This is a genomic window from Streptomyces sp. XY006 (assembly GCF_002237655.1).
Taxonomy (GTDB): Bacteria; Actinomycetota; Actinomycetes; order Streptomycetales; family Streptomycetaceae; genus Streptomyces; species Streptomyces levis.
Map to the genome: position 1 here is coordinate 1 of NZ_NOKT01000044.1, position 47655 is coordinate 47655.

Genomic DNA, 47655 nt, shown 5'->3' on the forward strand with positions numbered 1-47655 from the left:
ACCGCAGCCACCAGCCCCTGTCACCGCCCGAGCCGAAAACTGAAACGAACCACGACTCACGTGGCGAGACGTGAACTCAAGACCAGATCACTAGGAGCCGCCGGCCACGCCGTCCCAGAAGTCGGCGAGGGCCCGGGCCGTCGGCAGCGGCCGGTCGGCGTTGGGGGAGTGCTCCGCCCCCGCGACGACCGTGCGGTGCGCGTCCAGCCGTACGGCCATGTCGTCGAGGAGCGGCACCGGCCAGGTGTCGTCGCGTTCACCCGACAGGACGTGGAACGGCAGCGGTACTGCGGCGAGTTCGGCGACACGGTCCGGCTCGGTGCACAACTGACGTCCCGTCGCCAGCAGTTGGGCGGGCCTGTTGCCCAGCCAGCGGCGGCGCAACTGCTCCTCGTCGCCGAGGCCGCGGGCCGGCCCGCCGACCTCCTCCGGCGGTCCCATGGCCCTGATCGCCTCCCACACCTCCGCCATCGACAGCACGGCGAGCGCGTCCCGGAGCAGCTTCACCCGCTGCTGCTGGGAGACGGAGATCTCCGCCGGTCCGGACGACATCAGGGTGAACGACAGGAAGGGCGAGTGGTCGAGCAGCACGGCGGCACGGGCGATCTGTCCGCCGAGCGAGTGCCCGACGAGATGCACCGGCCCGCCCAGCGCCTCGGCCTGCGCGAGCACGTCCCGCGCCAGCTCCGGCTGGGCATAGGCGGATTCGTCGTCGGCCGGGCCGTCCGACTCGTGCTGTCCACGGCCGTCCACGGCGACGAGCCGGTATCCCCGCGCCGCGAGCGGCTCGTGCAGCAGCCGGAAGTCCTCCTTGCTGCCGGTGAATCCGGGCAGCATCAGGACGACGCCCCTGACCTCCGTCCCCGGCTCCGGTGACGAGTCGACGACGGCGAACTCGCCCCGGGCCGTGCGCAGCTGGTACGCGCGGGCGCCCGGAGGCGGAGGAAAGGCGGGGTGGCTGGTCACGGGGGTGAGGGTAGCGGGTGGGCGGCCGGCACCGGCGGCGCGCCCGGCGGAACGCCAACGGCCCGGCCCCCTGTGCGGGGACCGGGCCGTCGAACGGGAGTGTGTCAGCCCTCCGTGGACTCCGCGGCGGCCGTGGCCTTGCGGGTACGGCGGACCCGGGGCTTGGCCTCCGCGACGCCCTCAGCCGTGTCGACTGCGGCCTCGGCCTTGGCTGCCGCGGTCTTGCGGGTGCGGCGGGGCTTGGCCTCGGTGGCGTCGGGCTCCTGAGCCGTCTGGGCCGGGATGTCGGCGGCCTGGACGGTTTCGGTGGGCTCGGCGGCCTTGCGGGTGCGTCGGCGCGGCTTGGCCTCGGCGGCGTCCGCCTCCGGGGCGGCCGTCTCCGTCTGCGCGGCGGCCGTCTTGCGCGTCCGTCGCGGCTTGGCCTCCGCGACGCCCTCAGCCGTGTCGACTGCGGCCTCGGCCTTGGCTGCCGCGGTCTTGCGGGTGCGGCGGGGCTTGGCCTCGGTGGCGTCGGGCTCCTGAGCCGTCTGCGCCGGGATGTCGGCGGCCTGGACGGGCTCGGTGGCCTCGGCGGCCTTGCGGGTGCGCCGGCGCGGCTTGGCCTCGGTGCCTTCGGCGGTGTCGACGGCGGCCTCGGCGGCCGTGGCCTTGCGGGTACGGCGGCGCGGCTGGGCCTCGGTGGCTTCGGAGGTGTCGACGGCGGCTTCGGCGGCCTTGGTGGCCGCGGTCTTGCGGGTGCGGCGCGGCTTGGTCTCCGCGACGCCCTCCGCCGTCTCGACGGCCGCCTCGGCCGCGGGTGCCGCGGCCTTGCGGGTGCGGCGGCGCGGCTTGGCCTCGGTGGCCTCGGGCTCCGCAGTGACCGGAGCGGCCTCCGCGACGACCGTCGGCTCCGTGGCCGACGGCGTCACCGCGGCCTCGGCCTCGACCGCCGGGGCCTCGACCACCGGGGTCTGCGGCGCCGCTGTCTCCACGGCCACCGTCTCCGACCTGCGCGTACGGCGCCGGCGCGGCTTCGCGGCCGTCTCGGGCGCCTCCGCCGTGCCCTCGGCCGTCGCGACGGCGTCCTCCGCCGGCGCGGACGCGGCCGTCTCGACGGGCGTGACCGCCGCGGCCTCGGCCGGCGCACCGCCGCGCGTACGGCGACGGCGACGCGGCGTGCGCGGAGCCGTGTCGGCCTCCGCCTCGGCCGTGCCACCGGCGACGGGAGCAGGGGCCTGAGTCTCCGGCGCGGTCGTGCCGGCGGAACCCGGCGCGTCCAGCGAGGTCCCGCCGCGTGTGCGGCGACGGCGGCGCGGCGTACGCGCGGAACGCTCGCGGTCGGCCGAGCGGGACTCGTCCCGGTCGCCGCGGCCACCCCGGCCGCCACGCCCGCGCGCCCCGCGGCCGCCCGTCTCGCCCAGGTCCTCCAGCTCCTCCGCGTCCAGCCCGGCGCGCGTGCGCTCCGAGCGCGGCAGGACGCCCTTCGTGCCCTCGGGGATGCCGAGGTCGGAGAAGAGGTGCGGGGACGTGGAGTACGTCTCCGGCGGGTCGTTGAAGTCCAGCTCCAGCGCCTTGTTGATCAGCTGCCAGCGCGGGATGTCGTCCCAGTCGACGAGCGTGATCGCCGTACCCTTCGCGCCCGCGCGGCCCGTACGGCCGATGCGGTGCAGGTACGTCTTCTCCTCTTCCGGCGACTGGTAGTTGATGACGTGGGTCACGCCCTCGACGTCGATGCCGCGCGCGGCGACGTCGGTGCAGACGAGCACGTCCACCTTGCCGTTGCGGAAGGCCCGCAGGGCCTGCTCGCGCGCGCCCTGGCCCAGGTCGCCGTGGACCGCGCCGGAGGCGAAACCGCGCTGCTTCAGCTGGTCCGCGAGGTCGGCCGCCGTGCGCTTGGTGCGGCAGAAGACCATGGCCAGCCCGCGGCCCTCGGCCTGGAGGATGCGCGCGACCATCTCGGGCTTGTCCATGTTGTGCGCGCGGTAGATGAACTGCTTGGTGTTCGCGACCGTCGCGCCCGCGTCGTCCGGCGCCGTGGCCCGGATGTGCGTGGGCTGCGACATGTAGCGACGGGCCAGGCCGATGACCGCGCCCGGCATGGTGGCCGAGAACAGCATGGTCTGACGGCGCACCGGCAGCATGTTGATGATCTTCTCGACGTCGGGCAGGAAGCCCAGGTCGAGCATCTCGTCGGCCTCGTCGAGGACCAGGCACCGGACGTGCTTGAGGTTCAGCTTCTTCTGTCCGGCGAGGTCGAGCAGGCGGCCCGGGGTGCCGACGACCACGTCGACGCCCTTCTTGAGGGCCTCGACCTGAGGCTCGTAGGCCCGGCCGCCGTAGATCGCGAGGACGCGCACGTTGCGCACCTTGCCCGCGGTCAGCAGGTCGTTGGTGACCTGCGTGCACAGCTCGCGCGTGGGGACGACGACGAGGGCCTGCGGGGCGTCGGTGAGGTCCTCGGGCTTGGCGCGTCCGGCCTCGACGTCGGCGGGGACGGTGACGCGCTCGAGGAGCGGGAGGCCGAAGCCCAGCGTCTTGCCGGTGCCGGTCTTGGCCTGGCCGATGACGTCCGTGCCCGACAGGGCCACGGGGAGCGTCATCTCCTGGATGGGGAAGGGGTTGATGATGCCGACGGCCTCCAGGGCCTCGGCCGTCTCGGGAAGGATTCCGAGCTCTCGGAACGTCGTAGTCAGGGTGCTGCCTCTTCTGTGTGGGCGGCGCGAGGCGAGCGCGGGGGTCGTGTCGGACCGTGCCGGGGACGTCGGCTGCCTACGGGCGGGCCGTAGAGCACGGGACCGCGCCGACGCTCTAGCGCTCATGCCGCTGAGGGTGTCCCCTCCGGGTCTCGTACGCGTGGTGCCGTACGCCGGGGAGGGCTGTCGGGTCGGAGCCGATCGGGCCACCGACCGGGCATCCTCATACGTGCGGCCTGTCGAGATACGTCGACGTACCAGCAGGCGCATTACCACCATACCCCGGATTCGCGCACATGCGATGGCCGATTTGGTCACGTAGTCGTGGTCACAGTGATTGACCAGGGCCTTACGCCTCGGGGCGGGCGGGCTATTGTGCGCTTCATGACGAGCTCTGACAAGCCTGAGAACGCCTCGGACACCGCCCCCGCCGCCCCCACCGGTGTCGCCGCCCGGGACTGGGCGACGGCCTCCGCCGACCCGCAGTACCGTGCCGCGGTCGTGGACCTGCTCGGTGCGCTCGCCTACGGGGAGCTCGCGGCGTTCGAGCGGCTCGCGGAGGACGCCAAGCTGGCGCCGACGCTGGAGGACAAGGCGGAGCTGGCGAAGATGGCCTCGGCCGAGTTCCACCACTTCGAGCGGCTGCGCGACCGGCTCGCCGAGATCGGGGAGGAGCCGACGTCCGCCATGGAGCCGTTCGTCGCGGCCTACGACGGCTTCCACAAGCAGACGGCACCCTCGGACTGGCTGGAGGGGCTCGTCAAGGCCTATGTCGGCGACTCCATCGCCAGCGACTTCTACCGGGAGGTGGCGGCCCGGCTGGACTCCGACACCCGCTCGCTGGTGCTGGCCGTGCTCGACGACACCGGGCACGGCGGCTTCGCCGTGGAGAAGGTGCGCGCGGCGATCGACGCGGACCCGCGGGTGGGCGGGCGGCTCGCGCTGTGGGCGCGGCGGCTGATGGGCGAGGCCCTGTCGCAGTCCCAGCGGGTGGTCGCCGACCGGGACGCGCTGTCGACCATGCTCGTCGGCGGTGTCGCGGACGGCTTCGACCTCGCCGAGGTCGGCAAGATGTTCTCCCGGATCACGGAGGCCCACACCAAGCGGATGGCCGCGCTGGGGCTGGCCGCGTAGCCGGTCGAACTCCCCATGCCCTGGTCGGGGAGGCGGTCAGAGCCCCTTGGGCCTGTTGGGGAGGCGGTCAGAGTCCCCTCGGGCCTGTTGAGGACTCGGTCAGGGTTCGGGGCCCTGCCGAGGGTCCTCGCCGCGTCGTCTTGAGCGCCACCATCGGCGACCCGTCAGGCGGTCGCCGATCGGCGGCGCAGTCTTCCCGCGGGGCGCAGCAGCAGTGACAGCGAGGCCACCGAGACGATCACCGCGCCGAGCAGCACCACCAGCAGGTGCCCGGCGTCCAGCGCACTGTGCATGACGAACGCCCCGAAGAGCGCACCGGCGACGCCGGTCGACAGGACCAGGGGGCGGGACGGCAGGCGGTGCGCCAGCCGGTGCGTGGCCGCCCAGGCCAGAGCCAGGCCGAGGATCGCGGAACTCAGCGCTTCCAGGAGCATGTCGGGGGTCCCTCCCACATGGCCGGCCTGCCCAAATCGGTCGTAGCCCGTCTTACCCCTGACCTGCGGAATCCAATCCACCCCTGTGGGCTACCTGTGCTCCATCCGTGGAGGAACGCCGGTGCCGCAAGGGCCGCCGGCACGCAAGGACACGCCGAGGAGGCGGGGCGGCGAACGCCCGGAAGCGACGAGGGGGCGGGCCGGCCGAAGCCGTCCCGCCCCCTCGCACACGAGCGCCTACAGCGCGCCGAAGCCCACCTTGCGCGGGGCCGGCTCGCCGATCTCGACATAGGCGAGACGGTCGGCCGGAACGAGGACCTTGCGGCCGTGCTCGTCCACGAGGCTCAGCAGCGGCGACTTCCCGGCCAGCGCCTCGGACACCGCCCGCTCGACCTCCTCGGCACTCTGACCGCTCTCCAGAACGATCTCGCGGGGCGCGTGCTGCACGCCGATCTTGACCTCCACGGCTATGTCCCTCCGACGGTCAGTGATGTGCGCGACCTTCCGCGCCGTACGCAGCACACATTAGCCCGGTGAGGGGACGTACACGCTCCGCCCGAGAACGCCACGAGCGAACACCGGACGGGAACAACGTGCCCGTCAGTGGTGCTGCTGGTCCGTCCCGTGCAGCGGGAAGCCCGCGATGCCGCGCCACGCCAGCGAGGTCAGCAGCTGCACCGCCTGGTCGCGGGGCACGCTGCGGTCGCTGTGCAGCCACGACCGCGCCACCACCTGGGCGAGCCCGCCCAGGCCCGAGGCGAGCAGCATCGACTCCGCGCGGGACAGGCCGGTGTCCTCGGCGATCACGTCGCAGATCGCCTCGGCGCACTCGTTGGTGACCTTGTCGACGCGCTCGCGCACCGCCGGCTCGTTGGTCAGGTCCGACTCGAAGACCAGCCGGAAGGCGCCGCCGTCGTCCTCGACGTACGCGAAGTACGCGTCCATCGTCGCCCGGACGCGCTGCTTGTTGTCGGTGGTCGACGCGAGCGCGTGCCGCACGGACTGGATGAGCGACTCGCAGTGCTGGTCCAGCAGGGCGAGGTAGAGGTCGAGCTTGCCCGGGAAGTGCTGGTAGAGCACCGGCTTGCTGACGCCGGCGCGCTCCGCGATGTCGTCCATCGCGGCCGCGTGGTAGCCCTGGGCCACGAAGACCTCCTGGGCGGCGCCCAGGAGCTGGTTGCGTCGGGCACGGCGCGGCAGGCGTGTGCCCCGCGGGCGAACCGCCTCTGTCTGCTCGATGGCTGTCACGCCGCCTCCCATAGTCGTCCACGTGCGGATCTGGCCGCGTCGCCATCGTACTTTTCGGTAACCGTGGTGTGCGCGCCGAGAGCGCAGAATTTCACGGACCGGACGGTTATGAAAGCGGTTGAGAAGGTTTCAAACAGTCTCAGAGCGGGCAAAATGCGGCTCCTTTCCCGCTCGGTGGCACGATCCGTCGCCCGCCGGGGCGAGCGTCACCGGTAGTCGTCCTCGTCGAGGGAGACGATCCGGGCCTGCTCCACGAGGTCGGCCTCGTTGGCGCGGTCCGGGTTGACGCCGGTCAGCGGGTCGTCACGGTCCGGCGCGAGCTCCGCCTGCTGCTCGGCCGCGTCGACCTCGGGCGCCTCCACGTCGAACTCCGGCGTCTCGGGCACGTCCTCGGCCTCGAACGTCTCCGGGTCGGTGGGGTCTACGGCCATGCTGGGCTCCCTTCCTACGAATGTCCCTGGGAATGCAGGGGCCACACGCGGGTGCCCTCTGAACGAGCCTAGGAGACACCCGATCCGGACGCCATGCGATCCGCGTCCGGGGTGTGACGCTGTGCGCATCCCTTCGACTGCTGCCTTCCATGGTGCTCCCGGGTGCCTCCTCCGTTCCCTTTCCAACGGGCTTCTCCCTGTGACGGCGAACACAGGCGAACGCATGAGTCACTGCGTGATCGTCTCGTAACATTGCCGCATGTCTTCGACCGAGCTGCCGTTCGTGCCGCCCGCCAATGTGCTGCCGAAGGTGGGGACCGTCCGGGTTGCGGAGGGGGAGCGGCTGAGGTCGGTCGAGCTGCCCGGGGTGACGCTGACGGTGCGGTCGAGGCCGCCCGCGCGTGAGGGCCTGCCTCCCGCCCTGTACGTGCACGGACTCGGGGGGTCCTCGCAGAACTGGTCGGCGCTGATGCCGCTGCTGGAGGACGTCGTCGATTCCGAGGCGCTCGATCTGCCGGGCTTCGGCGACTCCCCGCCCCCGGACGACGGCGACTACTCCGTCACGGGCCACGCGCGCGCGGTGATCCGCTACCTCGACGCCTCCGGCCGCGGGCCCGTGCACCTGTTCGGGAACTCGCTCGGCGGCGCCATCACCACCCGTGTCGCCGCGGTTCGGCCCGATCTCGTCCGTACGCTCACGCTTGTGTCACCCGCCCTGCCGGAAATCCGAGTGCAGCGCTCCGCCGTGCCGACGGGGCTGCTCGCCGTGCCCGGGATCGCGCCGCTCTTCACGCGCCTCACCCGGGAGTGGACCGCGGAGCAGCGCGTCCGCGGCGTGATGGCGCTGTGCTACGGGGACCCCGCGCGGGTCACGCCGGAAGGATTCCGCAACGCGGTGCAGGAGATGGAGCGGCGGCTGCGGCTGCCGTACTTCTGGGACGCGATGGCGCGCTCCGCGCGCGGGATCGTCAACGCCTACACCCTCGGTGGCCAGCACGGACTGTGGCGCCAGGCCGAGCGCGTGCTCGCGCCGACCCTGCTCGTCTACGGCGGCCGCGACCAGCTCGTCGGCTTCCGGATGGCCCAGAAGGCGGCCCGGGCCTTTCGCGACTCGCGGCTGGTGACGTTGCCGGACGCGGGACACGTGGCCATGATGGAGTACCCGGAGACGGTCGCCATGGCGTTCCGTGAACTGCTGGACGACTCCGGAGAGTTGGGTACGCAGCGCGCGCGGCGGGCGCGGGGCGCGGCGGACAGTGGTGACTCGCGTGCCCGCGCGGACGACGCCGTCGACCGGGACACCACCGACGAGAGCATGGGGGGCTGAGGCGCGACGTGGGACGCCACAGCCGCCGAGGGTCCGTCGCCAAGGGCGACACCTCGGACAGCACCGCGGTACGGGACGGCCGGTCCGGGCCGGCGCAGGCGCCGAGACCCGGGCAGGGCCGGGCGCCGGAGGAGAGCCGGGGCGTCCGGCCGGCACCGCCCGGGTCCGGGCAGGGCGGCTGGCCGCCGCCGGGCACGGGCCCGCGCCGCGTGCCGGGCCCGCGGCCCGCACCGGGACCGATGACGCCGCCCCGCGGCACGGCCCCGCGCATGACGCCGCAGAACCTGACGCCTTCGCATATGACGCCCCCTCAGGGGACGCCGCCGCATGGGGTGCCGCGTCTGCCGGAGGGATGGCTGCCCGACGGAACCCCGGCCCACGGGGTCCCACGGCTGCCCGACGGGACTCCTGCGCAGGGTGTTCCGCCGCTGGCGGACGGTACTCCCGCGCCTGGTCTTTCGCAGGTGCGGGGTGGGCATCCTGAGCAGCGGGAGGCCGGGGGTGGATGGGGTGAGCTGCGGGGGAGCGGGCCGGGGCGCGCCGGGGCCGCCATACCCCGGCAGCGCCGGGCCTTCGTGCCCGGGCCGCGGCAGGATTATCTCGACGCCTTTGACGAGGAGGACGACGTCTTCGTGCCCCGTACGCCCGCCTCCGCGCACGCGGCGGACGCCTACGCCTCCGTCACGGACTGGACCGCGGGCACCCCGGCCGACCGCCGCTCCGGCGACCCCGACGGAGCGGCTCCCACCGGTGCGCCCGCGCCCGGCAGGGGCGGCAAGGGCCGTGCCTTCACGGGCATCGCGGCCGCCGCCGTCACCACCGTGCTGGCCGTGATCGTGGCCGGCCAGGTGACCGACGACCAGGGCGGGGCCGAGGTGCAGTCCCGGTCCGCCACCGACCGGGCCCGGGACGTCCGCGACCCCGCGTCCCGTGACGCCGGCCGGACCGACCCGGCCCCCGGAGCCCAGGCCGCGCCGCTGACGTACGACGCGAGGATGGCCCGGACGTACCCGCTCGGCGCCAAGCTCACGGGCTCGGGACGGTTCGACGCCGTCCCCGGCATTGCCCGGGCGCCCGGCTCGGGACAGAAGTTCACCTACCGCGTGGACGTGGAGCAGGGGCTGGGGCTCGACGCCGAGCTGTTCGCCGACGCCGTGCAGAAGACGCTCAACGACCAGCGCAGCTGGGCCCACAACGGCGCGCGCACCTTCGAGCGCATCCACTCCGGCCGGCCCGACTTCGTGATCACCCTCGCCAGCCCCGGCACGACCGCCGACTGGTGCGCCAAGTCCGGTCTGGACACCACCGTGGACAACGTCTCCTGCGACTCGGCCGCCACCGAGCGCGTGATGATCAACGCCTACCGCTGGGCGCAGGGCTCCGAGACGTACGGCGACGGCAACATCCACGCCTACCGGCAGATGCTGATCAACCACGAGGTCGGCCACCGCCTCGGATACGGGCACGTCACCTGCGACAAGGACGGGGACCTCGCCCCGGTCATGCAGCAGCAGACCAAGTTCCTCGACCACGACGGCGTCCACTGCCGGGCCAACCCCTGGCCGTATCCGCGGAGTTGACCACCGGAACGGGGGATGTGGCGGGCCTCGCGTTGACATGCGCAGAGAGTTCGTACATATTTCTGGGCATGTCGTCCCGCCACGCCTCCGTTCGCGCCGCCATCGAGCTGGCGCTCATCGGCGTGACCCCGCTGTGCGTGGCCGACATCCACTGTTGCTGACGCCCGCCCGAGGCGCGCGTCGCGAAATCCCACCCTCCCTGCCGTGACCTGATCGCGGCTCCTTCGACGACCCGGCGCCGGGCAGACGTCTGCTATCACCCGTCTCACCCTTCGTCATTTCGTCTCGTGATCCGAGACGCCTTCCGAGAGGTCGTCATTCCGATGCGCCAACCGTCCGTCATAGCGCGCCGCGTGGCCGCGGCATCCGTGAGCCTGGTCCTGGCAGCGGGCGCCGCCGCCTGCGGCCCTGAGGACAACGATGCCAAGGGCGCCGGCGGCGACTCCACGCCTCACAAGGGCGGCACCCTGACGGTCCTGAACGCCAACCCCCAGCAGGACTTCGACCCGGCCCGCCTCTACACCTCCGGCGGCGGCAACGTCCCGTCCCTGGTCTTCCGTACGCTCACCACGCGCAACCGCGAGGACGGTGCCGCCGGCACGAAGGTCGTCCCCGACCTCGCCACCGACACCGGGCGCCCCAACAAGGACGCGACCGTGTGGACGTACACCCTGAAGAAGGGCCTGAAGTACGAGGACGGCACCCCGATCACCTCGGCCGACATCAAGTACGGCATCGAGCGCTCCTTCGCCCCGGAGCTGTCCGGCGGCGCGCCCTACCTGCGGGACTGGCTGGTCGGGGCCGCCGACTACCAGGGCCCGTACAAGGACGACAAGGGCCTCGACGCGATCGAGACGCCGGACGAGCGGACCATCGTCTTCCACCTGAACAAGCCCGAGGGCGAGTTCCCCTACCTCGCCACCCAGACGCAGTTCACGCCCGTCCCGAAGGCCAAGGACACGGGCACCAAGTACGAGGAGCACCCGGTCTCGTCCGGGCCGTACAAGGTCGTGCGGAACGAGAACGACGGTGAGCGGCTGGTGCTGGAGCGCAACCCGCACTGGTCCGCCGCGACCGACGCCGAGCGCAAGGCGTACCCGGACAAGGTCGACGTCCGGTCCGGGCTCGACTCGTCCGTGATCAACCAGCGGCTCTCCGCGTCCCAGGGAGCGGACGCCGCCGCGGTCACCACGGACACCAACCTCGGCCCCGCCGAGCTCGCCAAGGTGAGCGGCGACCGCGACCTCGCCTCCCGCGTCGGCACCGGGCACTTCGGCTACACCAACTACATCGCGTTCAACCCGAAGGTGAAGCCGTTCGACGACGTCAAGGTGCGCCAGGCGATCTCCTACGCCATCGACCGCTCCTCCGTGGTCAACGCAGCCGGCGGATCCGCCCTGGCCGAGCCCGCCACCACCTTCCTGCCCAACCAGAAGTCCTTCGGATACACGCCCTACGACCTCTTCCCGGCGGGCAAGGCCGGTGACCCGGCCAAGGCGAAGCAGCTGCTGAAGGAGGCCGGGCACCCGAACGGGCTGACCGTCACGCTGACGCACTCCAACGCCCGCGACTTCGAGACCAGCCCCGAGATCGCGACCGCCATCCAGGACGCGCTCAAGAAGGCCGGCATCACGGTCAAGCTGCAGGGCCTGGAGGAGAACGACTACTCCGACAAGATCCACAACGTGAAGACCGAGCCGGGCTTCTTCCTCGCCCACTGGGGTGCCGACTGGCCCTCCGGCGGTCCCTTCCTCGCCCCGATCTTCGACGGCCGGCAGATCGTCGAGGACGGCGCGAACTTCAACACCGGCCTGCTGAACGACAAGTCGGTCAATGCCGAGATCGACGCGATCAACAAGCTGACGGATCTCGACCAGGCCGCCAAGAGGTGGGGCGCACTGGACAAGAAGATCGGCGAGAAGGCCCTGACCGTCCCGCTGTTCCACCCCGTCTACAAGCGCCTGTACGGCAAGGACGTCAAGAACATCGTGATCAGCGACTGGACCGGTGTGCTGGACGTCTCGCAGGTCGCGGTGAAGTGACGCCGTGAGCGAGGCACTCGTCGCCGTCGAGGCGGCCGGGACGGACACCTCCGTCCCGGCCGCCTCGGGGGCCCGTCAGTTCTGGCGGCGGCTGCGTACGCAGCGCGCCGCCCTCGTCGCGGCGGTCGTCGTCGCCCTGCTCGTCCTGGTCGCGCTCGCCGCGCCCCTGCTCACCGCGATCGAGGGCCAGGACCCGACCACCTACCACCCCTCCCTGGTGGACTCCGCGCGCGGCGGCGTGCCCGTCGGATCCTTCGGCGGAGCGGGCGCCGACCACTGGCTCGGCGTCGAACCGCAGACCGGCCGGGACCTGTTCGCGCGGCTCGTGTACGGCGCCCGCGTGTCGCTCGGCGTCGCCCTCGCGGCGACGGTCGTGCAGCTCGTGCTGGGCGTCGTCGTCGGCGTCGCGGCCGGGCTCGGCAACCGCTGGGTGGACCTCGTGCTCACCCGGGTCGCCGACATCTTCGTGGCGATGCCGCTGATGATCGTCGCGCTCGCCCTGCTCGCCATCGTGCCCGCCGGCTTCCCGCGCCCCGTGCTGGTGGCGCTGGTCGTGGGCCTGGTCTCCGGCTGGGGGACCCTCGCCAAGATGGTGCGCGCGCAGACCCTGACCCTCAAGCAGCTCGACTACGTCGCCGCCGCCCGGCTCAGCGGCTGGGGCACCGTCCGGATCGCCCGGCGCGAACTGCTGCCCGGGCTCGCGGCCCCCGTCATCACCTTCGCGGCGATCCTCGTCCCGACGAACATCACCGTCGAGGCGGCCCTGTCCTTCCTCGGCGTGGGCGTGAAGCCGCCGACGCCCTCCTGGGGGCAGATGCTGACCTCCGCCGACGTCTGGTACCAGGCGGCGCCGCAGTATCTGCTGCTGCCCGCGGGCGCGCTGTTCCTGACCGTCCTCGCCCTCACCGTGCTCGGTGACGGCGTGCGCACCGCCCTCGACCCCCGGGCGTCCTCGCGCCTGCGCGTCGGAACGGGCCGCAGGAGGGAGGCCTCGTGACCGGCTTCGGCGGTTTCGTGCTGCGCCGCGCCGTCGGCGCCCTGGTCACCCTCCTCGTCCTCTCGGTGATCATCTACGTCGTCTTCTACGTCACCCCCGGCAACGTCGCCCAGATCACCTGCGGCCCGCGCTGCTCGCCCGCCCAGGTGCAGCAGGTCGCCGAGCAGCTCCACCTGAACGACCCGCTGTTCGAGCGCTACTGGCACTTCCTGCAGGGCCTCGTCGCCGGCCAGGACTACTCCACCGGCACGGCGGTCCAGCACTGCTCGGCGCCCTGCCTCGGGCTGTCGTACCAGAGCGACCAGCAGGTCACCGCGCTGATCCTGGCCAAGCTGCCGGTCACGGCCTCCCTCGCGCTCGGTGCGATGGTGCTGTGGCTGATCATCGGCGTCGGCACCGGCGTGCTGTCGGTGTGGCGGCGCGGGCGGCCGACCGAACGGCTGCTGACCACCCTGACCCTCGCGGGCATGTCCACGCCCGTCTTCGTCATCGGTCTCGTCCTGATGATCGTCGTCTGCGGGCAACTGGAGCTGCTGCCCTTCCCGCAGTACGTCGCCTTCACCGAGGACCCCGAACAGTGGGCCTGGAACCTGCTGCTGCCCTGGCTGTCCCTCGCGCTCATCGAGTCCGCGACGTACGCCCGGCTGACCCGGGCGGCGATGCTGGAGACCCTCGCCGAGGACCACGTCCGCACCTTCCGGGCCTACGGCGTCGGGGAGCGGGCGATCATCCGGCGGCACGCCCTGCGCGGCGCGGTGGCCCCGCTCATCGCCGTGAACGCCAACAACATCGGCGTCCTGTTCGGCGGTGCCGTGCTCACCGAGACGCTCTTCGGACTGCCCGGCATCGGCCGGGAGATGGTCGAGGCCGTCAAGGTCGTCGACCTGCCGGTGGTCGTCGGCATGGTCCTGGTGACCGGTTTCTTCGTGGTCCTGGCCAACGCCGTCGCGGACGTGCTGTACGCGGTGGCCGACCGACGGGTGGTGCTGACATGAGCCTGGTCGACGTGCGCGACCTGCGCGTGGACTTCGGCGGGCTGCGGGCCGTCGACGGACTCTCCTTCCGCCTGGAACAGGGCGCCGCCCTGGCCCTGGTCGGCGAGTCCGGCTCCGGCAAGTCGACCGTGGCGTCCGCCCTGCTCGGCCTGCACCGCGGCACGGGAGCCCGGGTCGCCGGCACGGTCGAGGTGGCCGGCACCGATGTGCAGACCGCCTCCGAGGAGGAGCTGCGGCGGCTGCGCGGCGGCAAGGCCGCGATGGTCTTCCAGGACCCGCTGTCCTCCCTGGACCCGTACTACGCCATCGGCGACCAGATCGCCGAGGTGTACCGCCTGCACGCGCGCGTGTCCCGGCGGGCGGCACGCGCGCGTGCCGTCGAGGTCCTGGACCGCGTGGGCATCCCCGACGCGGCCCGGCGCTCCCGTGCGCGGCCGCACGAGTTCAGCGGCGGCATGCGCCAGCGTGCCCTGATCGCCATGGCGCTGGCCTGCGAGCCCGGCCTGCTGATCGCCGACGAGCCGACCACCGCCCTCGACGTGACGGTGCAGGCCCAGGTCCTCGACCTGCTGCACACCCTGCGCGAGGAGACCGGCATGGGGCTGCTGCTCGTCACGCACGACGTGGGCGTCGCCGCCGAGAGCATCGACGAGGTGCTGGTGATGCAGTACGGCCGGGCGGTCGAGCACGGCCCGGTCGCCGGTGTGCTGGGCTCGCCGGCCGAGCCGTACACCCGCGAGCTGCTCGCCGCCGTCCCCCGGCTGGACGCGCCGGCCAAGGCCCCGGCGGAGCCCGAGGAGGTGGTCCTGGAGGCGAGCGGCCTGCGGCGCGAGTTCGGGCGCGGGAAGCGAGCGGTCACGGCCGTGCGCGACGTGTCCCTGACCCTGCGCCGGGGCGAGACCCTCGGCATCGTCGGGGAGAGCGGCAGCGGCAAGACGACCCTGGGCCGCATGCTCGTCGGGCTGCTGGAGCCGACGGCCGGATCGCTGAGGTTCGAGGGCCGCGCGCACACCGGGGTGAACCCGGCCGTGCAGATGGTCTTCCAGGACCCCGTCTCCTCGCTCAACCCCCGCCGCAGCGTGGGCGAGTCCATCGCCGACCCGCTGCGCGCGCGGGGCGAGCGGGACGAGGGACGCATCCGGAGGCGCGTCGGGGAACTGCTGGAGCGCGTGGGGCTCGAAGCGGCGCACCACGACCGCTACCCGCACGAGTTCAGCGGGGGCCAGCGCCAGCGCGTCGGCATCGCCCGGGCCCTCGCGGCGGACCCGCGCGTCATCGTCTGCGACGAGCCCGTCTCCGCCCTCGACGTCACCACCCAGGCCCATGTGATCGACCTGCTCGGCGAGTTGCAGCGCGAACTCGGGCTCGCGCTCGTCTTCGTGGCGCACGACCTGGCCGTCGTGCGCCAGGTCAGCGACCGGGTCGCGGTGATGCGGCAGGGCAGCGTGATCGAGGAGGGGCCGGTCGGCGAGGTCTACGCCTCGCCGCGGGACCCGTACACCCGGCAGCTGCTGGCCGCCGTGCCCGCCCTCGATCCCGAGGCCGCGGCGCGACGCCGGGCTGAGCGACGGGAGTTGGCCGCGGTATGACGATCCGTGTCCACTTGATCTCCTAGCGCGACGGAACGCGACCCGCACGGGAAAGTTACGACCGTTCACCCCTTTTGGTGGTGCGACGGACAACCGTCCGTCGTACCACCGCCTTGTCCGCATACGTTCGTCCCGCTGCGAGCCGCCGGGCAACGGCGGCTCCTCATACGGGAGATCGGGGGTGCACTCGTGCGCATCGGACTGCTGACGGAGGCGGGCTATCCGTACGTGAGCGGGGACGCCAGGCTCTGGTGCGACCGGCTGGTGCACGGGCTCGCACAGCACGAGTTCGACGTCTATGCGCTCAGCCGCAGCCAGAGCCAGGAGGACGAGGGCTGGGTCCCGCTGCCGCCGAACGTGCGCAGGGTACGGACCGCGCCGCTGTGGATGGCCGAGGACGACGAGGTGGTGCCGGGGCGCAGGGCCCGGCGGCAGTTCCGCGAGTGCTTCGCCGAACTGGCGGCGGTGCTGTGCGGGGCGACGGGCACCCTGGGGGCTCCCGAGAACGCGTCGACCTCCGAGGCGGACCGTTTCGCCAACGCTCTGTACGGGCTCGCCGAACTCGCCCGCGAGACCGGCGGACTGGTGGGCGCACTCCGCTCCGAAGCCGCCGTGCGCACGCTGGAGCGCGCCTGTCGCGCCCCCGGCGCCCAGCGCGCCGCCCGCGAGGCGCGCGTACCGGATCTGCTCGCCGTCGCCGGCTACCTGGAACGCGCCCTGCGCCCCCTGTCCCTCGACTGGTACGAGGACGACGGACTGGGCGCGGTCGACCTGTGCCACGCCGCTTCCGGCGGCGCCGCCGTGCTGCCCGGCCTGCTGGCCCGGCACTTCACCGGCGTGCCCCTGCTCGTGACCGAGTACGGCGTGCGCCTGCGGACGCACTACCTCACCACCCCGGACGCCCCGCCCGCCGTCCGGTCCCTGCTCGCGGCGTTCCAGGGCCGCCTCGCGGCCGAGGCCTACCGGCAGGCCGAGGTCGTCACCTCCGGCAACACGCACGCCCGTCGCTGGCAGGAGCGGTGCGGTGCCGACCGTGCGAAGCTCCGCACGGTCCACCCCGGCATGGACGCCCGGCCCTTCGCCGAGGTCGGTGAGTCCCCCGAGTGCGCCGACCCGGACACCCTCGTCTGGGTCGGCCGGGTCGAACCCGCCAAGGACCTGGTCTCCCTGCTGCACGCCTTCGCCGAGATCCGCAAGCAGCGGCCGAAGGCCCGGCTGCGCGTGGTCGGCGCGCCCGTCGGCGCCGAGGGCGCGGCCTATCTCCTGCACTGCCGGGCGCTCGCCGCCCAGCTCTTCCCCGACGAGGCCGAGGGCCCGCACAGCCCCGGCGACAACCCGGTGTCCTTCGAGGAGATCGGCGGACCGGAACTCCCGCGCCCCGCCGACGCGTACGCCTCGGGCGCCGTGACCGTCCTGTCCAGCGTCGTCGAAGGCTTCCCGATCGGGCTCGTCGAAGCCATGCTCGCCGGGCGGGCGACCGTCTCGACGGACGTCGGCGCGGTCGTGGAGGTCATCGGCGGCACGGGCCTCGTCGTACCGCCGCGCAATCCGCGGGCGCTCGCCGAGGCGTGCGTGGCGCTGCTGCGGGACCCCGCGCGCCGTGCGCGCCTGGGCGCGGCCGCACGCGCCCGAGCCCTCGAACTGTTCACGGTCGAGCAGAACATCGAGGCATTTCACGGCATTTACCTGGAGATCGTCTCGCGCGCGCCCGTCCGGCGCTTCCTCGACGGGGCGGGGGAGCCGCTGCCCTTCGCGGTCCCCGCCGAGGCCCAGGTCCCGGTCAGCTGGTCCGCCCCGTCGCCCAGCCTCGCCGCCCGCAACGGGCCCGCATGGGCCACCGCCCGACCCGTACGCGCCACCCCGCACGTCCCCGCCCCGGAGGGAGCGCGGTGAAGGACCTCGGAGAACTCCACCGACCCGGCACACCGACCAGCCCGGGGGCGTGGGACACGGACTCGGAGCGGGCGCTGCGGCCGGGGCCCGACGCGGCTTATCCGGAGGGGGGTGCGGAGGGCGCGGTTTCCCTGTCCGGGCAGGCCGGTGCGGAGAGTGCGGCTTCTCTGCCCGGGCAGGCCGGTGCGGAGGGCGTGACTGAGGAGGCCGGAGCGGATGGTGAAGCGTCCGGGAGCCGGGAGGCCGCAGCCGGGCGTGAGCCGCTCGTGACCGACGACGGCGGAGCGGATCGTGAAGCGTCCGCGAGCCGAAGCAGTGGTGTCGGCGAGAAGCCGGTGTCCAGCCGCCGAGGTGCCGCCGACCCCGTGAAGGCGCTGATGCAGCGTCACCGGGAGCTCTGCGAACGTGCCGTCGACCCCCTGGAGATCGCGGCGGGACTGGAAGCCCACGGCATCACCGACCGCACCGCCGCCCGCTTCCGTCACCGGGACGTCTTCTCCCTGGCGGAGGAGATGTACGCGCGGGCCTCCAGGGACGGTGACGCGCCTCCGCCGACCGCTCCGGCCGCCCCCCGGGTGCACGCCGCCTGGGTCCTCCTGACGCTGCTTCCGGGCGCCCTGTGCGCCGCCGCCGTGGCCGCCGCGCACCTGACCCACGGCCGTACCCGCCTGGTCGCGGTCGCCGCCGGAGCCCTCGCCGTCGCCCTGGCCCTGCGCGCGGCCCTGCGCCGCGGCCCCCTGAGCAGGACCGGCGCGGGCCGACCCGGGCCCCGTCCCGGCTCGGCTCCCGGACGGACCACCCCCTGGACCCTGTGGCTCGCCGCCTACGCGCTCCTGGGCAACGGCCTGCTGCTCAGCGCCCTCTCCGGTGGCCCCGACGCCCTGCCCACCGGAGCGGCCGACGGGCCCTGGCCCGTCACCGTCGCCCCCGTCCTCGCCCTCACCCTGGCCTGCGCGCCGGCGGCCTGGACCGCCCACCTCCTCACCGCGCGAGCCCGTCGCCGACTCACGTCGAGCCGGGGCCTGGAGGACTTCGCCGCGGCCGTCCGACCGCTCATGCTCGGTTCGTTCGCCCTGTTCCTGGGTGTCCTGGCGGCCCTGCTCACCCTCTGCGCGGCGGTCCTCGGCGAGCCCGCGGCTTACCCGGAGGCCCTCACCCTGGGCGCCCTGCTCTTCCTGGCCCGCCTCCTCACCGTCCACGGCTTCACCTACGCCCCGGCCGTCGTCCTCACCGCGGCGGCCACCCTCCAGGCGTCGGCCCTCGCCCTGGTCTTCACCTCCCGCCTCCCCGGCTGCGGCTTCCTGGCCACGCCTGTCGACACGCTCGTCACCGCCTGGGGCGCCGGCAGCGTCCCGGCCCTCGTCTGCGGAGCGGCGGCCCTCGCCCTCCTGGTCCACGCGACGCGCAAGCTGACCCGGGCCTCGGCCCACGCACCCGCGGAGCCCGACCGGTGACCGCCACCGACGGCGGCCCCACCGCCGCAGGCACTCGCCCCACCGTCCCACCGCCCCCTAGGAGAACGACATGACCACCCACCCAGGAGCCCCGGCCACCCCGGGAGCCGCGCGATGAGAGTCCTGCTGATCGGAGCCAACGGCTACATCGGGCGTTTCGTCGCCGACCGTCTGCTCGCCGACCCGGCCGTCCAGCTCACCGCCCTCGGCCGCGGCGACGACGCCGACGTCCGCTTCGACCTCGCGTCCGGCAGCCCCGGTGCCCTCACCCGCTTCCTCGACGCGGTCCACCCCGGCGTCGTCGTCAACTGCGCCGGCGCCACCCGCGGCGGAGCCCGCGAACTCACCCGCCACAACACCGTCGCCGTCGCCACCGTCTGCGAGGCCCTGCGCCGCAGCGGCTGCGGCGCCCGTCTGGTGCAGATCGGGTGCAGCGCGGAGTACGGCCCGAGCCAGCCCGGCTCCTCCACCGCCGAGGACGCCGTGCCCCGCCCGGGCGGCCCGTACGGCGTCAGCAAACTCGCCGCCACCGAACTCGTCCTCGGCTCCGGTCTGGACGCCGTCGTCCTGCGCGTCTTCTCACCGGCCGGACCCGGCACCCCCGCCGGCTCCCCGCTCGGCCGTCTCGCCGAAGCGATGCGCCGGGCCATGCAGTCCGGCGACGGCGAACTGAAACTCGGCGGCCTCGGCGCCCAGCGCGACTTCGTCGACGTCCGCGACGTGGCCCGGGCCGTCCACGCCGCCTCGCTCTCCGCCGCGCAGGGCGTCATCAACATCGGCTCCGGCCGCGCCGTCCGCCTGCGCGACGCCGCCGCCGTCCTGGCCCGCGTCGCCGGATACGGCGGTGCCCTCCACGAACTCGACGGCCCGCCCGGCGCCCTGCGCTCGGCCCTCGGGCACCCCCGGCCCGACCCCGACCACGCGCCCCCCGTCGCGTATCCGTACCCGGACGGCTGCGGCAGCTGGCAGCAGGCCGATGTGCGCACCGCGCGCGACCGGCTCGGCTGGCGTCCCCGGATCGGCCTGGAGGAGTCCCTGGCCGACATCTGGATGGAGGCGGCATGCCGCATCTGACCAGCACCCGCCCCCGCTCGTCGAGCACGGAACTGCGCCCCGGACTCGGCGTCCCCGGCTACGCGCACCCGCTGCTCGCCCCCACCGAGTGGGGAGAACTCGCCCGCCCCGGCATTCCGCTGCACTGGGTGGTCCTGAACGTGGCCGACGGCCCCGGCAGCCGCCCCGACCCGCACTGCCTGGAGGCGGCCGGGCGCCTGCGCAACGCGGGCGTCCGGGTCCTCGGCCGCCTCGACACCCGGTACGGCTTCCGGGCCTTCGGCGAACTGATCTCTGACGCCCACCGGTTCGCCGACTGGTACCAGGTCGACGGCTACCTCCTGGACCGCTGCCCGGCCGACCGCGCCGAGCTGCCCGAGGTCCGCCGCACCGTCGCCACGCTCCGCGTGATCCGTGACGATCCCCACATCGTCCTCGGACACGGCACCTATCCGCACCCCGGCTACGCCGAGCACGCCGACCAGCTGGTCACCTTCTCCGGCTCCTGGAGCGACTACCGCTGGTCCCAGGTGGCCGAGTGGACCGCCGCCCACCCGCCCGAGCGCTTCTGCCACTTCGTCCACGGTGTGCCCCGCCCCCACCTGGAGGAGGCCCTGCGCATCGCCCGCTGGCAGGGCGCGGCCACGGTCTGGTTCACCGACCATACGGACCGCGGCGGGCGGGCCGATCCCTGGGAGGCCATGCCCGGCTACTGGGACGAGTTCGTCTCGCGGATCGGAACAGGTGTCTCGGAATGAAAAAGCGCATGGCAGTGTTACGGGGAGAACAACCGTAGTGATTGACCGACCAACGGAGTCCCCGTGTCGTTGCCACCCCTGGTCGAGCCGGCTGCCGAGCTCACCGTAGACGAGGTTCGCAGGTACTCCCGCCACCTGATCATCCCCGACGTCGGGATGGACGGGCAGAAGCGGCTGAAGAACGCCAAGGTGCTGTGTGTGGGCGCCGGCGGCCTGGGCTCGCCGGCGCTGATGTACCTGGCCGCCGCGGGCGTGGGCACCCTCGGCATCGTGGAGTTCGACGAGGTCGACGAGTCGAACCTGCAGCGCCAGATCATCCACAGCCAGGCCGACATCGGTCGCCCCAAGGCCGAGTCCGCCCGCGACAGCGTCAAGGGCATCAACCCGTACGTGAACGTCGTCCTGCACGAAGAGCGGCTCGAGGCCGACAACGTGATGGACATCTTCAGCCAGTACGACCTGATCGTCGACGGCACGGACAACTTCGCGACCCGCTACCTGGTCAACGACGCCTGCGTGCTGCTGAACAAGCCGTACGTCTGGGGCTCGATCTACCGCTTCGACGGCCAGGCCTCCGTCTTCTGGTCCGAGCACGGTCCCTGCTACCGCTGCCTGTACCCGGAGCCCCCGCCCCCCGGTATGGTCCCCTCCTGCGCCGAGGGCGGCGTGCTGGGCGTGCTCTGCGCGTCCATCGGCTCCATCCAGGTCAACGAGGCCATCAAGCTCCTCGCCGGCATCGGCGAGCCGCTGGTCGGCCGCCTGATGATCTACGACGCCCTGGAGATGCAGTACCGCCAGGTCAAGGTCCGCAAGGACCCGAACTGCGCGGTCTGCGGCGAGAACCCGACCGTCACCGAGCTCATCGACTACGAGGCCTTCTGCGGCGTCGTGTCCGAGGAGGCCCAGGCGGCGGCCGCCGACTCCACGATCACTCCCAAGCAGCTCAAGGAGTGGATCGACGACGGCGAGAGCATCGACATCATCGACGTCCGCGAGCCGAACGAGTACGAGATCGTCTCCATCCCGGGCGCCCGGCTCATCCCGAAGAACGAGTTCCTCATGGGCACCGCCCTGGAGAGCCTCCCGCAGGACAAGAAGATCGTCCTGCACTGCAAGACGGGTGTCCGCAGTGCGGAAGTCCTCGCGGTCCTGAAGTCGGCGGGCTTCTCGGACGCCGTCCACGTCGGCGGCGGCGTGATCGGCTGGGTCAACCAGATCGAGCCGAGCAAGCCGGTGTACTGAGCCGGATCCGGCCTGCCACGTCCCACGGCGGGGGCTTCGCGCACCACGGGTGCCCGGAGCCCCCGCCGTCGTCATGAACAGACCTTGCCGTCCTTCGGGACCGAGCCGTCCAGCAGATACGCGTCCACCGTGGCATCGACGCAGTCGCTCCCACTGCCGTACGCGCCGTGTCCCTCGCCCCGCCAGGTGAGCAGCACTCCGACGCCCTTGCCCAGCTCGTCGGCCATCCGCCGCGCGCCCTCGTAGGGAGTGGCGGGGTCGCCCGTGTTGCCCACCACCAGGACCGGCGGGGCGCCCGGGGCGCTCACCTCCGGGGTGTCGTGCTGTCCGGGCACCGGCCAGTCGTGGCACCAGCCGGCCGTGTCCCAGCCGAGGAACGTCCCGAAGACCGGGGAGATCCTCTCGAACTCCGGCAGCAGCCTCTTCGTCTCGGCCGCGGTCGGCCGCTGCCGGTCGTCCAGGCACGATATGACCCGTTGGGCGTGCGTGGTCGTGCCGTAGCGGCCCGAGGGGTCGCGTTCGTTGTAGCCGTCGGCGAGGGCGAGCAGCTCCGAGCCGTCGCCGCGCTCGGCCGCGTCCAGGGCGCTGGTGAGCGTCGGCCAGCTGTCCTTGCTGTACAGCGGCAGGATGATGCCGGTGGCCGCGAGCGTCTGGGTGAGCTTGCGCCCGGGCGTGCCGGTCGGCAGGGGACGGGCGTCGAGCCGGCGCAGCAGGGCCGTGATCTTCCGGGAGCCCGCCTGCGGGTCCTGGCCCGTGGACTCCAGATAGCCGTTCAGCGCGCGCTGGAAGCCCCTGGCCTGGTTCTTGGCGTGGCCCACGGTGTCGGCGGCGGGGTCGACGACCGCGTCCAGCGTCATCCGCCCGACCCTCTTGGGGAACAGGTGGGCGTAGGTGCCGCCCAGCTCCGTGCCGTAGGAGATGCCGAAGTAGTTCATCCTGTCGTCGCCGAGGGCCCGGCGGATGCGGTCCATGTCGCGGGCCGAGTCGGCGGTCGAGACGTGCGCCATCAGCTTGCCGGCGTCCTTGTGGCAGCCCTGCCCGAAGTCGGCGGCGTCCGCGAAGTACGCCTTCTCCTCGGCGGGGGTGTCCGGGGTGACGTCCACCGACTCCGCCGCCTGGATCTCCTTGTCGCCGCGGCAGCGCACGCCCTCGCTGGCGCCCACTCCGCGCGGGTCCCAGCTCACCAGGTCGTACCGCTCGCGGAGCCGGGAGACGGTGGGGGCGTACGACGGCATCATGGACACGCCCGAGGCGCCCGGGCCGCCGAAGTTGAACAGGAGCGAGCCGGCGCGGTCGTCGCCGCGGGCCTTGGCGCGGATCAGGGCCAGCCCTATCGTCTCGCCGTCCGGCTTCGACCAGTCCAGCGGGACCTTGAGCGTGGCGCACTGCCATTCGCTGCTCGGCGCCGGGGCGTCCGCGGTGGCCTTGCACCGGCCCCAGGAGAGCCCGCCCTTGCCGTCGTCGGACGAGCCGCCGCCGCACCCGGCCGCCAGCAGGGCCGAGGCGGCCGCCAGAGCGGTCCACCGTAGGAAACGCGTCATGGGCCCATCCCCCCTCGCAAGCCGTCCGCGCCGTGCCGCGGATGGCGTTCGAGCCATGGTAGGCAGATCCCCGCGCCGCCCGTCCCGGCCTGTGGATAACCCTTTGACCTGCGAATTCGCCGGATCGCGCGGAGGAACAGCCGCAGACGTCCTCGCTTGCGCCTCATCGCCGGGAGGATTAACCGCGGACGGTCTTCGCCTGCGCCTCATCGCCGGGAGAATCAGCCGCAGACGGTCCTCGCCTGCGGCTGATCGCCGGGAGGATCAGCCGCAGACGGTTCGCGCCTGCGGCACCTTTCCGTCCAGCAGGTAGCCGTGCACCGCGTCCTGCACGCACTTGTTCTTGCTGTCGTAGGCGCCGTGCCCCTGCCCGCGGTACGTCAGCTCGACGCCGACCCCCTCGCCCAGCGCCTCCACCATCGCCCGCGCGCCCTCGTAGGGGGTGGCGGGGTCGCCGGTGTTGCCGATGACCAGGATCGGCGGGGCGCCCGGGGCGCTCACGTCCGGGTGGTCGGCGGCGCCGGGCACGGCCCAGTCGGTGCAGCCGATCATGCCCCAGGCCAGGTAGTCGCCGAACAGCGGGGACGCCGCCCGGAACTCGGGCAGTTTGCGCTCCACGTAGGCGGCGTCGTAGCGCGGTTTGCTGTCGGCGCAGCTGATGGCCGTGTGGGCGGCGGCGGAGTTGTCGTACTCGCCGTTCTCGCTGCGCCCGTTCATCGAGTCGGACAGCAGCATGAGGGTGCTGCCGTCGCCCTCGTACGCCTGCTGCAGACCCTCGGTGAGGTACTCCCAGAAGTCCTGCGAGTACAGCGCCTGCACGATGCCGTTGGTCGCCGCGGTCTGGGTCAGCTCCCGGGGGAAGACGCCCGGGATCGGCTTGCGGTCGAGGTCCCTGAGCAGCCTGGCGATCCGGTCCTTCACGTCCTGGGCGCTGTCTCCGACGGGGCACTCCTCGGTCTTCGACACGCAGTCCTCGGCGAAGTTGTCCAGGGCGAGCTGGAAGCCCTCGGCCTGCCCCAGCGAGCCCTGTTCGGCGTTCTGCGTCGGGTCGACGACGGCGTCGAACACGGCGCGGCCGACCTTTCGGGGGAACAGATGGGCGTAGACACCACCGAGTTCCGTGCCGTAGGAGAAGCCGAAGTAGTGCAGCTTCTCGTCACCGAGGACCTGGCGCATCAGGTCCAGGTCGCGGGCGGCGTCGGTGGTGCGCACGTTCGGCAGCATCTGCTCGGAGTTGTTCTCGCAGGCGTCGTTGAACTCCTTGGTGTTGTCCAGGAGCACGGTGCGCTCGGCGGCGTCGTCGGGGGTCGCGTCCTGCTGGAAGTAGGCGTCGAGCTGCTGGTCGTTCTCGCAGATCACCGGCTTGCTGCGGCCGACCCCGCGCGGGTCGAAACTGACCAGGTCGTAGCGGGTGCGCAGGGTGCCGTAGTCCTCGGCGAAGGCGGGCAGCGTCTTGACGCCCGAGCCGCCGGGGCCGCCGAAGTTGAACAGGAGCGAGCCGATGCGCTCACTGGCGCTGCCGGTGGTCCTGACCCGGATCAGTTCGAGGCCGATCGTGTCGCCCTTGGGGTCGTCCCAGTCGAGCGGCGCCTTCATCGTGGCGCACTGCCACTCGCCGTCGTCCGGCAGCGGGGAGGGCGCGGCGCCCCCGCCCTGCGCCTCGTCGGGGGCGCCGCACTCCTTCCACTCCAGTTCCTGCCGCGTGAGGTCCTCGTCCTCGGCGTCGTCACCGCCGCAGCCCGCCAGCACGGTGGACAGCAGCACGGCGGTGGCGGTCAGGGCGGCGGCGCGCAGCCGGAGGAGGGTTGGCATGGTTCCATCCTGCGGCGGCCCGGAGCGGGGCGCGCGGGACGCGTGCCGTACGAGGTAAGAGGGGCAGGAGGGGTGCGGAGCCGGCCGCCGGCCCCGTCACCGGGCGGGTTGCGGAGCCCGCCTCCGGCTCCGACACCGGGCGGTTTGCGAAGCCCGCCTCCCGCTCCGACACCGGGCGGGTTGCGGAGCCGGCCGCGACCCCGTCACGGGGCGGGAGCGGACCGCGTCAGAGGGCCTGCTTGCGGGTCAGGTGGTTGAAAGCCAGCCAGCCCGGCAGCACGGGCAGCCACAGGGTCAGCAGCCGGAACAGCAGCACCGCCGGAGCCGCGACCTCCTTCGGGAGGCCGACGGCGATCAGGCCGACCGTCAGGGTCGCCTCGACCGCGCCGACACCGCCCGGGGTCGGCGCCGCGGACCCGAGGGCGTTGCCCGCGAGGAAGACGACGGCCACGCTGGCGAGGCTGATCGAGGTCGACTCGTCGCCGAACGCGCGGATCGAGGCGTCCAGGCACATCACGAAGCAGGCGGTCAGCAGCAGCATGCCGCCGATGCCCGTGACCAGCTTCTGGGGGCGCTGGAGCACGTCCAGCATGCGCGGCACGACACCCGCGAACAGCGACCGCACGCGCGTGGAGACGAATTTCCGCAGGAACGGCACCGACGTCACGACGAGGACGAGCACCGCCACGGTCAGCAGACCGGCGATGACCGTCCGGGACGGCGACAGCGACGGGGTCTTCTCGGTGCCGGTCAGGTAGCCGAAGGACAGCAGCATCAGGATGTGGCAGCCGAGCCCGAACAGCTGCGACGCGCCGACGCTCGCCACCGCGAGCCCGGGACGCACCCCCGCGCGCTGCAGGAAGCGCGTGTTCAGCGCCACACCGCCCACGGCCGCCGGGGCGACGATCTTCACGAACGATCCGGCCACCTGCGCCGCGACCGTCCGCAGGAACGGCACCCGCTCGGGAACGAACCCCAGCAGCGCCATCGCCGCCGCGAAGTAGCTCGCCATGGAGAACAGCACGGCCGCGGCGACCCAGCCCCACTCGGCGTTGGCGATGAGCGGCCCGAACTCGATGTGCGTGAGCTGCGTCAGCAGGAAGTACGCGCCGATCGCGCCGGCGATGAAACTGATCAGCGTGCGCGGCCGCACCCGCTCCAGGCGGGCCGGCTCGACCGGTGCCTGGGGTCTGATCCGCAGGACCTCGTGGCGGATCTGCGTGAGCAGGTCCTCCTCGCGCGCCTCCTCCAGGGCCTCGTCGATCGCCCGCTTCTCGGCCCGCTGCTCGGCCCGTACGGCCTTCTTGTCGGGCTTCTCCAGGACGGGCACGGCCTCGTCCGAGTCCTCCTCCAAGCGGGCCTGCTTGGCCTGCCGGGACGCCTCCAGGACCGCCTCGCGCTCGCGCTGTGCCCGCTCCCGGGCCAGTCTGCGCAGCGTCGCGCGCGTGGAGCGGCTGAGCGCGATGGGCTGGAGCATCGGCAGGCAGTCCGCGACGGCGTCCGGGCCGAGCACGCCCACCGCCGAGGCCACCGCCCGCTCACCGCCCACCCGCAGCCCGAGCGTCACCAGCAGCTGGGAGATGTCCATCCGCAGCAGCAGATCGCCGGCGGCGATCTCACCGACGCGCAGGTCGGTGAGGATCACCGTGCCGGAACGATCCACCAGAATCGCGTCGCCCACCAGCCTGCGGTGCGCGATGCGCCGGGACTGCAGCGCCTTCACCTGGTGCCAGGTGTCCCGCAGCAGGTCGTCGGTGATGTCCTCGTCCGGCAGGGAGTCCAGGGTGCGGCCGCCGCTGTGCTCGTAGACCAGCATCACCGCGTCGGGGCCGAGCTCGGAGGTGGCGATCAGCTTGGGGGCGTTGGCGCCGGCCGCGATCGCCGCGTACGCCAGCAGCGCCTCCTGCTCCAGGGCCTGCCGCAGCGACTGGAGGCTGCTGCGGGTGGCGAAGCCGCGCAGGGTGAGGTTGCGCCAGGCGCGGTAGAAGAAGCCCTGTGCCTGCTGTTCCCGGTCGACCACCGTCACGTCCAGCGGCGGGCCGTCCTCCAGGGTCACGAAGTAGCGCCGGCCGCGGTCCCCGGTGTCCGGGTTGTCCGAGTGGTCCTCGCGGGAGGCGCTGACCGGGCGGAACCCGACGGTCCGCAGCCCCGCCATCAGGGTCTGCCCGGTGGGCCGGACGTTCGGGGAGCCGACCGCGTAGAGCGTGCCGTAGGCGACGGTCCAGCCGATCAGCACGGTCAGGATGATCGAGAACGGGGTGGTGTACCCGGTGACGAGCATCGAGAAGGCGTCGAGGAGCAGCACGACCCACAGCACCGCGCGCCATCGCGGTCTGCGCGACATGCCGACGGCCGTCATGTAGGCGATGACGGGTGCCAGGTAGCCGTGCACCGGGTCGGTCAGGGCGTGGACGTCGCCGGGGGAGGGCTGGGTGAGCGCCTCCTGGATCGAGTCGGGGGCGGCCCGGGCGACCCACAGATCGGTGGCGAGGGTCACGCCGTGCGCGAGGACGGCGGCGAGGACGCCGTCGGCGATCCTCAGCCCGTCCCGCTTGATCAGCCGTTCGATCGCGAAGGCGACCGGGACCAGCAGGATCGCGATGCTGGAGGCCAGTCCCGCGATCTTGATGAGCAGGTCGGGCGCCTGTCCGGTGCCCTTGTTGATGTCCTGTTCGAGACCGGAGGTGGTGCCGTGCGCGAACGCGGCGATCCCGATCAGCAGCGCCACCGCGAGCACGCCGACCAGCAGCCGCATCAGGTCCGACGGGCGGTGCACGCGCGCGGGGAGCAGCGGTTCGTCGCCCTCCACCTCGTCGATGTGCGCGAAGTCCGGCTCGTCGGCGGGCGTCCGGGCCTTCTTGCCCGGGCCCTTCACGCCGCCGTCCTCGGTGCCCGGGCGCGACGAAGCGTCAGAGGTGCCCTCCGTGTCCTCGGGGTGCGCACCCTGCTGCTTCATCGTCTCTTCTTGGTCTCGTATCACCGGTCACCGCCCGCACGATGGTGGCATGCCACACCGACACACGGGGGCATCAGGGTGCACATGCGGGGGCGGACAGTCTGCCCGACGCGCTGTCGCGGGGCGAAGGAAACGCTCGGGAGCGCGCGCGTCCCGTTGTCGGTGGGGTGGGGCAGGATGGGACGGATGAGCGAGGAGAGCCTTCCGGAGGACACGCGTCCGCAGAGTGCCGGAGCGGGGTACGACGGTGCCCCCGACGAGCCGGCGGAAGCCCTGCCCGCCTACGCCGAGCGGGTCCTCGACGTCGCGGAGCTGATCCCGCCGGGCCGGGTCATGACCTACGGGGACGTGGCCGAGTGGCTGGAGGAGGGCGGTCCGCGTCAGGTGGGCCGGGTGATGGCGCTCTACGGGGGAGCCGTCCCGTGGTGGCGGGTCGTCCGCGCGGACGGCGCGCTGCTCCCGGGACACGAACTGCGGGCGCTCGGCCACTACCGCGCGGAGGGCACGCCTCTGAAGGAGGCGAGCCGTGCCGCCGAGGGCCACCTGCCGCGCATCGACATGAGACGGGCGCGGTGGGACGGTGGTGAACGCGCGGAGGGTCACACCTGACAGCTTCCGGCATCGCACGCCCTCCCGTGTGGCCTGTGATCCGGACGAGGGAATCGGGGCACACCGGGGGCATGACGTACGTTCGTGAGACGAGGGGCTTGTGCGCCGAGCGTGCCGCGAGTGACCGGCGGGAAGAAGGGGAAGCCCTGCTTCCGCCTCGCTCGTCGGCGTAGCGTCGGCTGCACGCGTCCCCGTCACCCCGCGGTCACCGCCCGCCACGCGCGCGGTGACCCGCCAACCAGTACATCCACCAGGACCGGCGAACCACGTGAGCTCCTCTTTCTCCACCAACGGCCTGTCGCACCCCCGGGTACGGCGGGGGAGCCGTGGCGCTTACCGCTTGGTTCGTACCCCTCCCGCCCGGGTGGACCCCCCTCTTTTGGACGCCGCGCAACGCTCCGTGGTTGACCACGCGGCCGGTCCGCTGCTCGTCCTCGCAGGTCCGGGCACCGGCAAGACCACCACGCTGGTCGAGTCCGTGGCCGAGCGGATCGCCCGGGGCGGCGACCCCGGGCGCGTCCTCGTGCTGACGTTCAGCCGCAGGGCCGCCGTCGAGCTGCGCGACCGCATGGCCCTGCGCAGCGGGGCGGCCCACGCCCCGCAGGCGACCACGTTCCACTCGTTCTGCTACGCCCTGGTCCGCGCCCACCAGGACAGCGACCTGTTCGTGGAGCCGCTGCGGCTGCTGTCCGGACCCGAGCAGGACGTCGCCGTACGGGACCTGCTCGCGGGCCAGGTGGACCTGGAGCGGCTCGGGCTCGCGCACGTGCGCTGGCCGGACGAGCTGCGCGCCTGTCTGACCACCCGCGGTTTCGCCGACGAGGTCCGCGCGGTCCTCGCCCGCAGCCGTGAACTGGGCCTCGGGCCCGACGCCCTGGACGCCTTCGCGCGCCGCACGGGCCGCCCCGACTGGCGCGCGGCGGCCGCCTTCCTCGCCGAGTACCTCGACGTGCTCGATCTGCAGGGCGTGATCGACTACGCCGAACTCGTCCACCGCGCGGTGCTGCTCGCCCGGCGCCCCGAGGTCGCCGCGTGGCTCGCCGACCGGTACGACGCCGTCTACGTCGACGAGTACCAGGACACCGACCCCGCCCAGGTGCGGCTGCTGCACGCGCTGGCCGGCGGGGGCCGCACGCTCGTCGCCTTCGGCGACCCCGACCAGTCGATCTACGCGTTCCGCGGGGCGGACGTGAACGGCATCCTGGACTTCCCGCACGCCTTCCCGCGCGCGGACGGCCGGCCGGCCCCGGTCGCGGTGCTGCGCACGTCCCGCCGCTCCGGCGCCGGGCTGCTCGCCGCGACCCGGCTGCTGACCCAGCGCATGCCGCTGACCCGCCTGCCCGCCGAGAAGGTACGCGCCCATCGCGAACTCGCCCCCGTGCGGGACGGCGGCCGTGTCGAGGCCTACACGTACCCGACCGCCGGGACGGAGCTGGACAACATCGCCGACATCCTCCGCAGGGCCCATCTGGAGGACGGCGTCCCGTGGCGCGAGATGGCCGTCCTGGTGCGCGCCGGCTCCCGCACGATCCCGACGGTCCGGCGTGCGCTGACGGCGGCGGGCGTGCCCGTGGACGTCGACGGGGACGATGTGCCGCTGCGGCACGAACCGGCGGTGGCGCCGCTGCTGACGGCGCTGCGGGCGGTGGCCGTGGCGGAGGCGGGGGCGGGGGCGGGGGCGGAGGCGGGGGCTTCCGGGTCCTCCGCGTCCGGCGAGGCTTCCGACCCTGACGAGGTCTCCAGCTCCGACGTGCTCTCTGGGTCCGGCGAGGCTTCCGACCCTGACGCGGGCCCCGACCCTTACGCGGGCCTCGTGTCCGATGCCGTCTCCGCGTCGGACGCCGTCTCCGCGTCCGGCGCCGCCTCCGCGAGCGGCGACAGCGGCGACCGTGCGGCCCGTACCTGCTGGCTCGACACCGAGACCGCCCTCACCCTGCTCACCTCGCCCCTCGCGGGCATGGACGCCGCTGATCTGCGCCGTCTCGGCCGCGCCCTGCGCGACGAGGAGCGAGCCGCGGGCAATCCGCTGCCGCCGCCCTCCGACGTCCTGCTCGCGCAGGCGCTCGCCGAACCGGAGCGGCTCGCCGTGCACGACCCCACATACGCGCGCGGTGCCCAGCGCCTCGGCGCGCTGCTGCGCAAGGCGCGGGAGCGGCTCGCCGGCGGTGGCACGGCCGAGGAGGCGCTGTGGGACCTGTGGGAGGGCACGCCGTGGCCCGGGCGCCTGGAGCGCGCCGCCCGGCGCGGCGGCGCGGCCGGACGCAACGCGGACCGCGATCTCGACGCGGTCTGCGCGCTGTTCGCCACGGCGGCCCGCGCCGAGGAGCGCACCGGCGGCCGGGGCGCGCTGAACTTCCTGGAGGAGATCGACGCCGAGGACATCGCCGCCGACACCCTCACACGGCGTGCCGTGCGCCCCGACGCCGTCCGCCTGATGACCGCCCACCGCTCCAAGGGCCTGGAATGGCGCCTCGTGGTCGTCGCGGGAGTACAGGAGGGCCTATGGCCGGACCTGCGCCGCCGCGGCTCCCTCCTGGAGGCCGACCGCATCGGCCGCGACGGCCTCGCCGAACCCCTCACCCCCGGCGCGCTGCTGGCCGAGGAGCGCCGCCTGTTCTACGTGGCCGCCACACGCGCGCGGGAGCGGCTCGTCGTCACCGCGGTCAAGGCCCCCGCCGACGACGGCGACCAGCCCTCCCGGTTCCTGACCGAACTCGGCGTCGAACCCAAGGACGTCACGGGACGCCCGCGCCGGCCGCTGTCCGTCGCGGCCCTCGTGGCCGAACTGCGCGCCACGACGGTCGACCCGCGGGTCTCCGACGCGCTGCGGGAGGCCGCCGCCCGCCGCCTGGCCCGGCTCGCCGCCCTCGCCGACGAGGACGGCCGCCCCCTGGTGCCGTCCGCCCACCCCTACCGCTGGTGGGGCATGTTCGAGCCGACCCGGTCCAAGGTGCCGTTGCGCGACCGCGACCAGCCCGTCGTGCTCTCCGGCAGCGCCCTGGACCAGCTGGCCAACACCTGCGCCCTGCAGTGGTTCCTGGGCCGCGAGGTGAAGGCCGACGCGCCCGCGACCGCCGCTCAGGGCTTCGGCAACGTGGTGCACGTCCTCGCCGACGAGGTCGCCTCCGGGCACACCCCGGCCGACCTCTCCGTCCTCATGGAACGCCTCGACTCCGTGTGGAACGCCCTCGCCTTCGACGCGCCCTGGAAGTCGGAGCAGGAGAAGGACAACGCGCGCGTGGCGCTCGAACGCTTCCTCCAGTGGCACGTCATGGACCGCGCCGGACGCACCCCGGTGGCCAGCGAGCACGACTTCGACGTCACCCTGGAGGCGGGCGAGTACGAGGTGCGCATCCGCGGCCAGATGGACCGCGTCGAGGCGGACGGCGACGGCCGCGCCTACGTGGTCGACTTCAAGACCGGCAAGCAGGCGCCCACGTCCAAGGAGGTCGAGCGGCACCCGCAGCTCGCCGTCTACCAGCTCGCCGTCCGGGAGGGCGCCGTCGACGAGGTCTTCGACGGGGTGCGCCCCGAGCCGGGCGGCGCCGAACTCGTGCACCTGCGCCAGGGCGCCGCCCGGCGCGACGGCGGTGAGGCCCTGCCCAAGGTGCAGGCCCAGGAGCCGCTGCAGGGGGAGTGGGTCGGCGACCTGCTGGCCACGGCCGCCGGCAAGGTCCTCGACGAGCGGTTCACGCCGACGGCCGGGCAGCACTGCACCCACTGCGCGTTCCGGGCGTCGTGCAGCGCGCGCCAGGAGGGCCGCCACGTGGTGGAGTGACGAGGGGGTCACCGCGCTGTCGAGTGACCCATCGCACCACCTGAGCTGACCTGCGCTTCTGCCGTCCCGATGGGCTGATCCGGCCACCGCTGTCAGTGGCCGCCGATAGCCTCTCCGATGTGCCAGCCCGACTCACCGACCCCGAACAGCTCAAAGAGCTCCTCGGCATCCCGTTCACCCCGGAGCAGACGGCCTGCATCACCGCGCCGCCCGCTCCCCAGGTGATCGTCGCCGGGGCCGGCTCGGGCAAGACGACGGTGATGGCGGCACGCGTGGTGTGGCTGGTCGGCACCGGCCAGGTCGCCCCGGAGCAGGTGCTGGGCCTCACTTTCACCAACAAGGCCGCCGCCGAACTCGCCGAGCGCGTCCGCAAGGCACTGATCAAGGCCGGCGTCACCGACCCGGACGTCATCGACCCGGACAACCCGCCGGGCGAGCCGGTGATCTCCACGTACCACGCCTTCGCGGGGCGTCTGCTGACCGACCATGGGCTGCGCATCGGCCTGGAGCCCACGTCCCGGCTGCTCGCCGACGCCACCCGCTTCCAGCTCGCCGCGCGCGTGCTGCGCGAGTCACCCGGCCCCTACCCCGCCCTCACCCGCTCCTTCCCGGACCTCGTCGGCGACCTGCTCGCCCTGGACGCCGAGCTCTCCGAGCACCTCGTACGCCCCGAGTCCCTGCGCGCGTACGACGCCGAGCTGCTGCTGACGCTGCGCGGCGCCAAGCTCACCAACGCCGATCTGCGCAAGGTGCCCGAGGCGGCCGCCGCACGCCGGGAGCTGGCCGAGCTGGTGACCCGCTACCGGGCCGCCAAGCGCGAACGGGACCTGCTCGACTTCGGCGACCAGATCGCCCTGTCGGCCCGGCTCGCGAAGATCCCCGAGGTGGGCCGCGTCCTGCGCGACGAGTTCCGGGTGGTCCTCCTCGACGAGTACCAGGACACCTCGGTCGCCCAACGCGTACTCCTAGCGGGCCTGTTCGGCGAGGGCACCGGTCACCCCGTCACCGCCGTCGGCGACCCCTGCCAGGCGATCTACGGCTGGCGCGGCGCCTCCGTCGCCAACCTCGACGACTTCCCCGAGCACTTCGCCCACGCCGACGGCCGCCCCGCGACCCGGCAGGCGCTCAGCGAGAACCGCCGCAGCGGGGGCCGCCTCCTCGACCTCGCCAACGGCCTCGCCGAGCCCCTGCGCGCCCTGCACGCGGGCGTGGAGGCCCTCCGCCCCGCCCCCGGGGCCGAACGCGACGGCATGGTCCGCTGCGCCCTGCTGCGCACCCACGCCGAGGAGATCGACTGGGCCGCCGACTCCGTCGCCCACCTCGTCCGCACCGGGACGGCACCCGGTGAGATCGCCGTCCTGTGCCGCACGGCGACCGACTTCGCCGAGATCCAGGGCGCCCTGGTCGCCCGGGACATTCCGGTCGAGGTCGTCGGCCTGTCCGGACTGCTGCACCTGCCCGAGATCGCCGACCTCGTCGCCGTCTGCGAGGTCCTCCAGGACCCCGGTGCCAACGCCTCCCTGGTGCGCCTGCTGACCGGGCCGCGCTGGCGCATCGGCCCCCGTGACCTCGCCCTGCTGGGGCGGCGCGCCCGGCTGCTGGTGTCCCACGCGCGCGTGGAGGGCGACGACGACCCGGACCGGCGCCTCGCCGAGGCCGTCGAGGGGGTCGACCCCGCCGAGGTGATCTCGCTCGCGGACGCGCTCGACACGTTCCTGGAAACGCCCCTCGACGGCCGTGGGGACGACGACGGACTGCCCTTCTCGCCCGACGCGCGCGTGCGCTTCGCCCGGCTCGCCACCGAGCTGCGCGAGCTGCGCCGCTCCCTGGCCGACCCGCTGATGGACGTCCTGCACCGGGTCCTCGCCGTCACCGGCCTGGAGGTCGAGCTGTCGGCGTCCCCGCACGCCCTGGCCGCCCGCCGCCGCGAGACCCTGTCCAACTTCCTGGACGTCGCCGCCTCCTTCGCCGCCGGTGACAACGAGGCCACCCTGCTCGCCTTCCTGGGCTTCCTGCGCACCGCCGCCCAGTACGAGAAGGGCCTCGACAACGCCCTGCCCGGCGGCGAGAACACCGTCAAGGTGCTCACCGCCCACAAGTCCAAGGGCCTTGAGTGGGACGTCGTGGTCGTCCCCGGACTGGTCACCGGCACCTTCCCCAGCAGCCAGGGCCGCGAGAAGTGGACCTCCCAGGGCAAGGTCCTGCCGCACGCGCTGCGCGGCGACGCCGACACGCTGCCCGACGTGCCCTCCTGGGACGCCCGGGGCCTGAAGGCCTTCCACGAGGCCATGAAGGACCACCAGCACACCGAGGAGCTCCGCCTCGGCTACGTCACCTTCACCCGCCCCCGGTCGCTGCTCCTGGGCTCGGGCCACTGGTGGGGCCCCACCCAGAAGAAGCGCCGCGGCCCGTCCGCGTTCCTCCAGGCTCTCTACGAACACTGCGAGGCCGGGTACGGCGAGATCGAGGCCTGGGCGGACGAACCCGAGGAGGACGAGGAGAACCCGGTCCTGCACCAGGCCACCGCCGACCAGGTGTGGCCGCTGCCCCTGGACGAGGCCGCCCTGGCCCGCCGCCGCGCCGCCGCCGAGACCGTCCTGGCCCACCTGGAGGACCTCGCCTCCGGGCAGGACGCGCACCCCACCGCGGTGCACGACCCCGACGCCCTCGACGACCCGGAGTGGCCCCCGCCGCCCGAGGACGACGAGCCTCCGTACGACGAACCGGATCCCTTCGAGGCACCGGATCCGTTCGACGAGGCTTCCTTCGACGCGGATCCCTTCGATGCGGATCCCTTCGACGCGGACGCCTCGGACACGGACGCCTCGGACGATGACGCGCCCGCCGGCGACCGGCCCGCGGACCCCCGCCCCGCACACCGCCGCCCCACCGTCCCCCACCAGGCGGCCCCTCCGGAGGCTTCGCGCCCCGGCAGCCGCCACCCCCGCCTCACGCCCGAGGAGGCTCGCACCGTCGCCTCCTGGGACCGCGACCTCGACGCCCTCACCGGCGAGCTGCTGCGCGCCCGCGACAGCGTCACCGAAGTGCCCCTGCCCGCGTCGCTCACGGCCTCCCAGCTGATGCACCTGGCCGCCGACCCGGACGGGTTCGCGCGGGAGCTGGCCCGCCCCATGCCGCGCCCGCCCCAGCCCGCCGCACGCCGCGGCACCCGCTTCCACGCCTGGGTCGAGGCACGCTTCGAAGAGCTCACCCTGCCGCTGCTGGAACCGGAGGAGCTCCCCGGCAGCGACGCCGAGATCGCCGACGAGCGGGATCTCGAGGCGCTCAAGGAGGCCTTCGAACGCACCGAGTACGCCCGCCGCACGCCCTACGGGGTGGAGACCCCCTTCCAGCTGGCCATCGCCGGCCGGGTCGTCCGGGGCCGGATCGACGCCGTCTACAAGCAGGGTGACGGGCCGGACGCGACGTACGAGATCGTCGACTGGAAGACCAGCCGCTCCCGCACCGCCGACCCGCTGCAGCTGGCCGTCTACCGCCTCGCCTGGGCCGAGCAGCAGGGCGTGCCGCTCGACAAGGTCACGGCGGCGTTCCTGTACGTGCGCGGCGGGGAGGTCGTACGCCCCCGGCAGCTGCCCGGCCGGGCCGCGCTGGAGCGGCTGCTGCTGGACGAGCCCTCGGGAGGGGAGTTCGGTGAGGAACCGCACTCCGAGGACATCGGCGCGGGCCGATAGGCTCGTGACCATGAGCCAGACCCCGGACAGCGTCGTCCGTCAGTACATCCAGCAGCACCGCGACGCCTTCCTCGACGACCTCGCCGAGTGGCTGCGCATCCCGTCGGTCTCGGCCCAGCCCGACCACGCGCCCGACGTACGACGCAGCGCCGACTGGCTCGCCGCCAAGCTGACGGAGACCGGCTTCCCGACGGCCGAGGTCTGGCCGACCCCGGGCGCGCCCGCCGTCTACGCCGAGTGGCCCTCCGACGATCCGCAGGCACCCACCGTGCTGGTCTACGGCCACCACGACGTGCAGCCCGCCGCCCGGGAGGACGGCTGGGACAGCGAGCCCTTCGCGCCCGAGATCCGCGGCAACCGCCTCTACGCGCGCGGGGCGGCCGACGACAAGGGCCAGGTCTTCTTCCACACCCTGGGGGTCCGCGCCCACCTCGCCGCCACCGGCCGCACCGCTCCCGCCGTGCACCTCAAGCTGCTGATCGAGGGCGAGGAGGAGTCCGGCTCGCCGCACTTCCGGGCCCTGGTCGAGCAGCAGGCCGAGCGGCTCGCCGCGGACGCCGTGATCGTCTCCGACACCGGCATGTGGTCCGAGGACACCCCCACGGTGTGCACGGGCATGCGCGGCCTCGCCGAGTGTGAGATACGGCTGCACGGCCCCGACCAGGACATCCACTCCGGTTCCTTCGGCGGCGCGGTGCCCAACCCGGCGACGGCCGCCGCCCGCCTGGTCGCCGCGCTGCACGACGAGCACGCGCGCGTGGCGATCCCCGGCTTCTACGACGGCGTCGTAGAACTGACCGACCGCGAACGCGCTCTCTTCGCCGAGCTGCCCTTCGACGAGGAGCGGTGGCTGCGCACGGCCAAGTCGCACGCCACCCGGGGCGAGGCCGGCTTCACGACTCTGGAGCGCGTCTGGGCCCGCCCGACGGCCGAGGTCAACGGCATCGGCGGCGGCTACCAGGGCCCCGGCAGCAAGACGATCATCCCGTCCTCCGCCATGGTGAAGCTGTCCTTCCGGCTGGTCGCGGGCCAGGACCCCGACCACGTGGAGAAGGCCGTCCGCGCCTGGGCCGAGCAGCAGGTGCCCGCCGGGATCCGCTGTGAGCTCACGTTCAGCGGGGCCACGCGCCCGTGCCTGACGCCGCTGGACCACCCGGCGCTGCAGTCGGTGGTCCGCGCGATGGGCCGGGCCTTCGGCGAGACCGTGCGCTTCACCCGCGAGGGCGGCTCCGGACCCGCGGCCGACCTCCAGGACGTCCTCGGCGCCCCGGTGCTGTTCCTCGGCATCTCCGTCCCCTCCGACGGCTGGCACGCACCGAACGAGAAAGTCGAAGTCGACCTGCTCCTCAAGGGCGTCGAGACCACCGCGTACCTGTGGGGTGACCTCGCCGAGCACTGGCGTCACGCGCCCTGAGCGCCGTCCGCCGTCCGGACCGGCCACGCGCGCGGGGCACACTGGAAGGGCCCGCCCCGCACCGCACGAGCCCGCCGGAACCGGTCGTCTCCCGCCGCACATCCCGCCGAACAGCCGCCGAACCCAACCGTTCCACAGGGGGAGTTGGAAGCACCCGTGACCACCTGGACCGACCACAACGCCGACCGGCCCATCTCGCTCACCGCCCCGAGCGGCATCGACCGGGCCGCCCACCACCGGCTCGACGAGGCCTGGCTCGCGGCGGCGTGGAGCCACCCCTCCACGCGCTGCTTCGTGGTCTCCGGCGGCCAGGTCCTCATCGACGAGACGGCGGACGGCCGCACCGAACTCGTCATGACCCCCTCCTTCGAAGCCCCCCTCACCGAGGCGCACCGCTACTTCCTCGGCATCGACGAGGACGGCGTCAGCTACTTCGCCCTGCAGAAGGACGCGCTGCCCGGGCGGATGGACCAGTCCGCGCGCCCCGCGGGCCTGCGCGAGGCGGGACTGCTGCTGTCGGCGCGGGACGTGGGCCTGATGGTGCACGCGGTCGGCCTGGAGAACTGGCAGCGCACCCACCGCTTCTGCTCGCGCTGCGGCGAGCGCACGGTGATCGCCGCGGCCGGTCACATCCGCCGCTGCCCCGCCTGCGGCGCCGAGCACTACCCGCGCACCGACCCGGCCGTGATCATGGCCGTGACCGACGAGGAGGACCGCCTCCTGCTCGGCCGCCAGGTCCACTGGCCCGAGGGCCGCTTCTCCACGCTCGCCGGATTCGTCGAGCCCGGCGAGTCCATCGAGCAGTCGGTGCGGCGCGAGGTCCACGAGGAGGTCGGCATCACCGTCGGACAGGTCGAGTACGTCGCCAGCCAGCCCTGGCCGTTCCCGTCCAGCCTGATGCTGGGCTTCCTGGCCCGCGCCACCACGACCGAGATCGACGTCGACGGCGACGAGATCCAGGAGGCCCGCTGGTTCTCCCGCGACGAGCTGCGCGCCGCGTTCGAGTCCGGCGAGGTGCTCCCGCCCTACGGCATCTCGATCGCGGCCCGCCTGATCGAGCTCTGGTACGGCAAGCCGCTCCCGACCCGCACGGTCGCCTGACGGATCGCCCGGCGGAGCCCGACCGCATGGCCGACCCGTACGGGAACCACCACGTCCACCACCACCCGGCAGTGCCCGCGGCCACGCGCGCGTGCCGGGCAACGTGACGTACGGCCCGGCCGGCGTGCCCAGGGAGGACGCGCACCCGCCATGGGCGGAGATCCGCCGCGCGGCGCGGCGGCTGCTGCCCGGCTGCGCGGTCCGCCGCACGCTGCTGTGGCGCTACGACCTGGTGTGGGACAGACCACGAGAAGGCGGCCCCGAGCACGCTGCTCGGGACCGCCTTCGCGTACCTTCACGCGGCGACTAGGCGCCGATCTTCTGCTTCACCTGAGCCAGCGACGGGTTGGTGAGGGTGGAGCCGTCCGGGAACAGAACGGTGGGCACCGTCTGGTTGCCGCCGTTGGCCTTCTCCACGAACGCGGCGGACTCCGGGTCCTGCTCGATGTTGATCTCGGTGTACGCGATGCCCTCGCGGTCCATCTGGCTCTTCAGCCGGCGGCAGTAGCCGCACCACGTGGTGCTGTACATCGTCACAGTGCCCAGCATGTCTCTGGCGCTCCTTCGGTGGCTCGGGGACGGGTTCGCAGTGGGTGGAACGTATGTGAAACGTCCACCATTCCCGGGTCCCCGGCCCTGCCGGACGTGACGCCTGCCGCATTAGTACGACTATCAGGGCCCGCCTGTGGACAACCGGCACGGCCGTCTCGCGCGACCTGGCAGCATGGCGGTGTGACAGCAGCAACGCACTCCACCCTGTTCCCGCAGGTACCGGACTCGGCCGACGCGGTGCTCGACGGGCTCGACCCCGAGCAGCGCGAGGTGGCCACCGCCCTGCACGGTCCGGTGTGCGTCCTGGCGGGCGCGGGCACGGGCAAGACCCGGGCCATCACCCACCGCATCGCCTACGGAGTGCGCGCCGGCATCCTCCAGCCGTCCAGCGTGCTCGCCGTCACCTTCACCAACCGCGCCGCCGGGGAGATGCGCGGCCGGCTCCGCCAGCTCGGCGCCGGGGGCGTGCAGGCGCGCACGTTCCACTCGGCCGCCCTGCGCCAGCTGCAGTACTTCTGGCCCAAGGCCATCGGCGGATCCATGCCCCGGCTCGTCGACCGCAAGATCCAGCTCGTCGCCGACGCGGCCGCCGCCTGCCGCATCCGCCTCGACCGCGGCGAGCTGCGCGACGTCACCGCCGAGATCGAATGGTCCAAGGTCACCCAGACCGTCCCCGCCGACTACGCGCCCGCCGCCGCCAAGGCCGGCCGCGAGGCCCCCCGCGACCCGGCCGAGATCGCCCAGCTCTACGCCGCCTACGAGGACGTCAAACGCGAGCGCTCCGTCATCGACTTCGAGGACGTGCTCCTGCTGACCGTGGCCGTCCTCCAGGACCGGCACGACATCGCAGAACAGGTCCGCGCCCAGTACCAGCACTTCGTGGTCGACGAGTACCAGGACGTCAGCCCCCTCCAGCAGCGCCTGCTGGAGCTGTGGCTGGGCGAGCGGGACGACCTGTGCGTGGTGGGGGACGCCAGCCAGACGATCTACTCCTTCACCGGAGCCACCCCCGACCACCTGCTCGACTTCCGCACCCGCCACCCGGGAGCCACCGTCGTCAAGCTGGTCCGCGACTACCGCTCCACCCCCCAGGTCGTCCACCTCGCCAACGGTCTGCTCGCCCAGGCGAGGGGCCGCGCCGCCGACCACCGCCTTGAGCTCGTCTCCCAACGCCCCCCGGGCCCCGAGCCGGTCTACACGGAGTACACCGACGAGCCCGCCGAGGCGGAGGGCGCGGCCCGCCGCATCCGCGAGCTGATGGACGCGGGCGTCCCCGCCGCCGAGATCGCCGTCCTCTTCCGTACGAACGCGCAGTCCGAGACCTACGAGCAGGCCCTCGCCGACGCCGGAGTGCCCTACCAGCTGCGCGGCGCCGAGCGGTTCTTCGACCGCCCGGAGGTGCGCAAGGCGGGCGTCGCCCTGCGCGGCGCCGCCCGCTTCGGCGGCAACGACTCCCTCCTGGACGACGCCGTCGACCTGCCCTCCCAGGTGCGCGCCGTGCTGTCGGGGGAGGGCTGGACGCCGCAGCCCCCGGCCGGCTCCGGCGCCGTGCGGGAGCGCTGGGAGTCCCTGGCCGCCCTGGTCAACCTCGCCCAGGACTTCGCCGCCGCCAAACCGGGCGCCACCCTGGCGGACCTCGTCGCCGAGCTCGACGAGCGGGCCAACGCCCAGCACGCCCCCACCGTGCAGGGCGTCACCCTCGCCTCCCTGCACTCGGCCAAGGGCCTGGAGTGGGACGTGGTGTTCCTCGTCGGCGTCGCCGAGGGGATGATGCCGATCACCTACGCCAAGACCGACGAGCAGATCGAGGAGGAGCGCCGCCTGCTGTACGTCGGCGTCACCCGCGCGCGGGAACGCCTCCATCTCTCCTGGGCCCTCTCCCGGTCACCCGGCGGCCGCCCCAGCCGCCGCCCCAGCCGTTTCCTCGACGGTCTGCGCCCGGGCTCGACGGCCACGACCGGCCGCACATCCGCGGGCGGCGCGGGCGGAATCGAGCGTGGCATTCCCGGAACCAGGGGCTCCGCCCCGAGACGGGTCCAGCGCACCCCCGCCCGCTGCCGCGTCTGCGGCCGCACGCTCACCGACGCGGGCGAGATGAAGCTGATGCGCTGTGACGACTGCCCCTCCGACATGAACGAGGGGCTGTACGAGCGGCTCCGCGAGTGGCGCGCCGACCAGGCACGGAGCAGCGGCCAGCCGGCCTTTTGCGTGTTCACCGACAGGACGCTGATGGCGATCGCCGAGACCGCCCCCGACGACGAACACGAGCTCGCGCGCATCCCGGGCGTAGGCATGCGCAAGCTCACCCGGTACGGAGCCGATGTTCTGGCCATCTGCGCAGGCCAGTACCCCGAGGCGGGCGCAGATCAGGACTGACACGAACTCGTCGAAAAAATAGTTTGCGCATGCCCCAGCAATCCCCATAGGTTCTTAGGCACGAGAGCAGCGGCCTTCTCGGAGGCCCTGATTCCGTGTTGTACTTGCATATCCGTCGGACTGGTTCACCCAGTCCCCCGAGACGCCGAGAGGAGGCGAGTCCAGTGATCAGCATCACCAGCAGCTCCATCAGCACCGTGAAAATGACCGATCGCTCGGCCGTCTCCGCGTGCATGCTCGGCGTTTCGAACCTGGGCACCGGTCTGTCCGGCATTCGTGCCGTCCGTCCGGCGTCCTCCTCCGTTGCCCCCGCGGGCCTTCCCGTCCGTGAGCGCAATGAGCGACCGACCAAGGCACTGGAAGCGGCAGTAGCGGCACAGGCGCAGGCCTATGCCTTTACGGCGACCGGTGCCGGATTCCGGAAGCAGACGACGCAGCACCACCTGATGTGGGCCTTCCGTGGGCCAGAACCCTGGAGTGATCCAGCCTGATTCGATCAGGCCGGCGCCTTCAGGGCCGCGGAACCCCATCCGGGATCCGCGGCCCTTCTGTTTGTCCCTGAACGGGGACGACGGACCGAAGGACCTCGGGACAACGAAAGAACCCGGTACCAGCCGCCCCCGGCCAACAGGCCGGAACGACCAGACGAGGAAGACGACCGTGCAACTCGAAGCGCACGCACCGTCCGTACCGCCTTCGGAAACGATCCCCAAGCCCGGCTCCACGGAGGACCCCGCCTTGACCCCGCTCACCGCGCTCACCGCGCTCGACGACGCCATCGAGAACCTCGGCGTACCCGTCCCGTGCCGCTCCTACGACCCGGAGGTCTTCTTCGCCGAGTCGCCCGCGGACGTCGAGTACGCCAAGTCCCTCTGCCGTACCTGCCCGCTGGTCGAGGCCTGCCTCGCCGGTGCCAAGGAGCGGCGTGAGCCCTGGGGCGTCTGGGGTGGCGAGCTGTTCGTCCAGGGTGTCGTCGTCGCCCGGAAGCGGCCGCGTGGCCGCCCGCGCAAGAACCCGGTCACAGCATGAACACCGCAGGAACGATCGACCGTCCCCTCACGCACGACCCCCAGAAGCAGGCCCCGATGAAGCCGTCCCCCGACGAGCCCGCTGGCTCCGCGACCCAAGACTTCACCACCAACGGCGCGATGGACTCGCGTCAGAACAGGACCCGAGAGATGCAACTCATCCCAGAAGCCCTGGCTCGCGCGCATATGCGCGAGCGACTGGACGAGGCGGAGCGGGACCGCCAGGCCGTGCGCCTGGTGGCCGCCCGCCGGATGCAGCGCAGGGCGGAGCGCGCCTCGCGGCGCGCCCGCCGGGCGCTCGCCATGGCGGTCATGCAGTAACCGTCCACATCTGAAGCGATGGCCTCCCGCACCGGAGGCGATGCTTTCCCCGCGGGGGCCGGTCCGTGCCGAACGGACCGGCCCCCGCGGCGCGTTGACCCTGGGACGATGCCCCGAGCCGGCGCCGCGGGGCGCGGTGTCCGTGACACGGCCGGGAACGGAGTTATCGTCGCCGGGTGACCAGTCGGACGAGCCCTCCCGGTGACGGTGACGGTGACGACGGCTCCGCCGCGGAGCCTCCGCCGCTCGTGTGCGCCCGCTGCGGCACGCCGGCCGGCACCCCGGGCGCGACCCCGCCGCCCACCTGGACCTTCTCCGTGGAGCACGGCGTGAGCCGCTACTTCTGCGCGAGCTGCGCCCGGGAGAACCTCAGGTCGATCGAAGGGCGCCTGGACTCCGACTGGTGGTGAGACGCGGAACCCCGCTCACGCCTGCGCCACGGACTCCCCGCCGTCCACCGGGTCCTCCGGGACGAACCCCGGCAGCCACTCCTCCAACTCCTCCCGCAGCCGCACCGTGGCCCCCAGCTGACACAGCACGCCGATCGTGCTCAGCGTCACCCGGTGGATCAGCAGATACGCCGGGGGCAGATTGAGCTGCTTTCCGAGCTGGTAGGCGGGGGAGCGTGGGTCGGCGACGCGGGCCGCCTGGCTGCGCATCCAGCCGCGCGTGAACGTGAACTCCTCCACCTGGGCCGGTTCGATGATCGGCAGGAGGTAGTCCATGACGGCATCGGGGTCGAGCTCTATGGTCTCCTTCACGAAGCCCTCCGCGCACAGGAGCTCGTAGACCGCCTCGGCCTCGCCGTCGAGGGTCATGCGCAGGGACTCGCCGATGGTGGCCGGCAGGCCGCCCGGGAGGCGGTCGACCGTGCCGAAGTCCAGGACGCCCAGGCGCCAGTCGTCCTCGCCGTCCGGGCCGCCCGGCAGCAGGCGGAAGTTGCCGGGGTGCGGATCGGCGTGGAGCAGGCCGGTGCGGGCCGGGCCGGAGAACAGGAAACGGGCCAGGAGCTGGCCGGCGCGGTCGCGCTGCTCCTGGGTGCCGTCCGAGATGATCTCCGACAGCGGGATGCCGTCGATCCACTCGGTGATCAGGACCTGCTCGGACTGGTGGACCACATGCGGCACGAGGACGTCCGGGTCGTCCGTGAACTCCTCCGCGTGCGCCTGCTGGGCCTGGGCCTCCAGGCCGTAGTCGAGCTCCTCCGAGACGCGGTCCTTCAGCTCCGCGATCAGCGGCTTGATGTCCATGCCGGGGATCAGCGGGCCGAGCAGACGGGAGAAGCGGCTCAGCTGGTTCAGGTCGGACAGCAGCGCCTCGCCCGCACCGGGGTACTGCACCTTGACCGCCACCTCACGGCCGTCGTGCCACACCGCGCGATGGACCTGGCCGATCGAGGCGGCCGCGGCGGGCTTGTCCTCGAACTCCAGGAACAGCTCCTGCCAGCCCTCGCCGAGCCGCTCCTGGAGCACCCCGTGCACCGTGCGCGTGGGCATCGGCGGGGCGGCCTCCTGGAGCTTGGTCAGCGCGGCCCGGTAGGGGCCGGCCACCTCCTCGGGCAGCGCCGACTCGAAGACGGACAGGGCCTGGCCGAACTTCATCGCGCCGCCCTTGAGCTCGCCGAGCACCTTGAACAGCTGCTCGGCCGTGCGCTGCTGGAGCTCGCGTCCGACCAGCTCCGCCGACTCGCCGACGATCCGCTTGCCGAATCCCCAGGTCGCCCGCCCGGCGATGCCGAGCGGGAGCGCGGCGAGCTTGGCGGTCCGGGTGACCGCCTTCCGGGGAAGATCAGACATGCGCCCTCCAAGTCCCAGCCGGCCGCTCCGCCGCTGCCTCACAGCACTGCGCCGACGGCCGTTGCACCGCCATTGTCTCGTGTGACGCCCCGTCCTCCGAGGGGTGCTCCCCTTTTCCTCTCTCCGCCGCGCCGCAGGGGCATGCGGAATGGGCCCATACCGGCCGGGCGTGCCAGTGGAGCGCGGGGAGGGAGACTTCCCAGCGCGCGCAGGTGCTCGACGGGACCTGACCGTCCAGGAAGGCGAGCGCGTGCGCGGCGGCGAGTCCCGCCACGGTCGTGGCCAGCGTGAGGTCGCACGGCCGCACCTGCCGCTGCCGGCCCGAGCGCCACTGGGCGATCAGACGCGGCCAGGTCGGGTCCCGGTCGGTGCGGTGCTCGTGCAGACAGCCCGCGCAGCCCGTCTCCCCGGGCAGCACGAGGGGTCCGACCACGCCGGTCCCCTCCACTACACCGGCATACAGATGCGGTGTGCCGGAGAGCATCAGGGGTTCGGCGTGGGACGGGTCGGGCGCGTGCACCGCGACATCGTCCCGCGGGGCGAGGACCACCAGGGAGAAGCCGGGGTCGCCGTCGTCCGAGGGCGGCGGGACCTCGGCGCGGCGCGGCGGCCGGTCCGGAGCAGCCTGCCGTAGGGCCCGGCGGGCCGACTCGTCCCTGCGGTCGCCGACGGCCTGTGCCGGATGGCCGCCCGGGGCGACGTCCCACGGCTCCACCCGGCCGCCGTCCCGCACCTCGACCTCTCCCACTCCGGCCCCCGCCAGCAGGGAGGCCAGGACGGCACCCACCCGGCCCGCGCCTCGCACCTGCACGCGCTGCGAGCGCCGGGCCGCCAGCCGTCTGATCGCTTCGCCCGGCTCCGCGGTGGTGAGGGACAGCGAGGCCAGGTCGGGCCGCAGCCGGTCGAGGACTTCCTTCTTCTCGCGCAACGCATTGGCGGCGGGTCCGCCGCCCCGGGCGTCGTCGAGGAGCCCGGCCCGCGACAGCCGCCGCACCAGCCTGTCGACATGACCGTCGGGCAGGTCCATCCGGCGCCCTTCCTCGCGCAGCAGCTCCAACCCGCGGGTGCCGTTCAGCAGGTCGAGGAAGCTGCCCGTCGCGGTGTCCATCGGGCCGAGCGTCAGGGCGTGCGCCGGGGTCATGCCGAACTGCACGGTGTTCAGGTCGCGCCAGCCGCGCCGGAGCGCGGGTTTCACCATCGGATGCATGACAGGCCCCCGTATGTCATAAAACGTCCCCGTGTGTCGGGAGGAGTGCTCCTGGTCCCTGGCCGGACTCTGTAACTGGCTCGGGCCGGCCCGCCCATCGCTTCGCCGACGGGATCCAGCATGACCGAACCCGCCGCCCGCCGCCGAAAGTTGTCCACAGGCACGGGGATTCGTCGTACAAATCCGGCGGCCGGTGGGGGCATCGGCACGGAACCGTCCCGGAGTCGGGACTTCCCCGTGTGCAGCGGGTAACGTCGGGGCGTGCCCGCCGACCCACTGCACCGCGCCGGAAACCCACAGCGCAGCACGACGAGCCAGCCGCCGAGCGGCTCGGGGGCGAGCGCGATCGAGGTCCGCAGGAGCCCCCGCCGTCGCAGGACGGTCTCCGCGTACCGCGAGGGCGATCGCACCGTAGTGCTCATCCCCGCCCGCATGTCCGCGGCGGAGGAACAGCGCTGGGTGAACGTCATGCTCGCCAAGCTGGCCGCCCAGGAGAGCAAGCGGGCCCTGGGGGACACCGAGCTGACCGAGCGGGCCCGGCGGCTCTCGGAGCAGTACTTCGACGGCCGGGCCCGGCCCGCCTCGGTGCGCTGGGTGACCAACCAGAACACCCGCTGGGGATCCTGCACCCCGTCCGACGGCAGCATCCGCCTGTCGCACCGCCTGCAGGGCATGCCCGAGTACGTCGTCGACTACGTCCTCCTCCACGAACTCGCTCATCTGCTCGTCCCCGGACACGGCCCCCGCTTCTGGCGGCTGCTGGAGGCCTACCCGAGGACGGAGCGGGCCCGGGGCTATCTCGAAGGCGTCGTCGCCGCCGAGCGGTTGCCCCATGTGCCCGGGGCGCGCGGGGAGAGCCCCGCGGGGTGAGTGACCGCTTTGCGTGAGCGAGCAGCCGATACGGCTGGGCGCGGGTTCTGTACCGGCTCTGTACCGACGTCTTCCGATGTCCGGATTTGCCGTTAGCCTGACGCGACGCACTCACGTTCTGGATGGGGGACGGTCGTTACGCATGGCCAGGGAATTCCAACGCGGCCACAAGGCCAGGATCAGTGACCTCACCGCGGGCACGGATCTGTACGTAGGCGTGCAGATCTCCGGCCCCGGCCTGAGCTTCGACATCAGCTGCTTCGGCCTCGACGCCGACGAACGGCTCTCGGACGACCGGTACTTCGTCTTCTACAACCAGCCGAAGACCCCGGAGGAGTCCATTCAGCTCCTGGGCGCCCAGGCGGGCGACACGGAGTCCTTCAGGGTGACCCTGGACCGGATCCCGCCGCAGATCCAGAAGCTGTCCTTCACGGCGACGATCGACGGCGCCGGGCAGATGTCGCAGATCGCCCCCGGCTACATCCGCATCGTCGCCGGCGGCGAGGAGGTGGCCCGGTACCCCTTCAGCGGCTCGGAGTTCTCCACCGAGCGGGCCGTGATGCTGGGCGACTTCTACCTGAAGGACGTGTGGCGGTTCGCAGCCGTCGGGCAGGGCTTCGACGGCGGTCTCGACGCGCTGCTGAAGAACTTCGGCGGCGAGGTGGCCGAGGAGGAGGCGCCCGCGCCCGCTCCGCAGCAGCCGGCTCAGGGCGGCGCCGCCCCGGGCTTCGCCCCGCCCGCCTTCGGGGCTCCCGCCGCCCCGGCCCCCGCGCCCGCCCCGGCGCCC

38 protein-coding genes are annotated in these 47655 nt (G+C 73.1%); 26 read left to right on the top strand and 12 right to left on the bottom strand.

All coding sequences use genetic code 11. The annotated features are described in order from the left end of the window. Nucleotides 1–90 precede the first annotated feature (90 nt). Nucleotides 91–966, bottom strand: a complete 876-nt coding sequence (locus CHR28_RS34690; RefSeq protein WP_094057700.1) for an alpha/beta fold hydrolase — start codon at nt 964–966, stop codon at nt 91–93. A gap of 104 nt (nt 967–1070) precedes the next feature. Beyond that, nucleotides 1071–3545: a DEAD/DEAH box helicase gene (locus CHR28_RS34695; RefSeq protein WP_094057701.1), complete on the bottom strand. Its 2475-nt coding sequence runs from the start codon at nt 3543–3545 to the stop codon at nt 1071–1073. 477 nt (nt 3546–4022) lie between these two features. Here CHR28_RS34695 and CHR28_RS34700 point away from each other — a divergent pair, with 477 nt between their 5' ends. Beyond that, nucleotides 4023–4772, top strand: a complete 750-nt coding sequence (locus tag CHR28_RS34700; protein ID WP_094057728.1) for a ferritin-like fold-containing protein — start codon at nt 4023–4025, stop codon at nt 4770–4772. A 164-nt stretch (nt 4773–4936) separates the two neighbouring features. Here the strand turns inward: CHR28_RS34700 and CHR28_RS34705 are convergent, their stop codons facing one another. From CHR28_RS34705 to CHR28_RS34720, 4 genes are all read right to left on the bottom strand, one after another. Further along, on the bottom strand, nt 4937–5206 hold the full coding sequence (locus CHR28_RS34705; RefSeq protein ID WP_094057702.1) for a hypothetical protein: 270 nt from the start codon (nt 5204–5206) through the stop codon (nt 4937–4939). A 237-nt stretch (nt 5207–5443) separates the two neighbouring features. Continuing rightward, a complete protein-coding gene (locus CHR28_RS34710) occupies nt 5444–5671 on the bottom strand; it encodes a DUF3107 domain-containing protein (protein WP_086844348.1) in 228 nt (75 codons plus the stop codon). 135 nt (nt 5672–5806) lie between these two features. After that, complete coding sequence (locus CHR28_RS34715; protein WP_094057729.1) at nt 5807–6454, bottom strand: TetR/AcrR family transcriptional regulator; 648 nt, start codon at nt 6452–6454, stop codon at nt 5807–5809. 206 nt (nt 6455–6660) lie between these two features. After that, a complete protein-coding gene (locus CHR28_RS34720; RefSeq protein ID WP_094057703.1) occupies nt 6661–6885 on the bottom strand; it encodes a hypothetical protein in 225 nt (74 codons plus the stop codon). A gap of 259 nt (nt 6886–7144) precedes the next feature. Here CHR28_RS34720 and CHR28_RS34725 point away from each other — a divergent pair, with 259 nt between their 5' ends. The 12 genes from CHR28_RS34725 (at nt 7145) to moeZ (ending at nt 21815) form a co-directional block, all read left to right on the top strand. After that, nucleotides 7145–8212 (top strand): alpha/beta fold hydrolase, encoded by a 1068-nt coding sequence (locus tag CHR28_RS34725; RefSeq protein ID WP_094057704.1) that lies wholly within the window; start codon nt 7145–7147, stop codon nt 8210–8212. An 8-nt stretch (nt 8213–8220) separates the two neighbouring features. Further along, the gene (locus CHR28_RS34730; RefSeq protein ID WP_094057705.1) at nt 8221–9792 is read left to right on the top strand and encodes a DUF3152 domain-containing protein; all 1572 of its coding nucleotides are present in this window, start codon (nt 8221–8223) and stop codon (nt 9790–9792) included. A 68-nt stretch (nt 9793–9860) separates the two neighbouring features. Beyond that, nucleotides 9861–9953, top strand: coding sequence for an Ms4533A family Cys-rich leader peptide (locus CHR28_RS39070; protein WP_311679568.1), 93 nt, complete (start codon nt 9861–9863; stop codon nt 9951–9953). 162 nt (nt 9954–10115) lie between these two features. Then, entirely contained in the window at nt 10116–11834 is a 1719-nt protein-coding gene (locus tag CHR28_RS34735) for an ABC transporter substrate-binding protein (RefSeq protein WP_094057706.1), read from the top strand. A gap of 4 nt (nt 11835–11838) precedes the next feature. Continuing rightward, a complete protein-coding gene (locus tag CHR28_RS34740) occupies nt 11839–12831 on the top strand; it encodes an ABC transporter permease (protein WP_094057707.1) in 993 nt (330 codons plus the stop codon). After that, on the top strand, nt 12828–13826 hold the full coding sequence (locus CHR28_RS34745; RefSeq protein WP_094057708.1) for an ABC transporter permease: 999 nt from the start codon (nt 12828–12830) through the stop codon (nt 13824–13826). The genes CHR28_RS34740 and CHR28_RS34745 overlap by 4 nt, the downstream gene beginning before the upstream one ends. Then, the gene (locus CHR28_RS34750; protein ID WP_094057709.1) at nt 13823–15415 is read left to right on the top strand and encodes a dipeptide ABC transporter ATP-binding protein; all 1593 of its coding nucleotides are present in this window, start codon (nt 13823–13825) and stop codon (nt 15413–15415) included. The genes CHR28_RS34745 and CHR28_RS34750 overlap by 4 nt, the downstream gene beginning before the upstream one ends. A 189-nt stretch (nt 15416–15604) precedes the next feature. Then, the gene (locus CHR28_RS34755; protein WP_094057710.1) at nt 15605–17308 is read left to right on the top strand and encodes a DUF3492 domain-containing protein; all 1704 of its coding nucleotides are present in this window, start codon (nt 15605–15607) and stop codon (nt 17306–17308) included. Beyond that, a complete protein-coding gene (locus CHR28_RS34760; protein WP_179272668.1) occupies nt 17305–18762 on the top strand; it encodes a hypothetical protein in 1458 nt (485 codons plus the stop codon). The genes CHR28_RS34755 and CHR28_RS34760 overlap by 4 nt, the downstream gene beginning before the upstream one ends. A 114-nt stretch (nt 18763–18876) precedes the next feature. Further along, on the top strand, nt 18877–19836 hold the full coding sequence (locus tag CHR28_RS34765) for an NAD-dependent epimerase/dehydratase family protein (RefSeq protein WP_094057711.1): 960 nt from the start codon (nt 18877–18879) through the stop codon (nt 19834–19836). Next, a complete protein-coding gene (locus CHR28_RS34770) occupies nt 19824–20573 on the top strand; it encodes a spherulation-specific family 4 protein (protein WP_094057712.1) in 750 nt (249 codons plus the stop codon). The genes CHR28_RS34765 and CHR28_RS34770 overlap by 13 nt, the downstream gene beginning before the upstream one ends. A 63-nt stretch (nt 20574–20636) precedes the next feature. After that, entirely contained in the window at nt 20637–21815 is a 1179-nt protein-coding gene (gene moeZ, locus CHR28_RS34775) for an adenylyltransferase/sulfurtransferase MoeZ (RefSeq protein WP_094057713.1), read from the top strand. A 71-nt stretch (nt 21816–21886) separates the two neighbouring features. On the opposite strand, the gene CHR28_RS34780 is transcribed toward moeZ, so the two are convergent. The 3 genes from CHR28_RS34780 to CHR28_RS34790 all read right to left on the bottom strand — a co-directional run bounded on the left by CHR28_RS34780 (nt 21887) and on the right by CHR28_RS34790 (nt 28124). Then, nucleotides 21887–23356 carry an alpha/beta hydrolase gene (locus tag CHR28_RS34780; protein WP_094057714.1) on the bottom strand — a complete coding sequence of 490 codons (1470 nt, stop codon included), beginning with the start codon at nt 23354–23356 and terminating at the stop codon, nt 21887–21889. A gap of 264 nt (nt 23357–23620) precedes the next feature. Beyond that, entirely contained in the window at nt 23621–25168 is a 1548-nt protein-coding gene (locus CHR28_RS34785; RefSeq protein WP_094057715.1) for an alpha/beta hydrolase, read from the bottom strand. 226 nt (nt 25169–25394) lie between these two features. Continuing rightward, nucleotides 25395–28124 carry a lysylphosphatidylglycerol synthase domain-containing protein gene (locus tag CHR28_RS34790; RefSeq protein WP_094057716.1) on the bottom strand — a complete coding sequence of 910 codons (2730 nt, stop codon included), beginning with the start codon at nt 28122–28124 and terminating at the stop codon, nt 25395–25397. 186 nt (nt 28125–28310) lie between these two features. On the opposite strand from CHR28_RS34790, the gene CHR28_RS34795 reads away from it, so the two are divergent. From CHR28_RS34795 to CHR28_RS37590, 6 genes are all read left to right on the top strand, one after another. Beyond that, on the top strand, nt 28311–28733 hold the full coding sequence (locus CHR28_RS34795; RefSeq protein ID WP_256984580.1) for an MGMT family protein: 423 nt from the start codon (nt 28311–28313) through the stop codon (nt 28731–28733). A 268-nt stretch (nt 28734–29001) separates the two neighbouring features. Further along, entirely contained in the window at nt 29002–32511 is a 3510-nt protein-coding gene (locus tag CHR28_RS34800) for an ATP-dependent helicase (protein ID WP_094057718.1), read from the top strand. A 119-nt stretch (nt 32512–32630) separates the two neighbouring features. After that, entirely contained in the window at nt 32631–36203 is a 3573-nt protein-coding gene (locus CHR28_RS34805) for an ATP-dependent DNA helicase (protein WP_179272670.1), read from the top strand. Between the two features lie 10 nt (nt 36204–36213). Then, complete coding sequence (locus CHR28_RS34810) at nt 36214–37617, top strand: dipeptidase (protein WP_094057731.1); 1404 nt, start codon at nt 36214–36216, stop codon at nt 37615–37617. A gap of 156 nt (nt 37618–37773) precedes the next feature. Then, nucleotides 37774–38718 carry an NAD(+) diphosphatase gene (gene nudC, locus CHR28_RS34815; RefSeq protein WP_256984582.1) on the top strand — a complete coding sequence of 315 codons (945 nt, stop codon included), beginning with the start codon at nt 37774–37776 and terminating at the stop codon, nt 38716–38718. Between the two features lie 91 nt (nt 38719–38809). Beyond that, entirely contained in the window at nt 38810–39028 is a 219-nt protein-coding gene (locus tag CHR28_RS37590) for a hypothetical protein (protein ID WP_143655955.1), read from the top strand. Here the strand turns inward: CHR28_RS37590 and CHR28_RS34820 are convergent. Then, complete coding sequence (locus tag CHR28_RS34820) at nt 39025–39267, bottom strand: mycoredoxin (protein ID WP_003992805.1); 243 nt, start codon at nt 39265–39267, stop codon at nt 39025–39027. The two genes, CHR28_RS37590 and CHR28_RS34820, sit on opposite strands and share 4 nt — an antisense overlap. Before the next feature lie 183 nt (nt 39268–39450). Between CHR28_RS34820 and CHR28_RS34825 the strand changes: the two genes are divergently transcribed. The 5 genes from CHR28_RS34825 (at nt 39451) to CHR28_RS34845 (ending at nt 43405) form a co-directional block, all read left to right on the top strand. Further along, entirely contained in the window at nt 39451–41646 is a 2196-nt protein-coding gene (locus CHR28_RS34825; protein ID WP_179272672.1) for an ATP-dependent DNA helicase UvrD2, read from the top strand. A 164-nt stretch (nt 41647–41810) separates the two neighbouring features. Then, nucleotides 41811–42137 (top strand): hypothetical protein, encoded by a 327-nt coding sequence (locus CHR28_RS34830; protein WP_179272673.1) that lies wholly within the window; start codon nt 41811–41813, stop codon nt 42135–42137. A gap of 169 nt (nt 42138–42306) precedes the next feature. Further along, entirely contained in the window at nt 42307–42675 is a 369-nt protein-coding gene (locus tag CHR28_RS34835; RefSeq protein WP_094057722.1) for a WhiB family transcriptional regulator, read from the top strand. After that, nucleotides 42672–42995: a hypothetical protein gene (locus CHR28_RS34840; RefSeq protein WP_094057723.1), complete on the top strand. Its 324-nt coding sequence runs from the start codon at nt 42672–42674 to the stop codon at nt 42993–42995. Before CHR28_RS34835 ends, CHR28_RS34840 begins: the two co-directional genes overlap by 4 nt. A gap of 176 nt (nt 42996–43171) precedes the next feature. Further along, the gene (locus CHR28_RS34845; RefSeq protein ID WP_094057724.1) at nt 43172–43405 is read left to right on the top strand and encodes a hypothetical protein; all 234 of its coding nucleotides are present in this window, start codon (nt 43172–43174) and stop codon (nt 43403–43405) included. Between the two features lie 15 nt (nt 43406–43420). Here the strand turns inward: CHR28_RS34845 and CHR28_RS34850 are convergent, their stop codons facing one another. Both CHR28_RS34850 and CHR28_RS34855 read right to left on the bottom strand, forming a co-directional pair. Then, nucleotides 43421–44791, bottom strand: a complete 1371-nt coding sequence (locus CHR28_RS34850; RefSeq protein ID WP_094057725.1) for an ABC1 kinase family protein — start codon at nt 44789–44791, stop codon at nt 43421–43423. Beyond that, nucleotides 44784–45998, bottom strand: a complete 1215-nt coding sequence (locus tag CHR28_RS34855; protein WP_094057726.1) for a ThiF family adenylyltransferase — start codon at nt 45996–45998, stop codon at nt 44784–44786. Before CHR28_RS34855 ends, CHR28_RS34850 begins: the two co-directional genes overlap by 8 nt. A gap of 261 nt (nt 45999–46259) precedes the next feature. Here CHR28_RS34855 and CHR28_RS34860 point away from each other — a divergent pair, with 261 nt between their 5' ends. Both CHR28_RS34860 and CHR28_RS34865 read left to right on the top strand, forming a co-directional pair. Further along, entirely contained in the window at nt 46260–46868 is a 609-nt protein-coding gene (locus CHR28_RS34860; protein WP_094057727.1) for a M48 metallopeptidase family protein, read from the top strand. Nucleotides 46869–47010: 142 nt separating this feature from the next. Further along, nucleotides 47011–47655 (top strand): TerD family protein (locus tag CHR28_RS34865; RefSeq protein WP_143655957.1); only part of this gene is annotated, 645 nt, incomplete at its 3' end.

Coding starts and splice junctions, on each gene's coding strand:
- CHR28_RS34725 (WP_094057704.1), top strand. CDS start 7,145: ATGTCTTCGACCGAGCTGCCGTTCGTGCCGCCCGCCAATGTGCTGCCG.
- CHR28_RS34720 (WP_094057703.1), bottom strand. CDS start 6,885: ATGGCCGTAGACCCCACCGACCCGGAGACGTTCGAGGCCGAGGACGTG.
- CHR28_RS34820 (WP_003992805.1), bottom strand. CDS start 39,267: ATGCTGGGCACTGTGACGATGTACAGCACCACGTGGTGCGGCTACTGC.
- CHR28_RS34770 (WP_094057712.1), top strand. CDS start 19,824: ATGCCGCATCTGACCAGCACCCGCCCCCGCTCGTCGAGCACGGAACTG.
- CHR28_RS34810 (WP_094057731.1), top strand. CDS start 36,214: ATGAGCCAGACCCCGGACAGCGTCGTCCGTCAGTACATCCAGCAGCAC.
- CHR28_RS34855 (WP_094057726.1), bottom strand. CDS start 45,998: ATGCATCCGATGGTGAAACCCGCGCTCCGGCGCGGCTGGCGCGACCTG.
- CHR28_RS39070 (WP_311679568.1), top strand. CDS start 9,861: ATGTCGTCCCGCCACGCCTCCGTTCGCGCCGCCATCGAGCTGGCGCTC.
- CHR28_RS34765 (WP_094057711.1), top strand. CDS start 18,877: ATGAGAGTCCTGCTGATCGGAGCCAACGGCTACATCGGGCGTTTCGTC.
- CHR28_RS34780 (WP_094057714.1), bottom strand. CDS start 23,356: ATGACGCGTTTCCTACGGTGGACCGCTCTGGCGGCCGCCTCGGCCCTG.
- CHR28_RS34795 (WP_256984580.1), top strand. CDS start 28,311: ATGAGCGAGGAGAGCCTTCCGGAGGACACGCGTCCGCAGAGTGCCGGA.
- CHR28_RS34850 (WP_094057725.1), bottom strand. CDS start 44,791: ATGTCTGATCTTCCCCGGAAGGCGGTCACCCGGACCGCCAAGCTCGCC.
- CHR28_RS34790 (WP_094057716.1), bottom strand. CDS start 28,124: ATGAAGCAGCAGGGTGCGCACCCCGAGGACACGGAGGGCACCTCTGAC.
- CHR28_RS34705 (WP_094057702.1), bottom strand. CDS start 5,206: ATGCTCCTGGAAGCGCTGAGTTCCGCGATCCTCGGCCTGGCTCTGGCC.
- CHR28_RS34695 (WP_094057701.1), bottom strand. CDS start 3,545: ATGACGCTCCCCGTGGCCCTGTCGGGCACGGACGTCATCGGCCAGGCC.
- CHR28_RS34785 (WP_094057715.1), bottom strand. CDS start 25,168: ATGCCAACCCTCCTCCGGCTGCGCGCCGCCGCCCTGACCGCCACCGCC.
- CHR28_RS34735 (WP_094057706.1), top strand. CDS start 10,116: ATGCGCCAACCGTCCGTCATAGCGCGCCGCGTGGCCGCGGCATCCGTG.
- CHR28_RS34700 (WP_094057728.1), top strand. CDS start 4,023: ATGACGAGCTCTGACAAGCCTGAGAACGCCTCGGACACCGCCCCCGCC.
- CHR28_RS34750 (WP_094057709.1), top strand. CDS start 13,823: ATGAGCCTGGTCGACGTGCGCGACCTGCGCGTGGACTTCGGCGGGCTG.
- CHR28_RS34840 (WP_094057723.1), top strand. CDS start 42,672: ATGAACACCGCAGGAACGATCGACCGTCCCCTCACGCACGACCCCCAG.